Origin of the sequence: Actinomadura chibensis NBRC 106107, assembly GCF_001552135.1 — a bacterium.
Lineage (GTDB): Bacteria > Actinomycetota > Actinomycetes > Streptosporangiales > Streptosporangiaceae > Spirillospora > Spirillospora chibensis.
In genome coordinates this window covers 1-57,671 of sequence record NZ_BCQP01000069.1, presented here as the reverse complement: position 1 = coordinate 57,671, position 57,671 = coordinate 1, and the positions used below count along the sequence as shown (strand labels likewise).

The window sequence follows — 57,671 nt, the reverse complement described above, 5'->3', positions numbered from 1 at the left end:
AACGGAACAAACCGCAGGCCGGGACAGGAATGCGCCCGGCGGCCCGGGACAAGCGGGGGACGCGCGGGCCGATCAACGCCGCCACCGGGGGATGTGGACGGATAACCGCCGGTCGGGCGATGCCGAAATCTCTTGCCGCCGCGTCGGGGGCGGAAGTCGGCGGGGTGCGGGCCCGCCGGGAAGCCGCCGGTAGTCGACCATCCCGAAATCGGGAGATTGCGCCACAATCCCACCGCGCGTCCCACTTCTTCAACCCGGTCCGAGCGGGATGTGTGAACGGTACACGGTTCAACCGAGCCCGGCGTCATGTGGCGCGAAAGGTAGCGTTCCAAGCGAGACCGCGTCCCGTCCGAACTGAGTCGGCCGCGCTATGCGGCGGGGCCGGACGGACGCAAGTGCAACGTCTATGAAGCGCGTCCCAAACCGGAGGGCCCATCCGGGACGTGACAGATCCCTTGGCGATTCGGGGCCGTAACCTGAGCGAGCTGGCATTCGGCGCGGCAACGCGCCGCGTCCGAAACAGAGCGGCCATCTCCGGCGAAAGCCGGGGCCCGCTCGGCGCGCCCTCTCGGGCCCCGCGAACCGGCCCCGGCACGGCGGTGGGACCGTTCTCGGTGAGCGCGGCCGAGGGGCCCGGAGAGGATCTCAGAAGGCCGTTGAATCGCTCGGCGCGCTTTTTACCACCAGCGTCCCGGTGAGCCTGTCGTGGACGGCCTGGCGCCGCGTCCCCTCGTACAGCGCGCCCGCGTTCGCGACCCAGAAGACGCCGCCGAGTAGGCCGAGAACGGGAATCGGGCGGGCCGCGATCGGCAGCGAATAGATCGCCGCGCGGAGAACGGCGCGGACGGCATCGGGGCGAGCTCCGTCGCCGATGGGCACGCTTTCCGGCTTCTCCACCGCCGACTCACCCTCGGACGCGGTATCGAACTCGGCACCAGCCTCCGCGGCCGTCTCCATGGGTACCGCCCCATCGCCCCCTGCGGACGCGCCCGCGGGCGTCTCCATGGCCACGGGACGGTCCACCGACACGGCGGCCTCGCCTGCATCGCCCCTAGGCGTCCTCCCGTAGACGGAAGGGCCCGCTGGGTCGATGACGACTTCTATACCGGCGAGGCGCTTGCCGATGGTCCGCCCCCAGAGGGCGAGCTGGATCGCCTCGTAGAGGAGCATGCATCCCGCCACAGCGGGCGGGGCGACGACGTCCACGGTGTGTCCGGACACCAGTTCCCGGACGACGATGATGACGGGCAGGCCAACGACGAGCGTGTCGACGATGCGCGCCAGGAGACGCTGCCCCGGTTCGGCGAGCGGTGCCTCCATGGGGCCCTATTCCGTGTACTCGTCGTACTCGTCGTATCCGGCCCGCTCGTCGATGACGAGCGTGCCGGCGAAGCGGTCGTGGAGGGACTGGTGCAAGGGCTGGTCCCAGATCGCCCACAGGTAGGCCATCAGCGCACCCGCCCAGACGAGCAGCATCCCGTAGGCGGCGTAGTCCCACACCATCACCGCAACGACGAGGAAGAAGAAGACACCGAGCTGATAGCCCACGTGCACGATCCCAGCGCGCCAGACGGCCTGGGTCGTGGTCAGTGGCTGCCCACCAGGGGACTGGACGATCCCGATCCCCATCACACGCTTCCCCAGCGTCCGCCCCGACATCGAGAGCTGGATGGCCTCATAAAGGAACGGCAGCACCGACAGGACACAGAAGAGGGTGAAGATGATGGGCCAGTTCCACACACCCCCGTCGTCCTCGGTCTTGCTGCCCGGCTTGCCCAAGCCGAACGCACCGATCGTGACGGGGAGGACGAGGGCGAACCCGAAGACCGCCACAAGGGCGTTGTCGATGACGCGGGCGCCCGCGCGCCTCAGGATCGGGGCCAAAGCCAGGTCGTCCCCATAGGAGCCGCCCCCGTACTGGTCATGGGGCGCACCGTACGACTCGTCGTATGAAGGCTGCTGCCCCCAACCCTGTTGTTGGGGCTGAGAGGGCTGTTGCCATTGCTGCTGGGGCTGAGGGGGTTGCTGCCATTGCTGCTGAGGTTGCCGCTGTTGCCGAGGCTGTTGCCCTTGAGGACCTTGGTACGGAGGCGGGGGGCCATAGGACCCCTGCCCCTGTGGGGGGTGGTACGGCCCGCCACGGTCGCGGGAATCGCTCATCGGGTCAGTCCTCCAGGCGAAGCAACATCCGGGTGTTGCCCAACGTATTGGGCTTGACCCGATCGAGGTCCAAGAACTCCGCAACGCCCTCGTCGTAGGAGCGGAGAAGCTCCTCGTACACCTCTGGGGACACCGGGGTCCCCAGAAGTTTCTCGAAACCGTGGCGGGCGAAGAACTCCACCTCGAAGGTAAGACAGAACAGCCTCCGCACGCCCAGTTCCCGTGCCGTCTCCAGAAGACGGGTGACGATTCTGTGGCCGATGCCGCGTCCGCCATAGCCTTCGTCGACAGCGACCGAGCGAACCTCGGCGAGGTCCTCCCACATGACGTGCAGGGCCCCGCAGCCGACCACCCGTCCCGGCGTGCCGCCCTGGACGTCCTCCGCCACCCAGAACTCCTGGACGTCCTCGTAGAGCTTCACGGTGGACTTCTTCAGCATGCGCCGTCCCGAACCGGCGTACAGCTCGACCAGCCTGCGTATCTCCTGGACATCGGCGGTACGGGCACGCCGGATAACGACCTCCACAATCAGGCGAGATTATCGAATGCGGGCAGTTCACCGGCCTTCCGCACGCGCTTCGCGCGCTGCCCGCGTGCGTCCGCCCGGCGCGAGCACACCGGACTCCGTCGCGAAACGGCGTCGCGACCTGCGATTTCGCGGGTTCTGGTTGGCATCCGAAGCGTGTTCCGTTAGTGTCCTTCGCTGATGTCGGCCGATCGCTGGACGAAGGCCGAACCGCCGAGTCCCCGGGCCGCAACCAGCGCCCCGAGGAGCCGGGGACCCACTTCCGGAGTGTTCGGGGGAGCACCCTCGGCCCGTAAGGGGTGAATCCGCAGCCACGTGGATCTATCCGCGTGTGCGCGCGGACGGGCTGCTCCGGCCCTAACCCGTCAGCTAACTCGGTAGGCGGACGAGGAGAGGAGATCTCAGTGGAGCCGTCGCGCCCTGCTTCCTTTCAACGATCTGCGCGTTCCCGTTCCGTGACGCCTCCCGGCGCCGCGTCGGCGCCGCCGCGACCCGCGGGCCGGTTCCGCGGACGGGCGGCCGTGCTGGCCGGTGCGCTGGTCGCCCTCTCGGTGGCCCCGCACGCGATCAGCCCGCACACGATCGCCGTCGCCCACGCCGACCCCGAGCCGTCCACCAAGGAGCTCCGGGCCAAGGCGCTCAAGCTCGCCGACGACCTGGAGCGGCTCACCGAGCAGTACAACGGGCTCAAGGTGAAGCTGGCCCAGTCGCAGCGGGCCGCCAAGGTCGCCACGGAGAACGCGGAGCGGCAGGAGAAGTCGCTCCAGGGCATCCGGGAGAAGGTCGGCGCACTCGCCGCCACCAGCTACATGCAGGGCGGCTCCGACCCCGCCGTCTCGTTCGTCGCCTCCCAGGACCCGCAGGCCGTCCTCGACCAGGCCGCCACCCTGAACTACTTCGCCAAGCAGGACAGCACGAAGGTGCTCGGCCTGATGCAGGCGATGCAGGCCGCCCAGCGCGCGCGCAAGTCCGCCGAGACGCGCGCCCAGCAGGTGAAGCAACTGCGGACGGAACTCGACGCCCAGCGCAAGAAGGTCACCGGCACTTACGAGAAGGTGCGCGGAAAGCTCGTCGACCGGGACCCGACCCAGCTCGCCAGCCTCCCCGTCATCGGTACCGGGAAGGCCGCCCAGGCGCTGCGCTACGCGATGGGCAAGATAGGCCGCCCGTACGTGTGGGGCGCCGCGGGCCCGTCGTCCTTCGACTGCTCCGGACTCACCATGTGGGCCTACAAGCAGGTCGGCATCAACCTGCCGCACTACACCGGCAGCCAGTGGAACGCGGGCACCCATGTGTCGCGCAGTGAACTGCAGCCGGGCGACCTCGTCTTCTTCTACTCCGACCTCCACCACATGGGGATTTACGTCGGAGGCGGCAAGATGCTGCACGCGCCGCACACCGGCGACGTCGTGAAAATCGCCTCGATGTCAGGACGCCCCTTCGCGGGCGGCGTCCGAGTGGCCTGACCCGTCTCCGGCTCTGAGGACCACACGTCGCTCGTGCGTTTTCGCGTAGACGAATCGACATGCACCCAAGTGGCCCTGTGGTGAGTCCGCATGCCTGTCGGGGAAGGCATGCCTTTCAAGGAAGGCATGCCCGCAAGGGCAGGATGGGCACGCCTGTGAACTCCGCGGGCGGGCTTTTGAACACCGTCCGCGGCGACGCCTCCTGCAGGGACCTACCTGTCAGGACATCGACGCCGCCGCTGCGGGGTCGGACGGGATTCGTCTGTGCTCGCCGCCTTGGTTCGTGCCGACGCCCGCCGTCCCCTGGCGGGCGTCATGGGCCGCCGCTAGATGAGCTGCCTCCGGGCCGCCCACACAACGGCCTCGATAGGGGTGTTGACCTCCAGGCGGTCGCAGATCGTCCGCAACCGGCGCCGCAAGGTCCGTGCGCTCAGTTCAAGCTTGCGTGCCGCCACATCGGCGGTGACACCGCTGGCGATCTGGGCGAGCAGCCGGATCTCCTCCTCGCTCAGCCCGAAATCGTCGGTGCCACGACGTGCGAGTGTGGCCTGTTCCACTCCGTCCTCCCTCGTCCGTGGTGATGACCGCGGGGATGCAGCCGTCCGCTGCACAGGCACGGGTTGGTCTCGATCTCTGTACGCGCGTTGGGTTGCCGGGTCCGGAGCCCTCCGGACTTAGATCATCGGGTTCCTTGTCTGTCTCGCGCGCTTGGCCGGAGGTGGCCGCATGGCCGATTGCGGGCTCGTTCGGGGGAACTCCGGGTGACGATTCACTCGTTGGTCGTCTGAGGGAGACGGGATGAGATCGCCAGCCATCCGCACCCGTCCTTTCTCGTCGGACTCGCCTGATCTCGCCGCGGACGAAGATCATGAATCGTTTCAAGCTACGCTTCGGCTCGGAACGCTAGGCGGCCGGATCCGGCCCGTCAAGCGCTGGTTCAGTGCAATGTGTGCGCGAATCGTCACTATGCGTGGTCACGCGATCGTCCGCACGCTATGCAAAACTCCACTACCTGGGAAAACACGCCCTGGACGGGACGAGGAGCGAGTTGCCGCAGACCAGTATTCGTGAAGTCGCGAGGCGAGCTGGAGTCTCAGTTGGGACCGTTTCGAATGTCCTAAACCGGCCAGACCTCGTGGCCGAAGCTACCCGTGACCGTGTTCGCGCCGCGATCGAGGAGCTCGGATTCGTCCGGAACGAGTCCGCCCGCCGGCTCCGGCGACGCCCCGAACACACCGCCGGCGAGTTCGGCGACCAACCGCGCCGTGCGTTCGGCGTCGTCGTCGAGGACCTCACCAACCCGTACGCGACGGATGTCGCCCGGGGGGCCGAGGCCGCGTTGAACGCCGCGGGCCACGACGCCCTGTGGCTGTCGAGCGACCACTCCGCCGCCAAGGAGCGGCGCTCGGTGACGCTGCTGGAGGAGCAGAACGCGGCGGGGGTGCTGATCATCCCCGTCGGGCTCGGCGCCCGCGACATCTCCCGGCTGCGCGCCGCCGGGATGACCGTGGTGCTGATCGACCGCGACGCCGCCGAGGTCTGCTCGGCCCAGGTCGACCACGTCGCGGGCGGTGAGATCGCGGCCGCGCACCTGCTCGGCATCGGCCGCGAGCGGATCGCGTTCGTGACCGGCGTCCCGGAGCCGCAGCCCTGCGTCGAACGCCGCGACGGCGCGGCCCGGACGATCGTCGAGGCCGGTTTCGGCAAGCCCGCGACCCTCGTGCAGGACGCGCTGAGCCCCACCGAGGGCCAGGCCGCCGCGCACGAGGTCCTGGCGATGTCACCGCGTCCGGACGGCGTGTTCTGCGCCAACGACCTGCTCGCCATCGGGCTGATCAACGAGCTGATCCGGGTCGGCGCGCGGGTCCCCGAGGACATCGCGGTCATCGGCTACGACGACATCGAGCTGGCGGCGAGCGCCGCCGTCCCGCTCACCACGATCCGCCAGCCCCGGCGGGAGCTCGGCTGGGAGGCCGCCGAACTCGCGCTGGCCGAGTTGGGGGAAGGGAAGTCGCACCAACACCGACAGGTGGTCCTCAGACCCGATCTCGTCATCCGCGAAAGCGCCTGACCCTCCGGCACGGCCCCGCTCCCCCGCACCCGTGCGGCTCAGCTCCCCGTTCACGCTCCCCACGGCGCTCTGGACGCCGTTTCACCCCGCCGACGCACTTCGAACCACGGCCGTCGCCTTAGCGGCTCCTGCGCCCGTTGTGGGCGGCGCAGGGGGTTCCGGCGACGGCGACGGCTTGCTCGCCCTCGGCCGTGTTGCGGGCACGCCAGAGCCCACCGGGGCCGGGGCGAGTCGGCGTTCGGGGCGTCGTCTTACCGCGCGGTTCGCGGGACGTCCGCCGTCACTCGGGCTTGACCAGCGGGAACAGGATCGTCTCGCGGATCCCCTTGCCGGTGAACGCCATGATCATCCGGTCGATCCCGGCGCCCATCCCGCCCGTCGGCGGCATCGCGTACTCCAGGGCGCGCAGGAAATCCTCGTCCAGTTGCATGGCCTCGGGGTCGCCTCCCGCGGCGAGCAGTGACTGCTCGGTGAGTCGGCGGCGCTGCTCGATCGGGTCGACGAGTTCCGAGTAGGCGGTGCCGAGTTCCGTCCCGAACCCGATGAGGTCCCATTTCTCGGTGAGAAGGGGCTCGTCACGGTGCTGACGGGTCAGCGGCGACGTCTCGACCGGGTAATCCATGACGAACGTGGGCTGGACGAGGGTGTGCTCCACCAGTTCCTCGAAGAGTTCCTGGACGAGCTTGCCCTGACCCCACTTCGGGTCCCAGGAGATGTCGCGGGCGTCGGCGAGCTTACGGACGTCCTCGATCGGCGTGTGCGGGGTCACCTCTTCGCCGAGCGCCTCCGACACGGCCCCGTACAGGGTGATCCGCGGCCACCGGGCAAGACCGAGGTCGATCTCGACACCGTCATGGACGACCACGGTCGTACCGAGAGCGGCCACGACCGCGTTCTGGTACATCCGCTGGGTGAGGTCGGCCATGTCGTTGTAGTCGAGATACGTCCCGTAGGCCTCCAGCATGGTGAACTCGGGGTTGTGCGTGGAGTCCGCACCCTCGTTCCTGAAGTTGCGGTTGATTTCGAAGACCTTCTCGATGCCGCCCACGACGAGCCGCTTCAAATACAGCTCGATCGCGATGCGCAGGTAGAGGTCCATGTCGTAGGCGTTGATGTGCGTCTGGAAAGGACGCGCCGCAGCACCGCCGTGGATCGGCTGGAGCATCGGCGTCTCGACCTCCAGGTAGCCCTCGTCGTGCCAGAAATCGCGCACGGCACGGACGGTCGCGCTACGCAGCCGCGCCATTTTCCGGGCTTCGTCGTTCACGATGAGGTCGACGTAACGCTGCCGGACCCTCGCCTCGGGGTCGGTCAGCCCGGCGTGCTTCTCCGGCAGGGGGCGCAGGCACTTCGACGTGATGGCGAACCGGTCGGCCATGATGGACAGCTCGCCGCGGCGGGACGTGATGACCTCGCCTTCGACCCCGACGTGGTCGCCCAGGTCGACCTCCCGCTTCCAGAAGTCGAGCTGCTCCTGCCCCACCTTGGCCAGGGAAAGCATGATCTGGATGTCGCCGGAGCCGTCCCGGACCGTGGCGAAGCACAGCTTGCCCGTGTTGCGGATCAGCATGACGCGGCCGGTGACGCCGACCTTCTCGCCCGTCTCGGTGCCCGGCTCCAGGTCCGGGTGTTTCGCGCGGACGTCGGCGATCGTCGCCGTCCGCGGAAAGGTCACCGGGTAGGGGTCGATCCCGCTCGCACGGAGCCGGTCGAGCTTCTCCCGGCGCACGCGCATCTGCTCCGGAAGCTCGTCGAAGGTCTCGTCACTCACGTCCCAAAGGCTATCCAGCCCGCCGAGCGCGCCGCGAACCCGTTGTTCCGCGCCCGGCCTATGGCGCTTGGTGGTTTTCTGTCACTGCGTGCTGGGGACGCGTTCCGGTTTCAGGGCGTGTTGCGCTCGTAGATCAGGCGGAGACCGATGAGGGTCAGCCACGGCTCGAACTCGTCGATGCTGCGCGACTCCTCCAGGACGAGCGGCGCGAGCCCACCGGTGGCGATCACCGTGACCTCGGCCGGGTCCGACGCCAGTTCCTCGGACATCCGCTCGACGATTCCGTCGACCTGTCCCGCGAAACCGAAGATGATCCCGGACTGCAACGCCTCGACGGTGTTCTTCGCGATGACGCTCCGGGGCCGGACCAGCTCGATCTTGTGAAGCTGGGCACCGCGCGACGACAGCGCGTCGATCGATATCTCTATTCCGGGCGCGATCGCACCGCCCACATACTCGCCCCTGGCGGAGACGGCATCGAACGTGGTCGCCGTACCGAAGTCGACCACGATCGCTGGCCCGCCATGGGTGTGGACGGCGGCGAGCGCGTTCACGATACGGTCGGCGCCGACTTCCTTGGGGTTGTCCATGCGGACGGGCACGCCCGTCTTCACCCCTGGTTCAACGATGACCGCGGAGACGTCGCCGTAGTAGCGGCGGCACATCTCCCGCATCTCATGCAGGACGGACGGGACGGTCGAGCACAGCGCGATGCCGCTGATGTCGGTGTCGGCCAGCAACGGACTCTGCTGGACGAGCCCCTGCAGGACCACGGCGATCTCGTCGGCCGTGCGCCGCGGATCGGTGTTGATCCTCCAGTGCTCGATCACCTCGTCCCCTTCGAACAGCCCGAGGACGGTGTTGGTGTTGCCGACGTCGATGGTGAGCAGCATCAGGTCCCCGCTGATCAGGTGAAGTCAAGGCCGATGTCGAACACGCGCGCCGAGTGCGTCAGCGCGCCGACTGCAAGGTAGTCCACCCCGGTCACGGCGACGTCTCGGGCCCGCTCCAGATTAAGCCCACCGCTGGCCTCCAGTTCGGCCCGCCCTGCGACCAGTCGCACTGCCTCGACCATCTCGTCGTCGGTCATGTTGTCGAGCAGGATGCTCTTCGCACCCACCGCGACGGCCTCCTCCACCTGCGCAACGGTGTCGCATTCCACCTGGATGTGCAGGGACGGGTACACGGCGCGGATGGCCTCGTACGCCTTAGTGACGCTTCCGGCCGCCGCGACGTGGTTGTCCTTGATGAGGGCGGCGTCGTTGAGGCCCATTCTGTGGTTAACCCCACCGCCGCACTGGACGGCGTACTTCTGCAGGGCGCGGAGCCCGGGCAGGGTCTTGCGTGTGTCCCGGACCTTGGCTTTCGTGCCGGACATCGCGTCCATCCACTGCCGCGTCGCCGTCGCGATCCCGGACAGGTGAGTGAGCAGGTTCAGAGCCGTCCTCTCCGCGCGCAGGAGGGCGCGGGTGGGGCCGCTGACCGAAATGAGCACCTGCCCTGGGGCGACCCGGTCTCCGTCTTGCACTTTCGTCTCGTAGGCGACGTCGAGCACGTCGAACACGACGCAAGCGACGGGGATCCCAGCGACGACGCCGTGCTCACGGGCCCTGAGATCGCCCGCCGCCGTGTCGTCGGGCCCGAAGATCGGCATGCTCGTGACGTCGACCTCGCCGTCCTCGGCGAGCGCCGCGCGGACGAGGTTATCCACATGTTGTGGATCGAGCCCGGCGTCGGCGAGCGTTTGCGAGAGTTCAGGTGTCATGAACGCTTTCCTTCCAGAGGTTCGTAGGCGGTGGTCAGGGCGTTCCCTACCAGCCGCGTCACCAGATGCCCACGCCACGCGCCGTCCGCGCGCTCGGGGAAGTCCTCCCGCCAGTGGCTGCCCCGGGTCTCCTCCCGCCGCCGCGCCGCCGCCACGATCGCGGACGCGACGGTGTACAGGTTGGTGACCTCCCACGCCCCGACCCCGGGCTCCGCCTGACCGCGTTTCAGCGCGCCCAGCTCCCGGGCCGCGATCTCCAACCCGTCCGCCCCACGCAACACCCCGACATAGGAGGTCATGATCCGCTGAATCTCCCCCCGCATCCCAGCATCGACCAACCCCCCAACGAACTCACCCCCACCAACCGTCACCCCGTCCGCCCCCACCCGCGCACGCACCCCCCGCACGGGCACCTCCGGGACCGACGCCTCTCCCACAAGCGCCTCCCGCACCGGCACCTCCTGCACGGACACCTCCGGCGCGAGCGCCTCCTGCACGGGCACCTCCGGGAACGGCACCTCTCCCACAAGCGCCTCCCGCACCGGCATCTCCTGCACGGGCACCTCCTGCACCGGCGCCTCCTGCGTGGGCACCCCCTGAGTGGGCACCTCCTGCGCGGGTGCGTCACGGACCGGCACGTCTTGGCCCGGCGCCTCCTGCACAGGCGCCCCCCGCAGCGGCACCTCCCGCACGGGCACGTCCCGCACGGGCACCTCCCGGACCGGCGCGTCCTGGACCGGCGCCTCTTGCACGGGCGTTTCGTCGGGGGGCGGGGGGAGTTCATGTTGGAGGGCGGCGGCGATGCGGTTGGCGAAGACCAGGCCCTCTAGGAGGGAGTTGGAGGCCAGCCGGTTCGCGCCGTGGACACCTGTGCAGGCGACCTCGCCGCAGGCGTAGAGGCCGGGGACCGACGTCCGACCGTACAGATCCGTGCGGACACCACCGCTCGCGTAATGCGCGGCGGGAACGATGGGGATCGGCTCGCTCATGGGGTCGATGCCGTGATGGCGGCAGGCGGCCAGGATGGTCGGGAATCGGTTCTCCCACATCGCCGCGCCCAGGTGGCGGCCGTCCAGGAACATGTGGGACGCGCCGGTCTCGTGCATCCGGGTCATGATCCCTTTGGCGACGACGTCCCGTGGGGCGAGTTCGGCGAGGTCGTGGCGTCCGAGCATGAAGCGCTCACCGGCGTGGTCGATCAGGTGGGCGCCCTCTCCCCGGACGGCCTCGGAGATCAGCGGCTGCTGCCCGGTCGCGCCCTCGCCGAGCCACAGCACGGTCGGATGGAACTGGACGAACTCCAGATCGGCGACCTCGGCTCCGGCCCGCAGCGCGAGCGCGACGCCGTCGCCTGTGGAGACCTCGGGGTTCGTGGTCGCGGAGAACACCTGGCCGAGGCCGCCGGTCGCGAGCACGACGGCGCGGGCCCGGACGGCGCCGACGCCGCCCGGCTGCCCTTCGCCCATCACGTGCAGCGTGATCCCGGCCGCACGTCCGGCGGCGTCCTTCACCAGGTCGAGGACGAGCGCGTGCTCGATGACCTCGACATCGGAGTCCTTGAGAGCAGCGACCAGGGCACGACTGACCTCTGCCCCGGTGGCGTCCCCGCCCGCGTGGGCGATACGGCGCCGGTGGTGTCCGCCCTCGCGGGTCAAGGCGATCTCGCCGTCGTTGGAACGGTCGAATGCCGTGCCGAGTTCGATGAGCCCGCGCACGGCGTCCGGTCCTTCGGTGACGAGTGCCCGGACGGCGTCCTCGTCACAGAGCCCGACCCCCGCGGTGAGGGTGTCGGCCAGGTGCTCTTCGGGCGTGTCGTCCGGGGCGAGCGCCGCGGCGATCCCGCCCTGCGCCCAGCGCGTCGACCCCGCGTCGAGGAGAGCCTTGGTCACCAGCAGCACCCGCCCATGCGACCGGCAGCGCAACGCGGCCACCAGCCCGGCGATGCCGGAACCGATGACGACCACGTCGGCATCCGTGGTCCAACCGGGCTCGGGGGCATTGAGAACGGAAGGGATCATGAACCCTCCTCGGGATCGATTCTCGTCATTATGACCCTAACTCCATCCAACTCCACCCCCCGCCCCCCATTTCCCCGCAACACCCCCGCCCAGCGCCCCCCAACGACGACCACGCCCCCTCCACCCCGCACCAGCCCCCATCCACACCCGACGCACCGCAGCCAACGTCCGGCCGCCGCAGGCATCACCCACGCGCAGGCGTCCGCCCACAGCAGGGAGCGTGAGCTTCAGGCGGTGGGGGCTGGCCAGTTCTTGGGGAGGGTGTAGTGCCAACCTTCCTGCCAGTTGAAAGGCGCGTCGACCAGGGTCTCGATGGAGGCGCCTGTCAGGAGGCAGTCAAAGGCCCATTTATTTGCCGAGTGGGAAATGACCAGGACGCGCTGGCCGTCCCAAGCGGCGGAGAGGTCCCGCAGGAAGTCGCCGGTGGCCTGAATCACCTGGCGATAGCTCTGCCCGCCCGGATAGGGCGTGTCGATACGGCGCGCGCGCTCGGCGGCCACGACGCCGACCGGGGCGCCGTTCAGCTCGCCGTAGTCGCATTCACGCAGACGCGATTCCTGGTAAATGGCCGGTGTAGCGTCAGGGAAGGCGATCTGAGCAGTCTCGACGGCTCGCTGCAGATCAGAAACAAAAACGGCTGCCAGACCAGTGTTGCGGCGGCGGACGCCCAGCTCCGCGGCCAGACGGCGCCCCTCCGCGGAGAGTCTTCCAGGCAGCCAGCCTGTCGCGATCCCGTTTTCGTTGTCTTCGGTCAGCGAATGCGTCTCAAAGGTGATCTCGACTGCCACTCAGAACACTCCGCGTGCGCTAGTCGTGGACCAAGTCACCTCGGGTCGTACGCGTGCCGGGGACGGGTTCGGCCGGGTCGGAACCCAATGAGATGATCTTGTTGGACCGGTCGACATGGACGACGGCCGGGACGAATTCACGAGCCTCGGCGTCCGTCATCTGAGCATAGCTAATGATGATCACCAGGTCCCCCGGCTGGACCAGGCGGGCGGCGGCCCCATTGATACCGATCACACCGGTGCCGCGCTCACCGGCGATCAAATAGGTCTCCAGACGAGCGCCATTGTCGATGTCCACCACCGAGACCTGCTCGCCGGGCAGCAGGTCGGCGGCGTCCATGAGGTCCTGGTCGATGGTGAGGGAGCCGACGTAGTGAAGGTCCGCCTGGGTCACGGTGGCGCGGTGGATCTTCGACTTGAACATCGTCCGGAACATCAGTGCTCCTTGCCGAGCTGGAGGTGAACGTTGTCGATGAGGTGGGTGGCGCCGACGCGGCCCGCGACGGCGAGGACGGCCGGGCCGTCGCCCGTGGTCGCGGTGAAGGTCGAGGGGTCGACGAGCACGAGATAGTCCAGGTCGAGCGGAGGGTCGGCGGCCTTGGCCCGGTCGAGGACGGCGCTCGCCGCGGCGATCACCGCGCCCGGGCCTTCGGCGGCCGCGTCCGCACCCGCGTGCAAGGCGCGGGAGAGGGCGAGGGCCGTGCGCCTCTCGTCGGCGGACAGGTAGCGGTTGCGGCTCGACAGCGCCAGCCCGTCCGGCTCGCGGACGGTCGGTCCGGCGGCGATCGCGACGGGCACGTTCAGGTCGGCGACCATCCGGCGGATCATGGCGAGCTGCTGCGCGTCCTTCTCACCGAAGATCGCCACGTCCGGCCGGACGAGGTTGAGCAGCTTCAGGACGACGGTGAGCATCCCGTCGAAATGTCCTGGACGGGCGGCGCCTTCCACGACCTCCCCCATCGGCCCCGATTTGATCGTGACCTGCGGTTCGTCCGGATACATGACGTCGCGGGACGGCGCGAAGACGAGATCCACGCCCTCGGCGGCGCACATCTCGACGTCGGCGGGAAACGTGCGCGGATATCGGTCGAAGTCCTCGCCAGGGCCGAACTGGAGCGGGTTGACGAAAATGCTCACCGCCACGGCGTCCGCGCTCTTCCGCGCCTGCCGGATCAGGGAACGATGCCCCTCGTGCAGGGCGCCCATGGTCGGGACGAGCGCCAACGTCCCCGCGACCTGCGAGCGAACGTCCGCGAGCTCGTCCCGCGTCCGCGCGATAACCGGCGTCACGTCATTTCCTCCCTCTCACGAAATGCATCCGAACCCACCACGACCAATTCGTCCGCCCACCAATCCACCCGCGCCCGACAGCGAGCACCCCCAGCGCAACCACCGCCGAACCCGACCACCAACCGCCTCGGCGGGAACGCTTGCCCCAGCCCGCCCGCAGAGGAACACCACCCAGCCGAGCCACCCGCCACGACGTGGTCCGCTCTCGCCCAAGCCACCGAGCAAGCAGATTCCGCACCCGAAAGCGGTCGCAATGTGATCGCCCAGCGGAGAGAGCAGACCTACCGCAGTCAGATCGCCCGCCACCACACGGGGCCACCCACGCGCGCCTATCAGCCGACTTCGCCCATGAACGCCCACCAGACGAAATCGTCCACAGTCGCCCACAGGATGACTTCATCCACGGGCGCTCGCCAGACGGGTCCGCCCACAGGCGGCCCCCAGACGGGCTCGCACATGGGCAACCACCGGATGGCTTCGCCCGCGAGCGCTCATCGGACGGGGTGGTGCTTGATCGTTCGGCTGAGCGAGGCCGATGCCGAATCATGTCGGGAGCCCAGCGAGGGGGCGCCGGAGCAGTTGGAGGGGGCACGTTCGGGTCCGGTCAGTCGGCCAGGGCTTCGAGGAGGCGTTCGGCGTCCTCGGGCTTGAGCATTCCGGCGGCGAGGGCGCGGTCGGCGGTGAGGCGGGCCAGGGCGACGTAAGCGCGGCGGCTCTCCGGTGACACCCGGGACAGTTCGGCGACGTGGTCGGAGACGGTTCCGGCGTCGCCGCGGGCGACCGGGCCGGTGAGACCGTTGATGCCCAGGCGCAGGCCGTTGTCGAGGGCGGCGCCGAGCAGCGGGCCGAGCATCCGGCCGGGCTCGGCCACGCCCGCGGCGTGCAGCAGGTCCATCGCCTCGACGACCAGGGTGACGAGGTGGTTCGCGCCTCCGGCGAGCGCCGCGTGGTAGAGCGGGCGGCGTTCCTCGGTGATCCACACCAGTTCGCCGCCCATCTCGACGACGAGCGCCTCCGCGACCGGGCGCAGCGGATCCGGCGACGTGACGCCGAACGAGATGCCGGTGAGGCGGTTCACGTCGTCGGGACGTCCGGTGAACGTCATGACCGGGTGGAGGGCGAGCGGCAGGGCTCCGGCGCGGGTGAGCGGGTCCAGGACGGCGGCCCCGTACCGTCCGCTGGTGTGCATGACCAGCTTGCCGGTCACCGGGACGCCCGCCGAGACGAGTCCGGACGCGAGTTCGGGCAGTTCGTCGTCCGGGACGGTCAGCAGCACCAGGTCGGCGGCGGTGACGACCTCGGGCGGCGGTGCGATCGCCGCGCCGGGGAGGCGTTCCTCGACGCGGGTCCGGGACCGCTCGGACACGGCGGTCGCGGCGACGACGCGGTGCCCCGCGAGGGACAGCGCCGCGCCGAGGGCGGTGCCCACCCGGCCCGCGCCGACGACGCCGACCGCGAGGCGCGCGGGCCTGTCCTCGGGGGTCTCCGGCCCGGGGCCCGGTGCGTCCCAGGGGGCGCCCGACCCGTTTCCGGGCGTGGCGGAGGACGGCGTGACAGGGTCCATCGGTTCGTTCCAGTCCTCAGGTAGGTACCGGACGTGCGCGAACCAGAGTACCCGCGGGCCCGGTCCACGCCGTCCGGTGGGTGGCGGCGGCCACCCCGCACCCCCCATTCAGTCATGGGCGAGGGACTCCACGATGGACGTCTTCGCGGCGCGCCGCGCCGGCATCACCGCGGCGCCCGTCCCGGCGAGGCCGGCAAGGACGACGAACCCGATGACCTGCAGATACGGCAGGGAGAAGATCGAGTCGGTGGCCATCGCGTTCGTCGCCGCCCAGCCGAACCCGATCCCGAGGACGACCCCGGTGAACGCACCGATCACGGCCATGACCAGGGCTTCCACGGACAGCATCCGGCGAAGCTGCCGCTTGGTGAGGCCGAGGGCGCGCAGCAGCGCTGACTCCCGCGTCCGCTCCACGACGGACAGGGTCAGCGTGTTGGCGATGCCGAACAGCGCGATGATGATCGCCAGGCCGAGCAGCCCACCGAAGATCATCAGGACCATGTCCACGGCCTTCGTCATCGTCTCCTTGAACTCGGCGCTGGAGGTGACCTTCGCCGCCGGGAAGGGGTGGGCGGCGTCGTCCACGGCCTTGCGGGCCTGGGACGCGGGCACGCCGTCACGCGTCTTCACGTAGATCGCGGACGGGTCGACCGCCCCGAAGTACCGGGTGAAGTCGGTCTCGGGCACGACGATCCCGTCCAGCCCGGCGCCCGGCGCGTACACGGCGGTGATCTTGACGGGGACGACGCCCCCCGCAGTCCTCACCTGGACGGTGTCGCCCATTCCGCGGCCGGGTTTCTTGGCGGTCTCGGAGTCGGCCATCCCCGTGCCCGGCGCGAGCGCGGCGGCCAGCGTCCCATCCTTCATCTCGGGTTTCACGATCGTGCCGAGCGCGGAGGCCGTCATGGTGGAGACGGTCTCCTTGCGGCCGCCGACCCGGGCCTCCTTCTCGCGCGCCTCGATGACCTGGGCGACTTCGGGGCGTTGCCGCAGCGCCCCGCCCAGCGCCTGCGGGACGGTTCCGTCCCCGTCCTGGGTCTGGATCTGGAACTCGACGGGGAACTGCTCCTCCAGCTTGTGCGTCGCGGTCGCCTTGCCGCTCGCCGCGATCACCGCGAACAGGCTCATCAGCCCGACCCCGACGGTCAGCGCGATCGTGGTGGTCGCGGTGCGGCGCGGGGCGCGCTGCGCGTTCGCGACGGCGAGCCGTCCAGGGACCCCGCCGAGCCGCGCCGGGACGGCCCCGGCGAGCCGACCGAGCGGCCGGACCAGCGCCGGCATCGCCGCGATCACCGCGAGGAAGAACACGCCGCCCGCGAGCGCCACCACGTTCATCGCGGCCTCGCCCTTCTCCATGCCGACCGAGCCGAGGGCGCCGAGGGCGAGGCCGATGCCGCCGAGCAGGAGGGAGATCACGGTGCGCGGCACGCCGAGGCGGAACCGTCCGCTGCCCGGCTCCAGGTCGGAGCGCAGCGCCGCGATGGGCGCGACGCGGGTCGCGGCGCGGGCGGGCAGGAACGCCGACAGGACGGTCACGGTGACGCCTACGACGAGCCCGGCGATGATCGTCCGCACGGCGAGGGACGGCGCGGCCATGGCCACGTTCGCGTTCAGCCTGTTCACGACGAGCAGCGCGCCCTCGCCGAGGCCGACACCGGCGGCGAGGCCGAGCAGCGAGCCGACCAGGCCGACCACCGCGGACTCCACCACCACGCTGCCGAAGACCTGGCGACGGGTGGCGCCGACGCAGCGCAGCAGCGCCATCTCGCGCATCCGCTGCGCGATCAGGATCGAGAACGTGTTGTAGATGACCAGCGCGGACACCAGCATCGCCACCAGCCCGAAGATCAGCAGCCCGGTGCGGATGATCTTCGTGTCGGCGCCCGCCGCCTTGGCCAGCTTCGCGCCGAGTTCCGTCCCGGTGTAGACGTCGTAGGACGAGCCCACGGCGCCCTTCACCACCGTCTTGCTGCCGCCCGCGATGTCGAGTTCCCGGTACGTCTTCTCACCGGTCATCAGCATGGTCGTGGGGGCGTCGAAGCCAACGGCACCGCGGAAGCTCGCGTCCTGGTCGATGCCGAAGTCGACCAGCCCGACCACCTTGAAGCCGTGCGGGCGGTGCTGCTTGTCCAGGATCGTGACCGTGTCGCCGACCGTGTAGCCCTCGCGTTTGGCCACCGCCGTGTCGAGCACGGTCTCGCCGCCACCGGAAGGGGGCCGTCCCTTGTCCATCTCGTAGCGCAGCAGCCGTCCGGACGGCACGGACATGCCGACGGTGGGGAAATCACCCACCGCCTTACCGTCCTTGCCGACCAACGCGGCATCGCCCTTGACCAGCCCCTGCACGTCCGTGACGCCGGGCAGCGCGCGCACCTTCTGAAGCAGCGCGGCCGGAACGCCGTCGTCGGCGCCGTTGGTATCGGGCAGCACCGCGACGTCGACCTTGTCGGCCGAGCGGGCGAAGGTCTTGGAGACGCCCTTGTCCATCGTGTCGGTCAGGACGAACGTCCCGGAGATGAAGCCGACGCCGAGGGTGATGGCGACGGCGGTCAGCACCAGCCGCAGCTTGTGGGCGCGCAGGCCCGCGAGGGTCGTGCGCAGCATCACGCCTCCAGGCTCTTGAGCCGGTCGAGCACCGCGCCCGGAGTCGGCCGGACGATCTCCGACACGATCTCGCCGTCGCGCAGGAACACCACCCGGTCGGCGTAGGACGCGGCCACCGGGTCATGGGTGACCATCACGATCGTCTGGCCCATCTCGCGGACGGACGCGCGCAGGAACCCGAGGACCTCCGCCCCGGCCCGGGAGTCGAGGTTGCCGGTCGGCTCGTCCGCGAAGATCACCTCGGGCCGGGCGACGATCGCGCGGGCGCACGCGACCCGCTGCTGCTGCCCGCCGGACAGTTCGCTCGGCCGGTGCCGCAGCCGGTCGCGCAGCCCGAGCACGTCCACGACCTGCGCGAACCACGCCCGGTCCGGTTTGCGTCCGGCGAGATCCATGGGCAGCAGGATGTTCTGCTCGGCGGTGAGCGTCGGCAGCAGGTTGAACGCCTGGAACACGAAACCGACCCGCTCGCGGCGCAGCATCGTGAGCTGTCGGTCGCCCATCCCGGTGATCTCGGCGTCGCCGAGGACGATCCGCCCCGACGTCACCGTGTCGAGCCCCGCCAGGCAGTGCATCAGCGTCGACTTGCCCGACCCGGACGGCCCCATGATCGCGGTGAACGCGCCGCGCGCGAACGCGACGCCGACCCCGCGCAGCGCGTGCACCGCCGCGTCCCCCGCCCCGTACACCTTCGACACGCCTTCGGCGATGACGGCCGGCGCCGTCTCCACGGCTCCCCCGGCGCGTCCTGGCGGGTCGGTGAACGTGCTGGTCACGGCTGCTCCCTCGGGTCTCGGACGAACGGTGACCACGCTAGGAATCCGCGCTGCGCGCTCGCATCGGTCTGGCGGCTACATCCCGCATCAGCCTCGCGGCTACCGGGTGTAATCCTCGGGGCTACACGGTGTCCGCGTATGCGACCTGAGGATTACGCCTTCCGGCTACAGCCACCCATCCCACCTGCGGTTTCCTCCGTCCGCCTGGGAGCCCTGGATGGCCTGCGGGCTCCCCGTGCAGCCCCGGGGCCCGTCCGGCCTGCGGGTTGCCCGTCCAGCCGGGGGCCCGTCCGAACCTGCGAATTCCTTCCGGTGTGGGGGCCATGTTCGTCCTGTGGGGGCGCTCCTCCGTTCGGCCTGCGGAAACGCCGAAGCGCCGGAGATCTGGACGATCTCCGGCGCCCGGCCGCCGGGCATCCGTGCCCGCCGGTGACGCGTCAGCCGTTCTCGACCGACGCACCGCCCTTGCACTGGGCCGCCGCGAAGCCGATCACCGCGATGGCGTTGCCGCACACGTTGACCGGGATGGAGATCGGCGCGTTCACCTGGTTCCCGCCCAGGATCGAAAAGTTTCCGCTGGTGTGGTTGCCGTTGAACTGGCCGTGGTGATGGCCCTTCGGATGGCACTTGTGGTGGCAGTGGCCGTGGTCGCCGCCGTAGGCCGACGCGTGGGCGGGCGTCGCGACCAGGGCGGAGCTGGCGACGGCAAGGCCGAGGGCGCCGGTGGCGGCAAGCTTCTTGAGCACGAAGAGGTCCTCCCGTACATGGGCTTAGCAGGCCCGTTCTGACAAGTGCCGACGTCGCCCGCAAAGGCGGCGTCGCGTACGGTAGTTACCCCGCTACTCTCAGGCAGGTCATTTGCGTGGTCCATGGCGAAGGCAAATGACCGCCAGCAGACGACAAGGCGTTACGGAGAGTTGTCGCCTTGGCCGCTTTTGACCAGACCTGTCTCGTAGGCGAACACGACGGCCTGCACCCGATCGCGGAGCCCCAGCTTCATCAGGATCCGCCCCATGTGCGTCTTCACGGTGGCCTCCGAGACGTACAGTCGCGCCGCGATCTCCGCGTTCGACATCCCGCGCGCGACGAGCCGGAGCACCTCGCCCTCACGCTCGGTGAGGCTCTCCAGCGCCCCGTCCGCTTTCGCCTCAGCGTCCGGCAGATGGACGGCGAACCGGTCCAGCAACCGCTTCGTGGTGCTGGGCGCGACCACGGCGTCCCCTGAATGGACCGACTTGATCGCCTCGATCAACTGCGCCGGACCCGCGTCCTTCAGCAAGAACCCACCGGCGCCTGCCTTTATGGCCGCGAACGCGTACTCGTCCAGGTCGAACGTGGTCAGGATGACGACTTTCGGACCGGAACCTGCGACCACGTTGCGGGTCGCCTCGATGCCGTCCATCCGCGGCATCCGGACGTCCATGAGAACGACGTCCGCCTTGGTGCCGCGTAGCAGTTCCAGAGCCTGCACCCCGTCTCCGGCCTCGCCCACGACCTCGATATCGGGTTGCGCGTCCAGCACCATGCGGAACCCGGCCCGCACGAGTTCCTGGTCGTCGACCAGCGCGACCCGGATCGGCGGCGCCGTCTCGTCCGCGTCCGTCATGTGGCACCCACTTCCTCGCGTACCGGTATCCACGCCACCACCTCGAAGCCCCCTCCAGAACGCGGTGCGGCACGGACGCGGCCTCCGTACACGGCGACGCGCTCCCGCATCCCGGCGAGACCGTGCCCCCGTCCGTCGTCGGGTGCGGCGGCGCCCCGTCCGTCGTCGTCCACCTGGATCTCCAGGGCGTCGCGCGAGTACCGCATCCGGACGGACACCGCTACGCGCGGACCTCCGTGCTTGAGCGTATTGGTCAACGCCTCTTGGACGATCCGGTAAACGGTCAACTGCCGTCCCTCCGACATGGGCACCGGCGTCCCTTCCACCTCGTAATTGACGGGCAACCCCGATGCGCGCACCTGCTCGACCAACTCGTCCAGTTGCGCGACCCCCGGCTGAGGCGCGTACACACTCACGTCGTCGTTCTCCCGCAGGACGCCCAGCAGACGACGCATTTCCGCCAAGGCCAGCCGTCCCGTGTTCGAGATGGTCTCCAGCGCTTGCCTGGCCCGTCCTACGTCGGTGTCGATCGCATAGGACGCGCCGTCCGCCTGCACAACGATCACGCTGACGTTATGGGCCACAACATCGTGCAACTCACGGGCGATACGCGCGCGCTCTGCGGCCATCGCCATCTTCACCTCGTTGTCGCGCTCCTGCTCTAGGCGCGTCGCCCGTTCCTCTACCGAACGCAGGTACGCGCGACGCGTCCGCATGTGCAGACCAAGGACCCACACCCCCGCGACCACCACCGCGAGGATGGTGAACGTGGACTTCCTGGTGCTCACTCCCGTCGGATAGCGGAAAGTCGCCATGGCCGCCCCCACTTCGCCGACCAATGCCGCCGCCAAACCCCAGCGGAACGCATAACTGGTAGTCACCGTGTACAACCCCATCAGGACGGCAACGTTCGCGGGCACGGGATTGACACCCGCCAGGCATTGGACACACGAGATCAGCGCGACCACCGTGAACACGGCGCGCGGGAACGTCCTGCGCAGTACGAGCGGCAGGGTCAACACCACCATCAACAGCGCGTACGTCCCCCTGGAAACCCCGAAGGGCCCCCTCAGCAGATCGGGCAGGGAGAAGAGCACCAGCGGAGCCGCGAAGAAGGCATCGACCAGCGGCTTGTTGCCCCGCAGCCAGTCCCACGCGCGCACCACCATGCCGACAGGGTACGTAGCCGCAGATCAGCCCTGGATCAGCCACAAGTAGTACGCCCGTCGGCCACAGGATGGACCGACCGGGCAGCCCGCCCACGGTAACGTCACACTCGTGGACGCGTTGGTTACCGAGTGGCTGCCATGGCGCACCGCGATGGAGCGCGCGTTGTACGGGGACGGGGGCTTCTACCGGCGCGGCGAACGCCCCGCCGAGCATTTCCGGACGTCGGTGCACGCCTCCCCTCGGTTCGCCGCCGCGATCGCCCGCCTCCTGGTCGAGGTCGACGCTCTCCTCGGACATCCCGACCGGCTGGACATCGTCGACATCGGCGCCGGGTCCGGACGGCTGTTGAGCAACATCCTGGGGTGCGTCCCGTCCGACCTGGCGCCGCGGCTGGCCCCGACCGCCGTCGAGATCGCGCCCCGCCCCGCCGACACCCCGCCGCGGATCACCTGGCGCGCCGACCTGCCCGACCACATCACCGGCCTCGCCGTCGCCAACGAATGGCTCGACAATGTGCCGCTCGACGTCGTCGAACACACTCCTGACGGCATGCGGACGGTGCTCGTCCAGCCGTCGACGGGGGTCGAGCGGCCCGGCCCGTCCCCGACCGCCGAGGACCGCGCCTGGCTGGACCGCTGGTGGCCCCTGCACGAGCCCGGCGACCGCGCCGAGATCGGCCACCCGCGCTGCGCCGCCTGGGCGTCCGTGATCGGACGCCTCTCCGGCGGACTCGCCCTGGCCGTCGACTACTCGCACTCACGCGACTCCCGCCCCGTGTACGGGACGCTGACCGGCTACCGGGACGGGCTCACCGTCCCCGCCGTCCCGGACGGCTCCTGCGACGTCACCGCCCACGTGGCCCTGGACGCCTGCACCACCGCCGGAGAACGCGCCGGAGCCACGTCCACCCTCCTGACCACCCAGCGGAAGGCGCTGCGCGCCCTCGGCCTCACCGGCGTCCGTCCCGCCCTCTCCCTGGCCCACCAGGACCCCCGCGCCTACGTCTCCGCCCTCTGCCACGCAGGCGAAGACGCCGAACTGACCGACCCCTCAGGCCTGGGCGGCTTCGGCTGGCTCGCCCAAACAGTGAACATCCCAATCCCCGCCCTCCTAACCGCCTAACACCCGCCCTCCCAGCAACCCCCGGCCGCTCCTCCACCACACCAGGCACAAGCGGACACACCCAAAGCTGAACGCCCAAACCCAGCAGGCGCCCCCAGAGAAAATGGGCACGCAGGAAGACACCCGCGGCGAGACGCACTCCCAGGGACACACGCCAGGGACACACGCTCAGGAAGGGCGCCCGGAACACGCGCACGCCAGGAATGCACGCGGGACAGGCGCACGCCAGGGACACACGCCCGGGGACACACGCGCGGGGCGCACGCCCGGGACACGCACACGCCCAGCACGCACGCGGGACACGCGCACGCCGGGGACGCACGCCCGGGACACGCACACGCCCAAGACGCAGGCGGGACACGCGCATGCCGGGGACACACGCCCGGGGACACACGCCCGGGGACACACGCCCGGGGACACACGCCGGGGGCGCACGCCCGGTGCGCACGCCCGGGACACGCACACGCCTAGGACGCCGCAGGCGGGACACGCGCATGCCGGGGACGCACGCCCCGGACACGCGCCCGGCCGGGACACGCGCCAGGGGACGCACGTTGGGACGCGCGCCAGGAACGCGCGCACGCCAAGGAGACGCGCAAGCCGGGGACCGCGTCCATGCCAGCCCCCCGTGGAGGAGGATCGATGGGCGCCGAGCGGGCCTGCACATAGAAGTAGGCGGCCAGCGCGCGCCTGGACGCACGCCGGGACGCGCAACTGGACCCATGCCAGGGGCGCGCGCCGGGGAGGCGTGCAGGGGACGGGGCGGGGTCTAGTTGGTGGGCGGCGGGGTCAGCGTTCTACGTAGAGGGCCTCTAGGCCGCGTAGGACGAAACCGGGCTTCCATTTCGGTTCGGTGGAGAGGCGGAGGTCGGGGGCTGCGCGTAGGAGGGCCGCGAACGACTCCGCCAGTTCGATGCGGGCCAGCGGTGCGCCCAGGCAGTAGTGGATGCCGAGCCCGAACGTGATGTGCGGGTTCGGCTCGCGCGAGAGGTCGAGACGGTCGGGTTCGGCGAACACCTCCGGATCGCGGTTGGCCGACGCGAACTGCAACGCCACCTCAGCCCCGCGGGGAATGTCGACTCCGCCGACGGTGATGTCCTCCAACACCCAGCGCTCGAACATCGGCGCCGGGGTGTCGTAGCGGAGCAGTTCCTCAACGGCCGTCGGGACGAGTGAGGAGTCGGCCCGAAGCCGTTCGAGCTCCGCCGGATTCCGGAACAGCGCCCACCAGCTATTGCCGGTCGCGTTGACGGTGGCCTCGTGGCCCGCGTTCAGGAGCAGGACGCAGGTGCCGATCAGCTCGTCCTCGGAGAGCCGGTCGCCATCGTCCATCACCTGGGCCAGAGCGCTGATGAGGTCGTCGCGCGGCTCGTTCCGTCGCGTGCGGGCGAGGTCGCGCAGGTAGTCGGAGAACTCCACGGCGGCGCGGACGGCGGTGTGCTGCACCTCCTCTGGCGGGTTGAGCTCGTACATGCCGCAGATGTCGGCGGACCATGGGCGCAGCAGATGCCGCTCCTCCACCGGCACCCCGAGCATTTCGGCGATCACGTTCACCGGCAGCGGCTCGGCGACCTCGGCGAGCAGGTCGCCGCCGCCCTTGTCCGCCAGTGCCCCGGCCAGCTCCCCGGCGAGCCGCTGGATCGTCGGCCGGAGTCCCTCCACCATGCGGGCCGTGAACGCCTTGGACACCAGGCGTCGCAGGCGCGTGTGGGTGGGCGGCTCGAGGTCCAGCATCCCGGCGCGGACGAGGTCCCAGAACGGCTTGAGGAAGTCCGCCTCCGGTTCCTGGCCGAACTCCTCATGGCTCGCGATGTGGAGGTACGTCCGTCCGAGGCGCCGGTCCCGCAGCAGCGCGTTCACGTCCTCGTACCGGCTGATCACCCATTGTCCGGTGGCCTCGTCGAAGAACACGGGACGCTCGGTGCGGAGCCGCTCGAACACCGGATACGGGTCTGCGACGAAGTCAGGAGACCAGGGGTCATAGACCAACTCGCTCATGTCTCCGACGATATTCGCATCCGGCGAATCAGCCCACCGCCCAACCACCTCCAACCATCATCCGGTGGACAATCCGCAACAATGACGTGCCTGGACGGGCTGTAGGCAGAACACCGTCGGCTATGTACTCACTGGTTGTGAGCAGCGCCGAATTGCACGGTGAGTGCTGTCGACCGCATTGGCCCTGGCCCGCACGTAGCCCGCAGGCGGGCCGCGACAGGTGAAGCAGCGCTGATCACCGAACAGGCCCCATTCGGATGACTAGAACGGTTCTCTATGACACGCCTCCTTCGGGCTCGGTGTCGTTCGGGCGGTCGGCCCACCGTCCCCCCAGCAGCGGGCCGACCTGAATCCATGGTGACCGGGCGCGCAGCAGCCCGGAAGTAGAACGTGATTCTGTGGATAACCGTCAGCGGGCCCAGCGGGTCGGGTCTCCGCCCCCCGCCCGGCGGGCGGCCTGGGCCCGGCGCGCCGTCGATTCGACGATGGCGCGCGCCTCGCCCAGCTCGCGGTCGGTCGCCGTGACCTGGACAGGCCCGGGTGGCGCGTCGACATGGACGGTGGCCAACCCGAGAAGGCGCTGGAAGGGGTTCGCGGTGAGGCGAACGCTCTGCGCGCGCGCGTGGGCGATCACGTCGGTGCGTCGGCACGGCCAGCCGTGGCGGGTCACGAACACGACATCGTCGGTGCCCGCGCCGTCCGCACGATCGATCGCCACGGCCCTGGACGAGGCAGGCACCAGCGGGACCGCGTCGACTTGCGTCCCCGGAAACACCTGCGAGACAAGGTGCATCGCGACGTGGCGAGGCGCGACAGGCAGCAAGGTCGAGGACAGGGCCTGCCGCTCACCCGCGTAACCGGCGACGGTGACCTCGACACGGGCCCAGCCCAGGCTCCGCCAGATCGAAGGCTCGACGATGCTGACGGCCTGGACGCGCCCCGGAGGCAGCGTCTGCATCCGGGTCTCCAGGAGCCCGTATCGCAGGCGTATCCCGTCCGGTGACATGGCGACCGTGAAGTTGGCGTACATCACCAACGGCGCGACCACGGCGCGGATGAGCCCGAGCAGAACAGGAATGGTGACGGCCAAGATGCCGCCCTCTGCGTACATCACGAGGAACAGCACGGAGGCGAAGAACAGCAGAACCGTGCCGAGGACGGGCAGGCGCAGAATGAGGGACGCGAGCAGACTCCCGAACGGCACCCGCCATACATGCCGCTCGGGCGCCTCGGGCGTGTGTCCGGGGAGCCCGGCGGCGCGGGCCAGGAGTTCGGCACGCAGTTGCTGCGCGGAGTGACGCCCCAGATAGCGGAGCGCGATCTCGCTGTGCTCACCCCCTGCCAACTCCACACGCACCTCTGCAAGGGCGAAGATGCGTGTCACAAGCGGACGGACGAGATCGATGGCCTGAATGCGCGACAACGGAATGCGGCGCTTGTTCTTACGTAGGAGCCCAGTCTCGACAACGAGATCGTCACCGTCAATACGGAAACGTAGAGCGAGCCACGTCCAAAGACCCGTCCCAACAGCAACGAACCCCATCGGGACGGTCACGATGACGAATCGGCCAATCACTTCTGGAGTGAGGTCCAGGGTGATGCCGTCCCCTGTCTGGGTCAGCAGCAAAGGAAAGCCGAGCAGGACGAAGTAGACGATGAGGAAAATGAACGCGCGCAGCGGGGCCGTCGCCCAGTGCAGCCTGTGCGTTCCCTCGGAGAACCGGATCGGCGGACGGTAGCCCGCATACGGAGGCTGAGGCGGCCCATAGGGCGGACCTGGAGGCGGGCCAGGCTGAGGCCCATACGGAGGACGCGGACCATAGGGCGGCCCCGGACGACCATAGGGCCCCGGTTGCCCCGGCCGTCCATACGGCCCAGGCGGTCCATGTGGTCCAGGTGGTCCAGGCGGCCCGTAGGGTCCGTTAGGGCCGTTCATAGCCCCATGCTCCGCTCTTCGCCCTTCTGGGCGAGGCGGTCCCGCAACTGGGCGGCCTCCCAGGCGCGCAACCCGGGGATGGTGGCGTCCGTCGCCGCGGCCGCCGTGTGCATCCGGACGGTGGCGACCCCCATCCACCGCTCCAGCAGCCCCGCTGTGACGTCCACGAACTGCATCCGTCCGTAGGGCACGACAATGAGCCGCTTCACCAGGACCCCATGGGTCACGATGAGGTCGTCCGCACGTTCGGCGTATCCGTAGGCACGGCGGTCAAGCTCGGCCACCACCCACGTGAGGACGACGCCCAGCGCCACGGCCGCGACCCACATGGCGGCCGGAACCACACCGCCGTTCCGCCACACAATGAACCCGCCCACACCCCCGATCGGCACCGCCCACAGCACAGCGGTGAGCAACCTCTGCCAGGCATGCCGCTTGGAGACGCGCGACCACTGCAGGCCACCACCCGCCGCGAAAGCCTGGTCCGCCTGATAGACGGGCCCTCCGGAAGGATGCGGGTTCGCCGGATAATGTGCCGATACCTGCCCTTGACCGGCCGACCCCTGACCGACTGGCCCCTGGCCAGAGCCCTGGTCGGCCGGGCCCTGGCCTGACTGGGGCTGGCCGGACTGGGGCTGGCCGGGCTGGCCGTGACCGTACGGGCCAGGTGGGCGACCGCCCTGCCCCGGCCCCGACGGCGGGGGCGGATACGCCGCGTCCTGGGCTCCAGGGTCGGCGGCGTGCTCGTAGGGCGGTTCGCCTTGGCTCGAATTCATCGGGCCATAGTCAACCGGAAAACGAGTACCGCTCGCCATGCGACCATGTGGCGATGACCCGAGTGGCGGAAACGCGACCATGACGACCGAACGCATCGTCGGTATCGGTGCGGGCGCCAAGGAGCTCGCCACCGAGGACATGACCCTGAACATCGGCCCCCAACATCCGTCCACGCACGGTGTGCTCCGGTTGAGGCTGACCCTGGACGGCGAACGCATCTCGGCGGCGGAACCCATCGTCGGCTATATGCATCGGGGCGCGGAGAAGCTGTTCGAGGTCCGCGACTTCCGGCAGATCATCGTGTTGGCGAACCGGCACGACTGGTTGTCCGCGTTCTCCAGTGAGCTCGGCGTGGTCCTCGCCGTCGAACGGATGCTCGGCATGGAAGTCCCCGTGCGCGCCGTCTGGACGAGGACGCTTCTGGCAGAGCTGAACCGCGTCCTCAACCATCTGATGTTCCTCGGCTCGTACCCGCTGGAGGTCGGGGCCATCACGCCCATCTTCTACGCATTCCGTGAGCGGGAGGCGTTGCAACGGGTGATGGAGGAGATCTCCGGTGGACGTATGCATTACATGTTCAACCGGGTCGGCGGGCTGAAAGAGGAGCTTCCCGCCGGTTGGACGGCGCGCGCGCGGAGCACAGTCTCCGAGGTGCGTGCCCGCATGGGTGACATCGACGACCTCATCATGGGCAACGAGATCTTCCGTGCCCGCACAAGGGGCGTCGGGGTCCTGACGCAGGAGCAGATTCTTCAGTACGGCGTGTCCGGGCCTATCGCGCGCGCGTCCGGAGTGGACTTCGACCTCCGCCGGGACGAGCCCTACCTCGCCTACGGCGATCTCGACGTCCGTGTGGTCACGCGGACGGAAGGCGACTGCCTGGCCCGGTTCGAGTGCCTCCTAGACCAGGTACACGCGTCACTGGACCTCGCCGATGCCTGCCTCGACCGGTTGGCCGAACTCCCACCGGGCCCCATCAACCAACGGCTCCCGAAGGTCCTGAAGGTTCCGGAGGGCCACACCTATGCCTGGACGGAGAACCCCCTAGGCATCAACGGCTACTACCTCGTGTCGCACGGTGAGAAGACGCCGTGGCGCATGAAACTGCGGTCCGCGTCGTTCAACAACATCCAGGTCCTGACGGAACTGCTGCCGGGCAACCTGGTCGCCGACATGATCGCGATCCTCGGCTCGATGTTCTTCGTCGTGGGCGACATCGACAAGTAACCGACATCACCCCGAAGCGAAGAACGAACAAGCAAGGCTCAGGCGCGCGAGACGCCGTGGTCGCGCCGTTCCTCGTCCGGATCCTTGGGCACGCGGCAGGCGTACTCCAAGAAGAACGCGGCGGCGACCAGGACGGCGGCGGCGAGGAACGTGCCGCCGCTGACGAAGAAGTCGTGGCGGGGGGTCGGCTTGTCGAGCGATGCGACGAGGCTGGCGGCGAACCCCGCGAACACACCGGCGATGACCGCGGCGGCGTGGGCGCTGGCTTTGCCTAGAGCGGCGAGCCTGGCGACCGCCATCGGATCCAGGGGTTTGGGCGCCGGCTTGCGGGTCGCGTCCTGTCCGCGCCCCCTGTCGGGCTTGCGGCGGATACGGCGCAGGACGTTCAGCCCGGTGAAACCCTCGCCGAGGGCCAGCAGCAGCAGCGTCGGGACGGCCGTCCAGGGGAGCGGCGGCAGCGACACGTACGCGGAACGCATCACCGCCCAGGTGATCACCGTGATGACGACCACGAGGGCGACGAGGAAGAGCGGGCGGGACGGTTTCATGCAGGCTGCTGCAGGGCCAGGTCCTCCCGGCGACGGCAGGCCGAAGGACCGCCCTCGGCCTGTTTCGCCTGGGCGAGGTCACCGACGCGGCCGTGGCCGGGGAGGAGCACGTCCGGCTCGATGTCGGCCCACGGCACGAGGACGAACGCGCGCTCGTGCGCGCGCGGGTGCGGGAGCGTCAGATCAGGGTCGTCGGACGAGATGTCACCGAAGACGACGATGTCGATGTCGAGGGTGCGCGGACCCCAGCGGACCTTGCGCTCCCGCCGCATCGACGTCTCGATGTTCAGTACTCGCTCCAGCAGGTTCTCCGGTGGGAGCCGGGTGTCCGCCACGAGCACGATGTTGAGGAAGTCGCCCTGCTCGGGGATCGTCTCGCCGGGCGGCGCATAGGGGGCGGTCTCGTAGACCGGGGAGAACGCCACGTAGTTCAGCCCGGGTGCGTCGAACAGCGCGTCCACCGCCTCCTGGATGTTGTCCAGGCGGTCTCCGAGATTGCTGCCGATCGAGAACACGACCCGGTGCTCGACCAGCATGTGGCCGCCGGTGGCGGTGCGGTCGGGCATGCGGTCGGACGCTGTCATGGGCGACTCCTCCTGATCTTCACGGCCACATCCGTGAAGGGGTGCGGGACCGGGGCGCTCGGCTTGTGGACGGTGATCTCGACCTCCGTCACCGCCCTGTCTTCCAGACATATCTTCGCCAGCCGGTCGGCCAGCGTTTCGAGGAGGTTGACGGGCTCCCCCTCCACGACGGCGACCAGCCGACCAGCGAGCGTTCCGTAATCGACGGTACGGGACAGGTCGTCCCCGGCGGCGGCGGGGCGGGTGTCGAGCCCGAGGACGGCGTCCACGACGAACTCCTGCCCCAGCTCACGTTCGGCGGGCAGCACGCCATGCCGTCCGCGCGCGCGCAGACCGCGCAGCTCGATGCGGTCGAGAGTCATTCTTCCTCTGCATCCACGACGTTGAGGACGGGAGATCCGTGGTGGAGAAGGAGCCGCCATTCCCCCTCCGCCCGTACGAACACGTTCGTGGCCACGATGCTTCCTCCTGCGAGGAACCCGGCCTCGGTGTCCTCGTCCGCGGTGAGGATGTTCTCCTTGCAGGTGACCACGGCGTGATCGCCGTAGACGTCTGTCTCGATGTCGGTCAGCACGAACTGGATGTAGGTCGTGTTGGCCATGATGAGCGCCCAGGAGCGCAGCACCTCTTCGCGTCCGCGCAGCATCGTCCAGCCGGGGTGCACGCAGGAGACTCCGCGCGCGTATTCGCCGTCGGCCCACACGTCGGACATTCGGTCGAAGTCACCGGCCTCGAACGCGGCGTAGAACTCGGCGTGGACCTCGTCCACGTCGGCGCGGTTCACGGCACGGCTCATGGACGGCGGCTCCCGTCGTCGGCGCGGCCGCCGGCCGCGGTGCGTCCTGGGCTCTGTTCGTCGGCGGGAGACGCGTCCCCTGAAGGGCGCGCCGCACGGAACGCGGCCGCCACCCGAACGGCGTCCGCGTTGGGGCGGACGCGGTGGACCCGCACACACCACGCCCCCGCCGCCGCGACCAGGGACGTGACCGCCACGGTGGCGTCATCGCATTCGAGGAAGGGACGCCGCGTCCCGTCCGGCTCGGCGAGCAGCCTCGTGAGGAAGTTCTTGCGGGAGGCACCCACCAGGACGGGATACCCCGTACCAGTGAACGCGTCCAGATGGGCCAGCAGCGACCAGTTGTGCCCGGCCGTGGGGCTCTTGGCAAAACCGAGCCCCGGGTCGAGCACGATCATCGACGGGTCGACGCCCTCGTTCACTACCGCGTCGACCCTGCGGAGCAGTTCGTCGCGTACCTCGCCCACCACGTCCGCGTAGATGGTACGGGTCTGCATGTCGTGGCTGTGACCGCGCCAATGCATCACGACGTACGGAACGCCCGCGGCGCCGACGACCCGCGGCATTTCGGGGTCGGCGAGCCCGCCGCTGACGTCGTTCACCAGCCTGGCCCCGGCGCCAAGGGCGGCCTCGGCCACGTCGGCGCGCATGGTGTCGACGCTGACCGGAACGTTCTCGGCGGTAAGCGCCTCTATGACCGGGATGACCCGGCGCAGTTCTTCGTCCTGCGACACACGCTGCGCCCCAGGACGCGTGGACTCGCCGCCCACGTCAACGATGTCGGCGCCCTCGGCGACGAGGTCGAGCCCATGCCGGACGGCCTTTTCGGGGTCGAACCAGGCACCGCCGTCAGAGAACGAATCGGGGGTCACGTTGACCACGCCCATGACGAGGCAACGCCCTGGCGCGGGCAGCCCCGGAACGATGGCACCGGTCATGACTCAACCCTAAGCCTTGAACCGATCCGGGCGCGGCGGCGGCCTCCGCGGCCCGCCCCAGCCGCCTCACGGCTCCCGTCGGGCCCCGCCGCTCGGCTCCACAACGGCGGAACGGGCCTCAGCTCGACGCTGAGGCCCGTTCGCGCGGCCGACGACCCCGAGTCAGGGTCAACGCTCAGTAACGGCCCAGAATCAAGCTCATCGCCTCGGACCGCGTCTCGGCATGATCGCGGAAGTCGCCGCGCACCGCGGACGTCACGGTCTTCGCGCCCGGCTTCCGCACACCGCGCATGGTCATGCACAGGTGCTCGGCCTCGATCACCACGATCGCGCCGCGCGGCTCCAGCACGCTCATCATCGCGTCGGCCACCTGGCTCGTCAGCCGCTCCTGGACCTGCGGGCGACGCGCGTACACGTCCACCAGCCGGGCCAGCTTGGACAGGCCGGTGATCTGCCCCTTCTTGTTCGGGGTGTAGCCGACGTGGGCCACTCCGTGGAAGGGCACCAGGTGGTGCTCGCAGACGGAGTACACCTCGATGTCCTTCACCAGGACCATTTCCTCATGGTCGGCGTCGAACACCGTCGTGAGCGCGTCCTCCGGCCTCTGCCGCAGTCCGGCGAACTGTTCGGCGTACGCACGCGCGACCCTGGCCGGTGTATCGCGGAGACCGTCACGGTCGGGGTCCTCCCCGATGCCGATCAGGATCTCGCGTACCGCCTTCTCGATGCGGGCATGGTCGAACCCCGGCGGCTCCTCCAGGATCCGCGCCTCGCCTTCGACGAAGGCACGGCCCGCGTCCTGCGCGGCCTGCTCCGCCGTCCACCTGTCCCGCGCGGCGCCGGACACGCCGCCCGAGGACGAACCCTCGTCCTCGGGCCGCTCGTGCACCGGCGCCTCATCCCGCGAATCTGCCAACGCGGTCAGCTTTCGCCCGGGGCCGGATCGGCCGCCTCTGAGGTGACCCCGCCCTGGCCGTTGTTCTTGGTCAGGTCGGTGACGTCCTGCGGGCCGAGCAGGGCCAGCTCCTTGGGCGTCAGCACCGGCGGACGGTCGGACGGCAGGCGCTTGCCGTACCCCGTGTAGGAGTTCTGGTGCGGCCGCTTCTGGATCGGTGCAAAGATCCGGAGGACCTGCTCCTTGGAGAGGGTCTCCTTCTCCATCAGGTTGACGACCAGCTCGTCCAGGACGTCCCGGTACTCCACCAGGATCTCCCAGGCCGTGTCGTGCGCGGCCTCGATGTACCGGCGGACCTCGTCGTCGATGGCGGACGCGATGTCCTCGGAGTAGTCACGCTCGTGGCCCATGTCGCGGCCGAGGAACACCTCGCCCTGACCGGTGCCGAACTTGCGCGCGCCGAGGCGCTCGCTCATGCCGTACTCGGTCACCATGTTGCGGGCGATCGAGCTGGCCTTCTCGATGTCGTTGGCGGCACCCGTGGTCGGCTCGTGGAACACGAGCTCCTCGGCGGTGCGCCCACCGAGCAGCATGGCGAGCTGGTCGGTCATCTCCGAACGCGTCGTGAGGAACTTGTCCTCCATGGGGAGGGTCATGGTGTAACCCAGGGCCCGTCCGCGCGGCAGGATCGTCACCTTGTGCACGGGGTCGGAGTTCGGAAGAGCGTGCGCCACCAGGGCGTGGCCGCCCTCGTGGTAGGCGATGATCTTCTTTTCCTTCTCCGACATCACCCGGGTCTTGCGCTCCGGCCCGGCCATGACGCGGTCGATGGACTCCTCAAGGGTGTCCATGTCGATCAGCTTGCGGTCGAAGCGCGCGGTGAGCAGCGCGGCCTCGTTGATGACGTTCGCGAGGTCCGCACCGGTGAAGCCGGGGGTGCGGCGGGCGATGACGTCGAGGTCGACGTCCGGAGCGAAGGGCTTGCCGCGTCCGTGCACGCGCAGGATGCCCTTGCGGCCCTCCAGGTCGGGACGGTCCACGGTGACCTGACGGTCGAATCGTCCCGGACGGAGCAGCGCCGGGTCGAGGATGTCGGGACGGTTGGTCGCCGCGATCAGGATCACGCCGCCCTTGACGTCGAAACCGTCCATCTCGACAAGCAGCTGGTTCAGGGTCTGCTCGCGCTCGTCATGCCCACCGCCGAGGCCCGCGCCGCGGTGTCGGCCCACGGCGTCGATCTCGTCGATGAAGATGATCGAAGGGGCGTTGGTCTTCGCCTGCTCGAAGAGGTCGCGGACACGGGAGGCGCCCACACCGACGAACATCTCGACGAAGTCCGAACCGGAGATCGAGTAGAACGGGACGCCCGCCTCACCCGCGACGGCACGGGCCAGCAGGGTCTTACCGGTGCCGGGCGGGCCGTACAGCAGCACGCCCTTGGGAATCTTGGCGCCGATCGACTGGAACTTCGCCGGGTTCTGCAGGAAGTCCTTGATCTCTTCCAGTTCCTCCAGGGCCTCGTCGGCCCCGGCCACGTCGGCGAAGGTGGTCTTCGGGGTGTCCTTGGTGATGAGCTTGGCCTTGGACTTGCCGAAGTTCATCACGCGCGAGCCGCCGCCCTGCATCTGGTTCATGATGAACAGGAAGATCAGCACGATGACGACGATGGGCAGCAGGCTGAACAGCAGGTTCAGGAAGAAGCTCTGCTTCGGCACGTCGACGTTGTAGCCGCCGGACAGCTTGCCCGCGTCGGCCTGCCGCTGCAGTTGCTGCTGCAACTGGAGGCCCTGTCCGTCGACCCAGGACGCCTGCTGCTGCTTGCCGTTGGTGAGCGTCAGCTCGATCCGCTGGTCCTTGTCAATGATCTTGGCGGACTTGACCTGCCCAGCGTTGATCTCCTGGACGACCTTGGAGGTGTCGACCTTCTCAAACGAACGACCGGGGTTGACGCCCCACATCACCAGGGCGACCAAGAGGCCGAACAGCAGGATCCACAGCAGCGGCCCGCGAAAGTAGCGCTTCACGTCCATTTATCCGGTAACCCCTCCGGGGCCCGTCCCTCCTGACCAACGTCTGTGTACGATCCTCGTCCGTCCCGGGGGACGGATGCCGGGGCGACCAACAATGCGTCCCGCGAAGGGCCCGCGCCCAGGGGCTCCGGTCCCGCCGCGGCGGCTTCCCTCGTATGGCTCCCCGACCCTAGGGCCCGGGACATCGACGGTACACCGCAGGATGCAGAAGACGCAGCCGACGCTGTTCTCCTGCATCCCTTCCATATACCCGTCAACGACCTTTGCAACGATTCGTCACGGTCTCTTGTTCCCTGAGGACGCCCTCAGGGCCCCTGACCGGGGCGTTAGCGCTCGTTCCCGGCTCGGGTGCCCTCCGTGGCCGTCCGAGGCGTTCACGCACCGTCAGCGCGCTCTGAGCGTCCGCGAGGGCCGTCCAGGGGCGGAACCACGTCCCCGCGACCCAGGCTAGGCCCCGTTATGGCCCAGGCTAGGCCCCTCCGCCGCCGTAGACATGCGGGGCCAGCGTGCCGACGAACGGCAGATTCCGGTACCGCTCCGCATAGTCGAGTCCATAGCCGATGACGAACTCGTTCGGGATGTCGAACCCGACGTACCTGACGTCCACGTCGGCCTTCACGGCCTCGGGCTTACGCAAGAGCGCGCAGATCTCAAGCGAGGCGGGGTTGCGCGAGAGCAGATTGCTGACCAGCCACGACAAGGTCAGACCGGAGTCGACGATGTCCTCCACGATCAGGACGTGCCGGTCGAGGATGTCGGTGTCGAGGTCCTTCAGGATGCGGACGACCCCAGACGACTTCGTGCCCGACCCATATGACGAGACCGCCATCCAGTCCATCGACGCGGGCGAGTGCAGCGCGCGCGCCAGATCCGCCATGATCATCACGGCGCCCTTGAGGACACCGACCAACAACAAATCCTTGCCCGCGTAGTCGGCGTCGATCTGCCCGGCGAGCTCCCGCACCTTGGCCTGCAGATCCGCCTCGGGGATCAGCACCTTCGCCAGATCCGTGCCCAGGTCCTTCTCGTCCACAATCCCACCCTCATCGCTTAGACCTCGCCCGTCCGGTGGGACGGACACCCGCCGCGCGACGCTTTCGCCGTCCGCGCGACGACGCCGTGCAGCGGTACGTGTGACGGTTCGCACACGGCGCGAGGTCAAACCGGGCCGAACAGCAGCTTCGCATACCGCCGGACGGCTCGAAGGCCCCCCGGCAGATCCACGTGCCGCTGGCCGTGCCAGGCCGTGACCAGCCGATCCACTGCATCGACATGGACGGCCGCGAGCGTACCGGGTGGGCTGCCCGCGTCGATCGCCGCCGTCCGCAGTACGCGGGTCCGGACGGCTCGGGGCAGATCAGCGAGCCCTTCCAGGCGTAGGGCCACGGTGTAGCCGTCCTGGGTGGCCTGGAGGTCGGCGTAAGCCCGGACGGCGAGTTCGTCCAGGGCGTCGGCATCGTCCCGAAGCATCCTCGCCGTGCGTGCCAGGGCTTGGGCCACTCCCGGGCCCAGAGCCTTCTCCAGCGCGGGCAGAGCCTCGTGCCGGACGCGCACGCGCGCGTAGGCGGGATCGGTGTTGTGGGGGTCGTCCCAGGGTTCCAGCCCCATCGCCTCGCATGCCCTACGCGTGGTCGCACGATCGAGCCCCAACAGGGGCCTCATGTAGAGCACACCCTGCCCGCCGTGCCCCTCTGGCCCTTCTCCCGTAGCGCTTCGACGGCGGAAAGCGGTTGGCATGCCTGAAAGCGACCGTGCTCCAGAACCCCGCGCCAACCCCAGCAGAACCGTTTCGGCTTGGTCGTCCATGGTGTGCCCCAGGAGGACGGCCGTGGCCTCCAACCGGACGGCGGTCTGGTCGAGTGCGGTGTAGCGGGCATCCCGCGCGGCGTTCTCTGGGCCGCCCGTGCCGTCGACGGTGACGGCGACCGACCCGGACGGGTCGAGCCCAAGGCCCGCCATCGTCCGGACAACGGCGTCGGCACGTTCGTCAGAGCCGTCCTGGAGACCATGGTCGATGGTGATCCCGCCAGCAGGGCGCCCTTGCCTGGGCGCCTCGAAGGCCAGCGCACCGGCAAGCGCCAGGGAGTCGGCGCCCCCGCTGCACGCGGCGAGCACCATCACGCCCGGCGGAAGGTCGGCCAGAGCACGCCTTACCGCGAGACGTACCGCCGCCACTGCCGGATCAGGCCCCATGGGAAATCTCTACCACCGCGCGAAGGTAAACCCCCACGGCGAATACCACGCGCCTTCACGCCCGCTTCTTACGACGCTTCTTAGACCGGTTAGACCGGTTAGACCGGTTAGACCGGTTCTTGTGCCGGGTTGCTATGCCTGGTTGGCCTCAGGCGGCGCGTCGATGGCCCGCGGACCGACGACCCTGTCGATCCACAGCATCGGCTCCTTGATCTCGTCGTGCGTGGGCAGGGTCTCGGGCGACTGCCACACCTGGTTGAACCCGCTCATCCCCACCTCGGCGACGACCCTGCGAACGAACCGCGAGCCCTCCGCGTACTGCTTCATCTTGAGATCGATGCCGAGCAGACGGCGGATCGACCTGTCGAGCCTGGAGCCGCCGTCGCGTCGCCCCTGGAAACGGGACCGAATCTGCTGCACCGACGGCACGACCTCCGGCCCGACGGCGTCCATCACATAGTCGCCGTGTCCTTCGACCAGGGTCATGACCGCGGTGAGTCGATCGAGGATCTCGCGCTGCTCGGGAGTCTGGATCGCGTCGATGAGGTTGGCGTCGCCACCACGCACGGCGTCCGCGAGGGCTTCCGCCGCGTCCCTGATGCGGTCGAGCATCACACCTGGGTCGAGGTCGGAGGCCAGCAGGAATCGCGTCATCTGGTCTTGCACGTACTCCCGCAACCACGGAACGCCGGTGAACTGAGCGCGATGCGTCTCCTCGTGCAGGCACACCCACAGGCGGAAGTCATGCGGTTCCACACCGAGCTCTTGCTCGACGTGGACGATGTTGGGTGCGACCAGGGTGAGCCGTCCCGTCGGCGCCCGTCCGGACGGGTCCGGCGGGAGGAAAAGCTCGTACTGCCCCAGGACGCGACTGGCCATGTAGGCGAGGATCGCGCCGACCTGCATACCGGTGACCCGCGAGCCGACGGCCTGGACCACGACGTTGCCTGCGCCGCCGAGGGGCCCGGGGCTGCGCCCTTCGGTCATCTGCTCCATGAGCGGTTCGAGCACCACCCGGAAACCGTCCACGTTGGCGCGGATCCAGCCGGGCCGGTCCACGATGGTCGCCGGGTCGGGATCGAGCTCCGAGGCCATGCCGGTGAAGTCGCGCACGTGCCCGTGGGCGAGCTTCGACAGTTCCCGCAGCTCCGCCACGACCGCACGGGCCTCGGCGTGGCTGACCTGCGGCCCCGGCCTGACGAGCCGGGTACCGGCCTGGACCGCCACGTTCCAGTCGATCATTGAGGCGCTCATGTACTCCACCGTACGTTTCGGACGTGGCGCCGGAGCGCCCTGCACAGTCGTTCAACGAACAACTGTTCTGGTTATCTCCCGTACGGCTCGCCCCACACTCCACCCCAAACCCCCATTACCTGGAACCCCAGGCCCCACCCACCCGGGGGCGGACCGTACCCCTCCACCCTCGCCGCCCCCGCCACCCCGCGGAACCCCAACGCGAACTTGTGGATAACCCGACGTCAGCCGCACCCGCACGCGGCCACCGAAGCCGCCAACTGGTCGAGCCTGCCGGGATCCACCGGCCCCTTCCCGTCCCCCGCCATGAACGCGAACGCGAGCAGCCGCCCGTCCGCGTCGTAGGCGAGCCCCGCCAGCGTGCTGACCCCCGCGAGGGTCCCCGTCTTGGCGCGCACCATCCCCGCACCCGCCCGGCTGGACGGCACGGTGTAGCGCGGAGGGCTCAACGTCCCGGAGAACCCGGCGATGGGCATGCCGGTGATGACCGAGCGAAGCTCGGGATGGTCCTCACCCGCGGCGAGCGAAACGATTCGGGCTAGGGCAACCGGAGAAACGCGGTTGCGGGTGGACAACCCACTGCCGTCATTGACCAGGACCCCCGCTTCCACACCCAGTTTGGCGAGAACCTGCTCGACGGCCTGCGCCGCGTCCGCGAACGAGGCCGGACGGCCCAGCTTCATGGCAACCTGCCTCGCCACCGCCTCGGCCACATCATTGTCACTGTGGGTCAGCAAATGCTCCACCAGAGCGGACATCGGCGGTGATTGGACGGCGCCGAGCCGCACCGCACCCTTCTGCGCGAACGTCCTCCGCCCTGCCTTCGCGCCCACCCCGTTCTTGGACAGCAGCCGCGCAAACTCCCCCGCCGCAGCAGCGGGCGGGTCGGAGACCCGGGTCTTCTTGGACGGATCCCCCGGAGCCACACGCCCCTCATCGACCGTCAGGGCCGATACGGGTGCGACCTCACCATCGGGCATGTAATTCGGCTTCCACCCAGCCGCGGTGCGAGGACCCCGGTACGCCGACGCGTCGTAGTCCACGCGCACCCGCCGGACACCGGCCGCCTTCAACGCTGAGGCCGTCTGCCGGGCCAGGTCCAGAAGCGAGGCGTACGGCGGGTGGTCGGCGTCAGGCCGTGCGGGGAGGGCCGTCAAGGTAGGATCTCCGCCTCCGACGAGAACGATCCCGCCACCGGTGCCGCGTACGACCTGCGTGGTGATCCGGTGCTCGGGACCGACCGAGGCAAGCGCCGCCACCGATGTCACCAATTTCGTAGTCGAGGCGGGGGTCGCGGGACTGTCGGCATGGCGCTCGAACAGGGGACGCCGGGTCGCCGCGTCGATGACCACCGCATTGATCTTCGTGGTGGGTCCCCCGATCAGCGCAGAGAGCCGTCCGCCCAGGACGGACGCGTTGGGCAGACGGCCGGACGTCAAATCGGCTGCGGCAATCGACGTCGAGGCAGGGGCACGCACGATGTCACGCACCGCCACACCAGGCGGCTGCGGGGACAAGTGCCGCTCAGGTGTGAGTTTCACCACTGCCAGCCCAGCGGCGACGGCGAAAACGTTAAGGAGGGACAGCGACAGCACCACGAGGGCGGGGGCCCGTCCAGGCACGTGACCGTCCCTCTCCCACTCAGCACTCACCAACGTGCGACATCCTTATATAAGGGAAACACTCGCCTGTGGGGTCGGCCTCGCCCACGGGCTCCCGAAAGACTATGTACTGCACGCGCGCAGGGAGCGGAGGACATCTTGGATTTCGACGTCACCATTGAGATCCCGAAGGGCCAGCGGAACAAGTACGAGGTGGACCACGAGACCGGGCGCATCAGGCTCGACCGCATGCTGTTCACCTCGACGCAGTACCCGGCCGACTACGGGTTCATCGAGAACACCCTCGGCGAGGACGGCGACCCCCTGGACGCACTGGTTCTGCTACAGGAGCCGACGTTCCCGGGCTGCCTCATCCGCTGCCGCGCGGTCGGCATGTTCCGGATGACCGACGAGGCCGGTGGCGACGACAAGGTCCTGTGCGTCCCCGCGACCGACCCCCGTATGGAGCACCTCCGCGACATCCACCACGTCGCCGAGTTCGACAGGCTGGAGATCCAGCACTTCTTCGAGGTCTACAAGGACCTGGAGCCCGGCAAGTCGGTCGAAGGGGCCAGCTGGGTGGGACGGGTCGAGGCAGAGGTGGAGATCGAGCGTTCCCAGAAGCGCGCGGCGGACCAGGGCGGCCACTGACGGTCGACAGGGGCCGGCCGACCGGCCCCCGACTGGATCCATCGCGAGGCCGCACCAAGACGAGAGCCGGGAGTCGCGGACGGCGCTGATCCGCTCCCCCGTCCAGCGACACAGCTCGTGAAGAGCCCTTCCGCGGGAGACGCCTGCGGGAGGGTTCTCGTCTTCTTCAAGCCGCTTCTTCAAGCCGCCACGAGCCATCTGGAGCGAGAGAGCGGGGGCGCACGCCAGGGCCGACCTTGCCCTCACCCAGAAGGACGGGTCGCGCCGATCAGATCGCTTCGGTGGATGCTGGAGACACGTACCCGCGCGCCCGTGTAAGGCGCTTCGACCATACGGCCGCCACCGACGTAGATGCCTACATGGTGGATGGTGTTGAGATCAGATGCGTCCCTGGCGAAAAAGACGAGATCTCCTGGACGCAGGGCATCTATAGGGACGTGGGGGCCCGACGTCCATTGCGTACCGGTCCAGTGGTCCAGCCGTACCCCCGCCTTGTTCCATGCGTACATAGCCAGGCCGGAGCAGTCGAAGCCTTGGGTTTCGGCCCCCTGTGCCACACCGTAACTGGGACCGGCCACGGTGCCTCCACCCCACGAGTACGGCGTTCCGAGCCATTTCAACGCAGCACGCGCAGCAATAGCCCCACGCGCGGCAGACATGACCAGCCCAGGACTTGCTGAATCGATGAGAGCGGCACGAGCCTTGCGCTCCTCCACCCTTTCCAGTGCTCGCTCCCGCGCGCGCTTGACGCGCGCCGCACGCGCCTGGGCCTTGCCAAGGCGACGCTCCAGCCGCCGCTTCTCCGCCTCGATTCGCTGTACTGATGCCTGTTGCCTGGCCACTGCGTCCTGCGCGACGCGTTTGGCCCCATCGGCTCGTTCCGTCGCAGCCGCCTGCTCTTGAAAAGCGGAGTGCGCCTGGCGCCGGAATAGATCAGCAACGGTCTTAGCGGCCTCGACGCGTTCGACCATGGCCGTCCGCCTTTTGGCGAGCATCTCGACCATTCCCGCACGGTCCATGAAGCCTTGGGGCCCACCATGGCCGACGAGCGCCGACGACATCTGGTCGTACCCGGTGTTGTCGCGGTAGAGCTGCGCTGCGAAAGACGCCAGTTCGCTTTGCGTCTCCCCTAGCCTCCTGTCTGCCTCGACAGATCGCGCCAGCGTCTCTCTGTAGACCTGCTGAGAATGCTGCAGCTTGAGTTGTTCACCGTGGTATCGCTCTATCGCGACCTCCGCGGCCACGGCGAGCCGGTCAAGTTCACCGTCTGCCTGCGCAAGTTCGGCCTTGGTCCGGCCGACTTGCGCGGCCTTTTCTCTAACCTCGCGTTCGGTCCGTTCAACGTCGCGCGCGCTCGGGCTGGGCTTGGACGTGGGACGTGCGGATGCGGCCGGGGCCAGCAGGTTCATGCCCATCGCCAGGCCGGTGGTGAAGGCGACCAACCGCAAGGCTGCACCGCGGGAGGGGAATCGGGACGCGGGACGGGTCTCGACTGTGCCTGATGCCATGATCACGTCCTCCCCTCGACTTGCACTGCTTAGCGCAAACGATCACCTACGAGGAGTAATTCTCTTTGGCAAGGGCAGATACTTGCGCCGCTCCGTCAGGGGCTGGGCGTTGGCCCCGAACTGGGAGAAGCGGGCAGCGACCCGGTAGACGGGGACGGACCAGGATTGCCGCTAGACGGTGCTGGCTCAGGAGACGGACGTCCAGAAGATGACGGCGTCCTGGACGGTGCAGGCGTTTTACTCGGATGCTTGGTACCCGGCGGTGTCGTCGGGTTCCCCGGCCCAGTGACCGTCGGCTTCGGTGAGGGCGTGGGTTCCGACCCTGGCGAACCGGGTCGCCAGGTGACGTTCACCCGGCTGTCGCCAGGCCGAAACGCGATGGTGCCGGTCCCACGAGACTTCGATCGTCGTTCGACGTACACGCGCACTGTCATGCTCTGTCCCGTCCCAAGGCTTCCCGACGATGGATATACGCGGATGGGTCCGCGGCTCGTCGCATGCCATGCCACCGGTCCGCGGTACGCCTGGAGTTCTATCGAGCCTGTCGTACGTCCCGCCAAGTCCAGGAAAAGCGGCGAAACCACGAGTTGCCCCTCAGCGGTGGAACCGGATGGTCCGGCTACAAGGACCGGTTCTTTCGAAGGTGGCTGCAATATGGTCGGCGGTGCGGCCGGGGCCTCCGCCCCCAACGGGAATGTCGCGGACACGGGCGCGGCGTCGATATCGGCCGGATGCTCCCCGGGCCCCTGCCCGGAACCAGGCTGCGCGGAGGGACCAGAGGCGCCGCTAAGACGCGGCTCGACGACGGTGTCCGAGCCCTGTCGCCTTGAGTCGAGGAACCCGTGCATGGACGCGAACCCACCACCGAACAGGAGCGCCACCACAGCCAGCACCAGAGCGACACGCGTTGCCTGGGCTCGAAGCCCGACAGCCCTGGGAACTTCCTCTAGCGCCTTGGCCGCCGCTGCCGGATCGGAATTCGCCCTACGCAAACGGGGAAGCCAGACCCGCCGCGTGGGACGCGGGGCCTGCGGTGGTTCAGCGGTCTCATCGGATTGGACGGGGAACCCATCTGAAGTGAACTCGGTGACCCTCGTGGAGACGAAGAGCCTGTAGCCGACGAGTTCAGGGTCCTGGAAGCAGCCCGTCACCCGGCGCCGCAATTCTGGCGGGAGCTCGACGTCGGGCAGCAACCCATACACCTTGGTGGCCGACACAGAGCGTGGACGCAACGCCCTACAGACGGCACAACTTTCGGTGTGCTCCGACAGCCGCCCGTTCAGTTCATGGATGAATTCACCACGCCGCTCCCGGAGCATCTGGGCCCGCTCGGCGCAACCGTAAGGACCGTGGTGCGCGAGTATCTCGGCGGTCAGCGCACTTTCCAGTTCGCTGTGCGCGAGGTCGAGCGCTGTTTGAGCTTCCTTGAGCGGCACTCCGAAAACCGCTGCCAGGTCTGGAACGGACAACTGGTGCCTTACGCGCAACTCCAGAATCTCCCTGGAGGACGGGCTCAAGGTCAGCACCGCCTGCCACGCCATGATGCGCTGGTCGACGTCGTCCTGATCGTGGCTTGCGACCGACACGTCCGGTGCCTGGTCCCAGCACGACGGCCTGCGCTTGCACTCCAACCTTGCGATTGAGTAGAGCCATGGCCCGAAGCGATCGGGATCCCGCAACTCGCCGATATGCGCCTCGGCCACGATGAACGCATCGCGCAACGCCGCCTGGGCCGCGTCCCTGGAACGCAACTGGAACCAGCAGTACGCGTAGAGCCGATCGGCGTGCGCGTCGTACACAGCGGCAGGGGCGCCGGGCTCATGCTCAAGCAGCGCCTCTACCAGGTCGTGGTCGTTCATGCCACCGAAGGTAAAGGTTGCGAGCGTTGTCCAGTGGCCAATCCGAGACATCAATCTCAGGTGTCGGGAGCCATTCTCCTACTTCGCCGATACTTATCCAGGTAATCACCGAAGAGGCGTTCATTGGGATTTGACGCATATCTACTAGATGGATCGTTTAGGGAGGATCGATTCCATCATCGGAGGAAGGAGCCGTTCGGCGGCCCTCGATTCGATCATGGAACTCGAAGTTGACACTGTCATCGTGACAGTGTCATCATTGCCGCATGGACGTCGTCTGGACGATCACCGAGCTGGCGGAGAGCGCCGCCGCGGCCCTCGCCGCGGACGGGTCCGCCCAGGTCAGCGGTCGGGTGCGCGATCTGCCCAACGAGCGGCTGATCCGCTGGTACACCACGATCGGGCTCGTCGACCCACCGCTCGGCCGCCGCGGACGCACCGCCCTGTACGGCCCCCGCCACCTTCTGCAGCTCGTCGCGGTGAAACGCCGCCAGGCCGCCGGCCGCTCGATCGCCGAGATCCAACTCGAACTCGCCGCCGCCACCGACGCGACCCTCGAACGCATCGCCGGTCTCACCTCCCCCGAAGGCCGACCCGACGCGCTCCCGCCCGGTCCAGCGCTACCGGGCGGACAACGACCGCGCACACCTCACTCCGACACCCCACCGGCCCCTCGATCCGACAACGGCGAACCGGCAGCCGACGACACCGCGGGCACTCCGCCGACCGATTCGCGCTCGCCAGAGGCCCCCGCCCCGGCGCAGCCCACGACCGGACCGGTGAGCGGAGCGTCCCGGACCGGCTTCTGGAAGAACCGTCCCGACCTGGCCTACGAACGGGTCATCGCGGCCGACGATCTCGACAGGCCGCATCCCCCGGTCGTCCAGGGTGTCCGGCTCGCGTCCGGCCTCACCCTCCTGCTGGACGTCCCCTCACTGAGCGGCGGCGACCTCGCCGCCATCGAGCACGCCGCTCGCCCGCTGCTCGACGAGCTCCGCCGCCGAGGCCTCCTCACCGAGGAGGAGAGCCCCGCCCCAAGCCCCGCGTTCATGCCCGTCGATCCCACCCGGAGGTCCACGTGACCGTGCGCATACTGCCGCTGCCCGACACCGCGTCGCCGGAGCCCGATCGCGGCCTGGGCGCGCTCACCACCGACAAAGGCAACCTGCCGCTCGACTCCGTCGACGTACACGCCTCCATCACCGGACTGGCCGCCGGAATCGAAGTCGTCCAGGGGTTCCACAACCCGTTCGACATGCCGCTGGAGGCCACCTTCGTCTTCCCGCTGCCCGACCGCGCCGCCGTGACCGCGCTGCGCATGGAGGCCGCCGACCGTGTCATCGAGGGGACGCTCAAGGAGCGCGGCCAGGCCCGGCAGGACTACGACGCCGCCATCGCAGCGGGTCAGCGCGCGGCGATCGCGGAAGAGGACCGCCCGGACGTCTTCACCATGCGGGTGGGCAACATCCTGCCGGGCGAACGCGTGACGATCAGGCTGACGCTCGACCAGCCGCTGCCGCACGAGTCGGCCTCAAGCGCGACCTTCCGTTTCCCGTTGGTCGTCGCGCCTCGCTACATCCCCGGCGCGCCGCTGGACGGAGAACGCGCCGGTTCCGGCGTCGCCGACGACACCGATGCCGTGCCCGACGCCTCCCGGATCAGCCCGCCCGTTCTGCTGCCAGGCTTCCCCAACCCGGTAAGGCTGGCCGTCACTGTCGACATCGACCCCGCGGGGCTGCCCCTGACGCAGATCCGCTCCGCGCTGCACGTCGTGGCCGAGGAGCAGGTCGGCGGGCGGACCACCGTGCGGCTACGCCCGGGCGAACGCCTCGACCGCGACTTCATCCTCCGCCTCGACTTCGCCCCGCATGAGAGCGCGGCGCTCTCCCTGACGCCGGACGAGTCCGGCGAAGAAGGAACGTTCAGCCTGACCGTGCTGCCCTCCGGGGAGGCCCGGCCGAACCCCCGTGACGTGGTGCTCGTGCTCGACCGGTCCGGCAGCATGCACGGCTGGAAGATGATCGCCGCCCGCCGCGCCGCCGCCCGCATCGTCGACACGCTCCGCACCGAGGACCGGTTCGCCGTCCTGTCCTTCGACAACACCATCGAGAGGCCCCGCGATCTCGGGACAGGGCTGGCCGACGGCACCGACCGCAACCGGTTCCGCGCGGTCGAGCACCTCGCGGCGGTGAGCGCGCGGGGCGGCACCGAGATGCTCGCCCCACTCGACGAGGCATGCCGCCTGCTCGCCGACCCGGCGCGCGACCGCGTGCTCGTCCTCATCACCGATGGGCAGGTCGGCAACGAAGACCAACTCCTCGCCCGTCTGGAACCGCACCTGCACGGCGTGCGGGTCCATACCGTCGGGATCGACCGGGCGGTCAACGCGGGCTTCCTGAACCGGCTCGCCACCATCGGCCGCGGACACTCCGAACTGGTCGAATCCGAAGACCGCCTCGACGAGGCGATGGAGCACATCCACCATCGCATCGCCGCGCCGCTGGCGACCGGCCTGTCACTGCACGCCGACGGGCTGGAGATCGTCCCCGGCTCTGTGGCTCCCGCCCGCATCGGTGCGCTCTTCCCCGGCGTGCCGCTCGTGATCGCGGGACGTTTCCGGGGACCCGCGTCCGGCTCGCTGTCAGTCCGTGGCACCGCGTCAGACGGGACGGCTTGGGAGCAGCACGTCACCGGAGTCGTCGCCGACGGCTCGGCCGCCACGTCCATCTGGGCTCGTGCGCATCTGCGCGACCTGGAGGACCGCTACACCACCGGCGGTCCCGATGACCTGGAACGCCGCATCGTCGAGACGTCTCTCAGGTTCGGCGTGCTGTGCCGCTTCACCGCCTTCGTAGCGGTGGACAGCCGTGTGGTCGCCGAGGGCGGAACCCCGCACCAGGTCGTCCAACCGGTGGAGACGCCGAGCGGCTGGGCGGCGCCAGCACCCTCCGCCGCGCCGAGGATGACGTACGCCGCATTCTCCGCCGCCCCGGAGACCGCCATGCCGCCGAGCGCGGCACCGCCGCCCGCCATGCCCGCGGCACCCGCCGGCCCGCCCCCGACCGGATACGGCATCGCCCCGGATACTGCCCCGCCCGGCCGAGGCTCCGCCCGTCCGCTCGCCGAACAGGCCACCGGGTCGCCCCCGCTGCGCCGCACTCGCCGTCGAGTGCCTGCCGAAAAGGGCCTCCAGCAGGAGCTGGCGGACGTGCTCGACCGCCTCCGCCAGGTTCCGGACGCCCATGACCAACGCGTCCGCCACCTGCTGGACGAACTCCTCCCCATCCTGGAGTCGATCGTCCAACGAATGGAGGCGGAACAGCTCGACACCGGAGCCCTCGCCGACCTACGGGACGAACTGCGCCGTCTGACGACCGCGTCCGATCAGCCCACCGTCGACGCCCAGTGGGCCCGGGCATTCCAGATCCTGAGCGACGTCGCCCAGCAACCGAGGTCCCGCCGCCCCTTCTGGAAACGCGGCCCGTAATCGGTCGAAGTCGCGGCAGCTTCAAGACCCATCAGTTGGAGGCCATCGGTGGAGCCACAGCGAAAAGAAGTGCGGGGACGCACTGCGAACAGTGCGTCCCCGCTGGGACGAGGGTCAGGCGTGCTTCGGACGGTAGTGGCGCAGCAGCGGCACCAGGTTCAGGACAAGGCCGACAACGGCGACGGCACTGACCAAGTTGACGCCCGGGTGGAACTCGCCGAAGCCGTCACCACCGGCGGCCGTCCCACCCGCGACCAGGGCCGTGACCAGCGCCAGCACCAGGGCGGCGCCGACCTGGCCCGACGTCTGGACGAGCCCGGACGCGAGCCCCTGCTCGGAGTCGTCGATCCCGTCGGTCGCCTGCCCCATGATCGAGCTGAACCCGAACGCGAACCCGCCGCCCAGCAGCAGCATCGTCGGCAGGATCGTGAACACGTAGTGCGGCGTGTTCCCAGCGGTGGCCAGGAACCAGCCGTAGCCGAGGGTCAGCGACGTCATGGAGCTGATGATCAGCGGGGCCGTGCCGTACCGGTCGATCAGGCGGCCGACGAACGGGGAGCCGAAGGCCACGAGAAGTCCGGCCGGGAGCAGGCCCATGGCCATCTTCAGCGGCGACCAGTGGAGCACGTCCTGCAGGTAGAGCGTCATCATGAACTGGAAGCTCAGGTACGAGCCGAACAGCGCGACGATGCTCAGGTTCGCGCGGACGATCGAGCCCGCCCGCAGGATGCCGAGCCGGATCAGCGGGTGCCGCACCTTGTTCTCGGTGACGAGGAACGCGGCCAGCAGCACGGCCGCGAGCAAGGCCGAGCCGACTGTGATCGGGTCGAGCCAGCCCCGGTCGGGGGCCGAGACGACCGTATAGACGGCGAGCAGCATGCCGCCGGTGAGTGTGATCGCACCGACGAGGTCATGGCCGCCGTCGGCCGCGGGCTTGTCCCGGGGGATCAGCGCGATGCCCGCGACCAGGGCCATGACCGCGAGAGGCACGGGCGTCAGGAACGTCCAACGCCAGCCGAAGCTGGTCAGCAGCCCGCCGAGGATCAGTCCGGACGAGTAGCCGCTCGCCCCGAAGACCGAGAAGACGGACAACGCGCGGTTGCGCGCGGGTCCCTCATGGAAGGTGGTGGTCAGGATGGAGAGCGCGGTCGGCGCGGTGAACGCGGCGGCGAGCCCCTTGACGAAACGGGTGGCGATCAGCAACGTGCCATCGTTCACGAGCCCGCCGACGAGTGACGCGACGGCGAACACGGCCAACGCGGCGAGGAAGACCCTGCGGCGGCCGAGCAGGTCCGCGGTCCGGCCGCCGAGCAGCAGCAGGCCCCCGTAGCCGAGGACGTAGCCGTTGACGATCCACTGCAGCGACGTCGTGGAGAGACCAAGCTCGGTGCCGATCGACGGAAGCGCGACGCCCACCATCGAGACGTCGAGTCCGTCGAGGAACAACACGGCGCAAAGGACGGCGAGGACCCCCCACAGCCGGGGAGTCCAGGTCTGTTCGGCCGACGCGCTGTCGGCGGCCGGCGCACGGACGGCGGAGGCAGGTGAGGTGTCAGTCATAGTCACGTCGGAGGACAGTACATGCACATGCATCAAATGTCTACGCACTAAATGTTCTGGAATCTAATTCAGGTGCATCTAATGCGCATGCATGGTAGGATCCGCCGCATGAAGGCGGAGGCTGCACTGATCGGCCGGTGGCGCGAGCTGGCGACCTGCTACAACACGGTCGCGTGCGCTCTCGACCGCGCCCTCCAGGAGGCCCATGGCCTCAGCATGAGCGAGTACGAGACGCTCGACCGCCTCGTCGACCGCGACTGTGAGAAGCGCCGCATGCAGGAGATCGCCGCGGCCATGTACCTGAGCCAGAGCGCCCTCTCCCGCACGGTCGCCCGCCTGGAGAAACACGGCTACGTCCAGCGCGGCCTCTGCGAGAACGACCGCCGCGGAGTCATCGTCGAGATCACCGAAGCCGGCCGCCGCTGTCACGCCGAGGCCCGCGACACCCACCTGAAGATCCTCGCCGAGCACCTCACACCGAGCCCGTCAACGCTGGCGCACACATAATCCCGCAGGCCTCTCGAGCCGGACCGCCCGCCGACCCCGGCCACCACCCCACCCGCAGCGCGACGCCAACCAGGCACGGCACTACGCCCGCCGGGCACAACGCCTGCCGGGCACGGCACGTGCCAGCTGAGCACGGCGCCAACACGCGAAACTACGCCCGCCCGCACGCCACACGGTGCCCTGCTCAGCATGGCGCCGACAGGCGCGAAACCACGCCCGCCCGGCACGGCGCCTGCCTGACACGCCACAGCCCAGCTGAGCACGGCGCCAGCAGGCGCGAAACCACGCCCGCCGGGTACGGAGCCTGCCGGGCACAGCACTACGCCGCCGCCGGGCACGCCGTCAGCCGGGCGCGCCCACGGCCCCAGCTGAGCACAGCGGCCAACACGCGAAACCACACCGCCGGGCACGCCACGGTGCCCAGCTCAGCAGGGCACCGGCAGGCGCGGAACCACGCCTGCCCGGCACGACGTCCGCCTGACACGCCACGGCCCCAGCTGAGCACGGCGCGAGCAGGCGCGGAACCACGCCCGCCAGCCATGGCACGGTGCCTAGCTCAGCAGGGCACCAACCAGGTGGGGAACCGTGCCCGCCAGGCACGACGCCCGCCGGGCACGGCGCCGTGCCAGCTGAGGGCGGCGCCAGCCGGGGCGCGGCGATCTGCTCGCGCGGCCGGGGACACACGCGCTGCGGACGACAGGCCAATCCGTAGCCGACAGGTCCACTCTGACTTGCTGGCGTCGGTCCGGTTTGACCTCGCCCGACCGGACCCAGGTGGACGCCATGACGTAGCGTCCAGGCTCTCTGACTCGTGAGCCAGGGGCTGCACGCGCCGAGCTCGGAGCTGAACAACTTGGCAGTTCAGGTTCCGGCGGCTCCGGCCAGTGCGGGACGCGGTCATTCACGGGCGGCCAGCAAGCACATTGGATGTACGCGGCCTGTGTCACATACCGGGCTGGCGTCTGAACTGAGGAGCGTGGTCCGGCGTACCGCACCGTGTGTGGCGCTCCGGGCCAGATGCCGTCGGCGTGGTGAGGTTGCGCGACGTTTCGGGCACGCAGCAGCGCGTGATCTGATTTCGTGAGTTGCGTCATCGGGTCTTTGTGTGGTTCATGGACGGATGCCGTTGCGGCGAAGGCGGACGCTCCGGGCCAGCCGCCAGGCGCGACCCCGCGGCGCGTTCGGCACAGCAAGGGACATGGTGCAACCTGCCCCGAAGCCGCGTCGCCAACGGCCGGTCCGAGACAGACCCCCGGCCAAGGGAGCCAGAGCGGAGGCGTTTGTGGGTTCTCGCGTGTTGCTCCGCCGTTTGCGGGCGGCGGACGAGGAGGAGTTCGTCCATCTCGCCAAGCGGAGCGCGAAACTACACGGGAGATGGGTCAGGACGCCCACCGATTCGGAGGGCTTCCGCGATTATCTGGGACGGTTCGCGGATCCGGCCGCAGGCGAAGCACTGTTGATCAAGCGGCGTGACACCGGAGCGATCGCCGGTCACGTCACACTCACGGGCATCGTCCGAGGGCCGTACGAACGCGCGGTACTCGGTTTCGCGGCGTTCGCCCCGAGTGCCGGACAGGGCTTCATGACGGAGGGGGTCGGGCTGACCGTCCGCTACGCATTCGACCAGTTGGGGCTGCACCGTGTCGAGGCGGACATCCAGCCGGGCAACGAGCCGTCCCGGCGACTCGTCCAACGGCTCGGCTTCCGGCGGGAGGGCTTCTCCCCGGACTTCATCAACATCGGCGGAATCTGGCGCGACTACGAACGCTGGGCGATAACCGCGGACATGACCGCGGACCTCCCTCACTGCACCTCAAGAATTTTCCCTTAACCTCTCGTCCGATACCGGCATCCGCACCGCAAGGTCTTGCGGCTAGCCGGTCACAGGGGACGACGGAGTCCGCCGAGGTGTGCGTCAACTCAGGGGCAGCCGTCCAGGGGGCGGCCCGGCGCCTCCGGCTGTTAGCAACCGCGTTAGCTCTAGCATGCCCGCCTGCGGCACGACCCAGCACACTTTATTCACACGGGCGGCGCGCCAGTTATGACTGACAGATTCGTGTGAATGACTGCTTCAGTATTGAGGCTGGGGAGTGGAATGCCCCCCGCTTCGGCCACGTTCAGGCGCCCCGTGACGAGTTTCAGCGGGTAGTCCTATCGTCGACGAAGCGAAGGATTCGGTCGCAGAACTGGTCCACAGGCTCCGGGATGGTGTTGAAATCGAGGCCGTAGGCCGGTCTGCCGTCCTCGCGGACCCTCTTCCTCCCCAGGCATTCGGTCAAAGAAGTGACGGCCACCCGCTCGATCGTCAGCGACTTTGCTTCCGTCAAAGCAGTCTGCGCGTCTTTGTATGGCGAGTAACGCACGTCGCGTAGGCACAGGCGATCCCCATGGATGCCGTCTGCTCCCGTGCTGGCATGAAACAGGCGATTCCCGTCTTCTGTCACCATGAGGAAGCCGTGTTCGACCGACTCTCGGGTGTTGTCGAACTGGAGGTTATGCGTTGTGCGTTCGCTGAAGTCCAGCAGCGGCAGCCCATGGCCCCTCGGCTCGTACTGGTAACGGTAATCCTTCACCCTGCGTGACATAAACCCAGTAACGGCCTTCTGCCAAGCTACGTAGAGTTGCGACGGAGAAACGCGCGCCTGCTGGTACCGGGTGACAGCCCACCGCGCCGTCTCTTGGACCTTGTCCCACTCCGCCGACATCACGGCTCGGGCGGCAGCCTGTTCCCTCTGCTGCCTCTCCGATTCTGCGGCTTCCTGGCGTCGCAGGTGACGCAACCGTTCCTCGAAGTCCGACACACACTTACGCTAAGCCCACGGCTGTGCGGGAGCGGCGTCCATGACCGCAGACGGCCACGGGCCCTTGGCTCGGCGTAGGGATCGCCACGGAGGGTTCCGCATTCCACCGCAACGCCACCACCATCGCCATGAGCGAATACCGTCCAACAGGGTCGAGCGGGCTGAGCGGACGGTGAGCGCATCGAGGGGCGCCCAAGAGCGGACGGTCCCGAGTCGGAGCATCGATGACGAGACCGCGACCGTTCTCCCGGAGCACAGCAAGGCTCAAGCGACCGATGAACTTCCCATCGGCGAGAAATGGCGCGGCACGAATGCCCGCCCCACCGAAGCACCCCCTACCGCCAAGGGGCAGGACCTCCGCCACGTCCACGCGACCATGCTGCTCCTGGCAGGCGTCCCCGTCCACGTCCTGGACGCTCGGCTCGGGCACGCTGCCCCGACCACACGCTCCGCATCCACGCGCGCGTGACCCGGTCGGCCGAAGGCTCGCGGCGGACGTGTTCGCGCAGGTCATGAACGAAGCGGCGTAGGCGCCGCCGTTAGCAAGCCTGTTAGCAAGAAAGCCCCTTCCGAGATCGGAAGGGGCCTTGAAGTGGAGCCGCCTGTCGGAATCGAACCGACGACCTATTCATTACGAGTGAATCGCTCTGCCGACTGAGCTAAGGCGGCGCGCCGTGCGGACACGGCTGAGGGAAGTCTACCGGGTCCGCGGGGGTGAGTGCGCACCGGTTGTTCAGCGGCAGGTGGTGCCGTCCTTGGGAGGGTCGGCGTCCAGGAGGTACTTGTTAGTGGCCTCGGTGATGCACCGGTTGCCCTGCAGGTAGGCGGTGTGGCCGTCGCCGTCGAAGGTGAGGAGGACGCCGCTGGACAGCTGGCCGGCCAGGTTCTGAGCCCACTTGTACGGGGTGGCGGGGTCGCGGATGGTTCCGATGACAACGATGGGAGCGGCGCCCTTGGCGGCGATGGGCTTCGGCTCCTGTTTGGTCTGGACGGGCCAGTAGACGCACGGTAGGCCGCCCCAGACGACGAAGGAGCCGAATCGGGGAGCTACCTTCTGGGCTTCGGCGGCCGACTTGCCGTAGGTGGTGACGTCCGGCGGGTTGGGCTTGTCGACGCAGTTGATGGCCATGTTGGCGTCGGTCTGATTGCTGTAGCTGCCATCGGACTTGCGTTCGACCATCTCGTCCGCGAGGGCCAGGAGCATGGTGCCGTCGGACTCCTGGGTGGCCTTGGTGAGGGCCTGGCGTAGGACGGGCCAGTACTCCTTGACGTAGAGGGCCCTCGCGATACCCATGACGGCGAGGGACTCGGTGACCTTTCGGGAGTCCTTGGTGTTCTTGAGGGGGGTCTTGTCCGCCTTGGTGAGCAAGGAGGAGACCGTGGCCAGGACGGCGTCGACGGTGCCACCGAACCGGCAGAAGCCCGTCTTGACGCAGTCCTGGGCGAAAGCGCGGAGGGCGGTCTCGAAGCCCTTGGCCTGTTCGACCAGCATCTCGGTTGAGGAGAGTGTGGGGTCGACCGCTCCGTCCAGGACGAGGGCGCGGACGTTCTTAGGGAACTGTTCGGCGTAGTACGCCCCGAGGTAGGTGCCGTAGGAGGCGCCGTAATAGGTGAGCTTGGTGTCGCCCAGGGCGGCACGTATGACGTCCATGTCGCGGGCGGCGTTGACCGTGCCCACGTGAGGGAGCTCGGCAGCCGCCCGTGCCTTGCAGTTGTCGGCGAACTCCTTGCCTTCGCCTGCGAGCGCCTTCGTCTCGTTGCGGTTGTCCGGGGACACGTCGGTGGCGAAGAACCTGTCGAGCTGGGGTCCGGTGTTGCAGCGGACGGGATCGCTTGCGGCGACACCACGCGGGTCGAAGCCGACGATGTCGAAACGGCGGCGGAGGTCGTTCCCGAAGGCTGGCGCCGCCTCGCGGACGAAGCCGACGCCGGTACCACCGGGGCCGCCGGGGTTGGTGAGCAGCGAGCCGATCCGGTTGGCCTTGTCCTCGGCCGGGAGCCTGATGACGGAGAGGCCGACCTTCTCGCCAGTGGGTTTGGCGTAGTCCAGGGGGACTTGGACGGTGGCGCACTCGAAACCGTTACCGCAGCTCTTCCAGGACGGCTTCTGTGCGTAAAAGGACCCGAGTCCCGCGGGGACGCTCGCTGGGGTCGCGGTCTCGTTCGCTTCGCCGTCGTTGCATCCGGTCGCAGTCGCCAGAGCGAGCATGGTCGCCACACCGATGAACTTGGCTGCTCGCACCTGAACCCCGTCTCGTCGTAGCGGAACGTGCACTGCCGCCTACGCTAAGTCGGCATGGCGGCAGAGACTACTTCCTTCCGTACTTGTGTTCAATGCCGTCGAGCAGCCAGTTGAGGCCCTGCTCGAAGTCGTCCTGGATGACGATGCCCGCATCGAAGAGCGGCTTGAGGTGGGGGAACTCGCCGGTCTCCATGAGGAGGCGGACGTACTCCTGCTCCAGCAGGCTGGTCTGCGCGCGTTGCAGGCCATTCGTTCCGGCGTCACGGGCGTGCTGTTCCCTGAGGGTGTATCCCAACATGTAGTAGTCGACGGTGGTGATGATGGCCAGCATGCTCTCCGGGTCGTCGGCGAGCCGGGAGGCGGCCGCGAGGGACTGCTCGGCGTGGCGCAGACCGTTCGGCCCAACGCGGGGGCTAAGGCGGCTCAACTCGAACATCCACGGATGCTTGAGGCCGACCTCGCGTTCCCTGCGCGTTATCTGAAGCATCGCCTCGCGCCAGTCGTCCGGCAGCTCGTCCTCGATGAGCACCTCTGCCGCGACCTGGTCGTACATGAGGTCGAGAATGTCCTGCTTGGCCGCGATGTGGGTGTAAAGGCTCATCGCGCGGACGCCCAGTTCGCTCGCGATGCGGCGGATCGACACGGCCTCCAGGCCCTCCGCGTCGGCGACGCTGATCGCGGTTTCGACGATCGCCTCGCGCGTCAGCTTCGGGCGACGACCGCCGCGCGGACGCGACCACACCTCGCCTGACCTCGAAACATTCGACACATCAGAGATCGTAACCGATACGCCGTATCGATACGGTGTACGGATCGCGCGATACGGTGTACGGTGAAACCGATACGCCGTACGGACGAGAGGCGGCCGGATGACGACCACCCGAGACGAAGCCCCGGCGACCAAGGAGAGCATCGACCCTCACCTGCGCAATCTCGCGATCGTCGTGCTCCTCGGCGCGATCATGACCGTCCTCGACAGCACGATCGTGAACGTCGCGGTGACGGCGCTGGGCAAGGACTTCGACACGTCGCTGTCGACCATCCAGTGGGTGGTGACCGGCTACACGCTCGCGCTGTCGATGGCGATCCCGATGACCGGGTGGTCGGTGCAGCGGTTCGGCACCCGGACGATGTGGCTGTTCTCGCTCGGCCTGTTCATCACCGGGTCCCTGCTGTGCGGGCTCGCGTGGTCATTGCCCTCGCTGGTCGCGTTCCGCGTGCTGCAGGGCCTCGGCGGCGGGATGCTGATGCCCGTCGGGCAGATGATGCTCGTCCGGGAGGCCGGCCCGGGCCGGATGGGACGGGTGATGAGCATCGTCTCGGTGCCCGCGATGCTCGCGCCGGTGTTGGGGCCGCTGCTCGGCGGCGTGATCGTCGACAACCTGAGCTGGCGTTGGATGTTCTTCGTCAACATCCCGTTCTGCGCGGTCGCGCTGTTCGCCGCCGTGCGGATGCTGCCGGGCGACACCGAACGCAGCAAGGAGGCCCGGCTGGACGTCCTCGGACTCCTCCTGCTCTCCCCTGGCCTGGCGGCCCTGGTGTACGGGCTGTCCGAGGCGGGGAACGGGGCGAGCCTGAGCGGGCCGCGCTTCCTCTGCAGCGTCATCGGCGGCGGCGTCCTGGTGATCGCGTTCGTCGCGCACGCGTTGCGCAGCGGCGACCGCGCGCTCATCGAACTGCGCCGCGTGAGCACCCGCGCCTTCACCGGCGCCACGAGCGGGTTCTTCCTCTACAGCGGGGCGATGTACGGCGTGATGATCCTCATCCCGCTGTTCGCTGGGATCGTCCGCGGTGAGTCCGCCCTTGACGCGGGCTGGCTGCTGGCCCCGCTGGGGCTCGGCGCGATGATCACGATGTCGGTGTCGGGACGGCTGGCCGACAAGTTCGGCGGACGCCGGTTCGTGGTCGGCGGCATTCTGCTCGTCCTCATCGGCACCATGGGGCTCACCACGCTCGACCCCGACACCGGAAACAACCTGATCATGGCGTCCATGCTCGTCGTCGGGCTCGGCCACGGCATGATCACTCCCTGCCTGATGGCCCTGACCTATCAGGGGCTGCCACGGGAGGCCGTGCCCGCCGCGACGACGGGGGCGAACATCCTGGTGCGGGTGGGCAGTTCGTTCGGCACCGCGGCGGCGGCGATCATCCTGCAGATCGCCATCCGCGGCGAGATCCCGGGCGCGTCCGGGAATCTGGCCGAGGCCGCCGCCCAGAACACCGCCGAGACGCCGACGCTCCTGACCAACGCCTTCACCGAGACGTTCTGGTGGGTGGCGGGCGTCCTTGTCCTCTCGCTCCTTCCGATCTTCGCCATCCCGCGCAGGCCGAAGGAGGTTCCGGCGAAGGAGGTTCCGGCTACGTCTTCCTGATCTGACACTGGCCAACGCAGCGATGAAGGAGTTGAGATGCCGCTGAACCCAGCACACCGGCGACTTGCCGACGCGCGTGGGCCCTGATCATTGCGAATTGGCGGAAGAGGCTCTGACGGACTGGAGTTTGCTGAGTGTCGACGGTCCAAGCCGCACGAGGGCGAAGTTGAAATAGGGCGAACGCCGGAACGGTTGCCGTGGCATGAGCACATCGCAGAAGACCAGCGTTCGGATCGAGAAGAGCGGCAAGCGCGTCCGGGCTTATCTCGGTGGTCACCTGGTGGCCGACACCGCTGGGCCGGTTCTTGTCTGGGAGATCCCCTACTACCCGGCCTACTACATCCCCGTCGAGGATGTGCGGGCCGAGCTCGTCGAGGACGGGCCGGGCAAGCATTCACCGAGCCGAGGGGACGCTACGGCCTACACGGTGAAAGTGGACGGCTTGGAGAAGCCGGGGGCCGCGCTTCGATACACCGACTCGCCTATCGAGGAGCTCCGCGGGCTCGTCCGCCTGGAGTGGGATGCGATGGACGCCTGGTTCGAGGAGGACGAGGAGGTCTTCGTCCACCCGCGTAACCCCTACACGCGAGTGGATGTGTTGGCGGCGTCGCGGAACGTCCGGGTTGAGGTTGACGGGGTGACGGTCGCGGAATCGTCCAGCCCGCGGCTGCTGTTCGAGACGGGACTGCCGGTGCGCTACTACCTGCCGAAGACGCATGTCCGGATGGATCTGCTCGAACACACCGACACGGTGACGCGCTGCCCCTACAAGGGCACCGCCGAGTACTGGTCGGTGCGCGCCGACGGCAAGCTCCACGAGGATCTGGCGTGGTCGTACCCGACTCCGCTGGACGAGAGCCGCAAGGTCGCCGGGCTGGTCTGCTTCTACAGCGAGAAGGTGGACATCTTCGTCGACGGAGTCTTGCAGCCGCGTCCAAGCAGCGTGTTCGCTTGAGCCGCGCTCGCCGTGAGTCTGCTAGCTCAGTTGCGGTTCCGTTTGCGTTCTGACCTTGGATGAGTGGAAACCGGACGGGGGCGGGGCTGACCTGGCACGTCGCGCAGGGAACGGGGCCAGGCCGGGTACGCCGAGCTCTGAGACCCAAGCCCCGGTCGATTGCGTTGCACACTTCCTCACACCTCCCCACCTCTCGTCCCCGCCTCTCATCGCCGCTTCTCGTCCCCGCCCCTCGTCCCTGCTTCTCGTCGCCGC

48 protein-coding genes, 1 tRNA gene and 1 riboswitch are annotated in these 57,671 nt (G+C 68.8%); of the genes, 11 read left to right on the top strand and 38 right to left on the bottom strand.

Translation table 11 applies throughout. From position 1 onward, the window contains the following. Positions 1-645 precede the first annotated feature (645 nt). The 3 genes from ACH01S_RS46355 to ACH01S_RS35380 all read right to left on the bottom strand — a co-directional run bounded on the left by ACH01S_RS46355 (position 646) and on the right by ACH01S_RS35380 (position 2,686). Positions 646-1,320 carry an RDD family protein gene (locus tag ACH01S_RS46355; RefSeq protein ID WP_067902450.1) on the bottom strand — a complete coding sequence of 225 codons (675 nt, stop codon included), beginning with the start codon at positions 1,318-1,320 and terminating at the stop codon, positions 646-648. A 6-nt stretch (positions 1,321-1,326) separates the two neighbouring features. Next, a complete protein-coding gene (locus ACH01S_RS35385) occupies positions 1,327-1,884 on the bottom strand; it encodes an RDD family protein (RefSeq protein ID WP_246236458.1) in 558 nt (185 codons plus the stop codon). A gap of 280 nt (positions 1,885-2,164) precedes the next feature. Beyond that, complete coding sequence (locus ACH01S_RS35380; RefSeq protein WP_370671597.1) at positions 2,165-2,686, bottom strand: amino-acid N-acetyltransferase; 522 nt, start codon at positions 2,684-2,686, stop codon at positions 2,165-2,167. 201 nt (positions 2,687-2,887) lie between these two features. Further along, positions 2,888-3,086: riboswitch (cyclic di-AMP (ydaO/yuaA leader) on the top strand. A gap of 55 nt (positions 3,087-3,141) precedes the next feature. On the opposite strand from ACH01S_RS35380, the gene ACH01S_RS35375 reads away from it, so the two are divergent. Further along, positions 3,142-4,152 (top strand): C40 family peptidase, encoded by a 1,011-nt coding sequence (locus tag ACH01S_RS35375; RefSeq protein ID WP_083981508.1) that lies wholly within the window; start codon positions 3,142-3,144, stop codon positions 4,150-4,152. Between the two features lie 326 nt (positions 4,153-4,478). Here the strand turns inward: ACH01S_RS35375 and ACH01S_RS35370 are convergent, their stop codons facing one another. Next, positions 4,479-4,709 carry a transcriptional regulator gene (locus tag ACH01S_RS35370; protein ID WP_067902439.1) on the bottom strand — a complete coding sequence of 77 codons (231 nt, stop codon included), beginning with the start codon at positions 4,707-4,709 and terminating at the stop codon, positions 4,479-4,481. A gap of 491 nt (positions 4,710-5,200) precedes the next feature. Here ACH01S_RS35370 and ACH01S_RS35365 point away from each other — a divergent pair, with 491 nt between their 5' ends. Continuing rightward, on the top strand, positions 5,201-6,223 hold the full coding sequence (locus ACH01S_RS35365; RefSeq protein WP_067902434.1) for a LacI family DNA-binding transcriptional regulator: 1,023 nt from the start codon (positions 5,201-5,203) through the stop codon (positions 6,221-6,223). Positions 6,224-6,503: 280 nt separating this feature from the next. Here the strand turns inward: ACH01S_RS35365 and lysX are convergent, their stop codons facing one another. The 13 genes from lysX to ACH01S_RS35300 all read right to left on the bottom strand — a co-directional run bounded on the left by lysX (position 6,504) and on the right by ACH01S_RS35300 (position 21,574). After that, entirely contained in the window at positions 6,504-7,994 is a 1,491-nt protein-coding gene (gene lysX, locus ACH01S_RS35360) for a bifunctional lysylphosphatidylglycerol synthetase/lysine--tRNA ligase LysX (RefSeq protein ID WP_083981507.1), read from the bottom strand. A 110-nt stretch (positions 7,995-8,104) separates the two neighbouring features. Beyond that, positions 8,105-8,887, bottom strand: coding sequence for a type III pantothenate kinase (locus tag ACH01S_RS35355; protein WP_067902430.1), 783 nt, complete (start codon positions 8,885-8,887; stop codon positions 8,105-8,107). A gap of 14 nt (positions 8,888-8,901) precedes the next feature. Then, positions 8,902-9,759 carry a carboxylating nicotinate-nucleotide diphosphorylase gene (gene nadC / locus ACH01S_RS35350; RefSeq protein WP_067902424.1) on the bottom strand — a complete coding sequence of 286 codons (858 nt, stop codon included), beginning with the start codon at positions 9,757-9,759 and terminating at the stop codon, positions 8,902-8,904. Then, the gene (locus ACH01S_RS46350) at positions 9,756-11,777 is read right to left on the bottom strand and encodes an L-aspartate oxidase (protein ID WP_246236460.1); all 2,022 of its coding nucleotides are present in this window, start codon (positions 11,775-11,777) and stop codon (positions 9,756-9,758) included. Before ACH01S_RS46350 ends, nadC begins: the two co-directional genes overlap by 4 nt. 227 nt (positions 11,778-12,004) lie before the next feature. Further along, positions 12,005-12,565, bottom strand: coding sequence for a histidine phosphatase family protein (locus tag ACH01S_RS35340; protein WP_067902417.1), 561 nt, complete (start codon positions 12,563-12,565; stop codon positions 12,005-12,007). A gap of 19 nt (positions 12,566-12,584) precedes the next feature. Then, positions 12,585-13,001 (bottom strand): aspartate 1-decarboxylase, encoded by a 417-nt coding sequence (gene panD, locus ACH01S_RS35335; protein WP_067902412.1) that lies wholly within the window; start codon positions 12,999-13,001, stop codon positions 12,585-12,587. Next, entirely contained in the window at positions 13,001-13,855 is an 855-nt protein-coding gene (gene panC / locus ACH01S_RS35330) for a pantoate--beta-alanine ligase (RefSeq protein WP_067902409.1), read from the bottom strand. Before panC ends, panD begins: the two co-directional genes overlap by 1 nt. Before the next feature lie 604 nt (positions 13,856-14,459). Then, complete coding sequence (locus ACH01S_RS35325) at positions 14,460-15,419, bottom strand: Rossmann-like and DUF2520 domain-containing protein (protein ID WP_083981505.1); 960 nt, start codon at positions 15,417-15,419, stop codon at positions 14,460-14,462. A gap of 108 nt (positions 15,420-15,527) precedes the next feature. After that, on the bottom strand, positions 15,528-18,023 hold the full coding sequence (locus ACH01S_RS35320) for an ABC transporter permease (RefSeq protein ID WP_067902406.1): 2,496 nt from the start codon (positions 18,021-18,023) through the stop codon (positions 15,528-15,530). Further along, on the bottom strand, positions 18,023-18,799 hold the full coding sequence (locus tag ACH01S_RS35315) for an ABC transporter ATP-binding protein (protein WP_083981504.1): 777 nt from the start codon (positions 18,797-18,799) through the stop codon (positions 18,023-18,025). Before ACH01S_RS35315 ends, ACH01S_RS35320 begins: the two co-directional genes overlap by 1 nt. Before the next feature lie 437 nt (positions 18,800-19,236). Continuing rightward, complete coding sequence (locus ACH01S_RS35310; protein ID WP_067902400.1) at positions 19,237-19,545, bottom strand: chaplin family protein; 309 nt, start codon at positions 19,543-19,545, stop codon at positions 19,237-19,239. A 161-nt stretch (positions 19,546-19,706) separates the two neighbouring features. After that, on the bottom strand, positions 19,707-20,405 hold the full coding sequence (locus ACH01S_RS35305) for a response regulator (RefSeq protein WP_067902397.1): 699 nt from the start codon (positions 20,403-20,405) through the stop codon (positions 19,707-19,709). After that, a complete protein-coding gene (locus tag ACH01S_RS35300) occupies positions 20,402-21,574 on the bottom strand; it encodes a sensor histidine kinase (protein ID WP_067902394.1) in 1,173 nt (390 codons plus the stop codon). Before ACH01S_RS35300 ends, ACH01S_RS35305 begins: the two co-directional genes overlap by 4 nt. 109 nt (positions 21,575-21,683) lie before the next feature. On the opposite strand from ACH01S_RS35300, the gene ACH01S_RS35295 reads away from it, so the two are divergent. Further along, positions 21,684-22,697, top strand: coding sequence for an SAM-dependent methyltransferase (locus ACH01S_RS35295; RefSeq protein WP_306303273.1), 1,014 nt, complete (start codon positions 21,684-21,686; stop codon positions 22,695-22,697). A gap of 789 nt (positions 22,698-23,486) precedes the next feature. Here the strand turns inward: ACH01S_RS35295 and ACH01S_RS35290 are convergent. The 3 genes from ACH01S_RS35290 to ACH01S_RS46345 all read right to left on the bottom strand — a co-directional run bounded on the left by ACH01S_RS35290 (position 23,487) and on the right by ACH01S_RS46345 (position 26,975). After that, positions 23,487-24,695, bottom strand: a complete 1,209-nt coding sequence (locus ACH01S_RS35290) for a cytochrome P450 (RefSeq protein WP_067902390.1) — start codon at positions 24,693-24,695, stop codon at positions 23,487-23,489. Positions 24,696-25,104: 409 nt separating this feature from the next. Continuing rightward, complete coding sequence (locus tag ACH01S_RS35285; protein ID WP_246236461.1) at positions 25,105-26,322, bottom strand: PH domain-containing protein; 1,218 nt, start codon at positions 26,320-26,322, stop codon at positions 25,105-25,107. 305 nt (positions 26,323-26,627) lie between these two features. Next, positions 26,628-26,975 (bottom strand): PH domain-containing protein, encoded by a 348-nt coding sequence (locus ACH01S_RS46345; RefSeq protein WP_246236462.1) that lies wholly within the window; start codon positions 26,973-26,975, stop codon positions 26,628-26,630. A 511-nt stretch (positions 26,976-27,486) separates the two neighbouring features. Here ACH01S_RS46345 and ACH01S_RS35275 point away from each other — a divergent pair. Further along, positions 27,487-28,635: an NADH-quinone oxidoreductase subunit D gene (locus ACH01S_RS35275; protein ID WP_067902388.1), complete on the top strand. Its 1,149-nt coding sequence runs from the start codon at positions 27,487-27,489 to the stop codon at positions 28,633-28,635. Between the two features lie 38 nt (positions 28,636-28,673). Here ACH01S_RS35275 and ACH01S_RS35270 read toward each other — a convergent pair whose 3' ends face one another. The 11 genes from ACH01S_RS35270 to dacB form a co-directional block, all read right to left on the bottom strand. Beyond that, on the bottom strand, positions 28,674-29,183 hold the full coding sequence (locus ACH01S_RS35270) for a DUF3180 domain-containing protein (protein ID WP_067902385.1): 510 nt from the start codon (positions 29,181-29,183) through the stop codon (positions 28,674-28,676). Continuing rightward, positions 29,180-29,767: a 2-amino-4-hydroxy-6-hydroxymethyldihydropteridine diphosphokinase gene (folK, locus tag ACH01S_RS35265; RefSeq protein ID WP_067902382.1), complete on the bottom strand. Its 588-nt coding sequence runs from the start codon at positions 29,765-29,767 to the stop codon at positions 29,180-29,182. The genes ACH01S_RS35270 and folK overlap by 4 nt, the downstream gene beginning before the upstream one ends. After that, the gene (gene folB, locus ACH01S_RS35260) at positions 29,764-30,129 is read right to left on the bottom strand and encodes a dihydroneopterin aldolase (protein ID WP_067902379.1); all 366 of its coding nucleotides are present in this window, start codon (positions 30,127-30,129) and stop codon (positions 29,764-29,766) included. The genes folK and folB overlap by 4 nt, the downstream gene beginning before the upstream one ends. Then, complete coding sequence (locus ACH01S_RS35255; protein WP_067902376.1) at positions 30,126-30,563, bottom strand: nuclear transport factor 2 family protein; 438 nt, start codon at positions 30,561-30,563, stop codon at positions 30,126-30,128. Before ACH01S_RS35255 ends, folB begins: the two co-directional genes overlap by 4 nt. Beyond that, a complete protein-coding gene (gene folP / locus ACH01S_RS35250) occupies positions 30,560-31,501 on the bottom strand; it encodes a dihydropteroate synthase (protein ID WP_067902373.1) in 942 nt (313 codons plus the stop codon). The genes ACH01S_RS35255 and folP overlap by 4 nt, the downstream gene beginning before the upstream one ends. A 175-nt stretch (positions 31,502-31,676) precedes the next feature. Beyond that, positions 31,677-32,264, bottom strand: a complete 588-nt coding sequence (folE, locus tag ACH01S_RS35245) for a GTP cyclohydrolase I FolE (protein WP_067902486.1) — start codon at positions 32,262-32,264, stop codon at positions 31,677-31,679. A 158-nt stretch (positions 32,265-32,422) separates the two neighbouring features. After that, positions 32,423-34,426: an ATP-dependent zinc metalloprotease FtsH gene (gene ftsH / locus ACH01S_RS35240; protein WP_067902370.1), complete on the bottom strand. Its 2,004-nt coding sequence runs from the start codon at positions 34,424-34,426 to the stop codon at positions 32,423-32,425. Positions 34,427-34,895: 469 nt separating this feature from the next. After that, entirely contained in the window at positions 34,896-35,459 is a 564-nt protein-coding gene (gene hpt, locus ACH01S_RS35235) for a hypoxanthine phosphoribosyltransferase (protein ID WP_067902366.1), read from the bottom strand. A gap of 125 nt (positions 35,460-35,584) precedes the next feature. Beyond that, on the bottom strand, positions 35,585-36,619 hold the full coding sequence (gene tilS, locus ACH01S_RS35230; protein ID WP_067902364.1) for a tRNA lysidine(34) synthetase TilS: 1,035 nt from the start codon (positions 36,617-36,619) through the stop codon (positions 35,585-35,587). Positions 36,620-36,751: 132 nt separating this feature from the next. Beyond that, positions 36,752-37,861, bottom strand: a complete 1,110-nt coding sequence (locus tag ACH01S_RS35225; RefSeq protein WP_067902483.1) for an Rv3626c family coenzyme F420 biosynthesis-associated protein — start codon at positions 37,859-37,861, stop codon at positions 36,752-36,754. A 236-nt stretch (positions 37,862-38,097) separates the two neighbouring features. After that, on the bottom strand, positions 38,098-39,363 hold the full coding sequence (gene dacB, locus ACH01S_RS35220; RefSeq protein ID WP_246236463.1) for a D-alanyl-D-alanine carboxypeptidase/D-alanyl-D-alanine endopeptidase: 1,266 nt from the start codon (positions 39,361-39,363) through the stop codon (positions 38,098-38,100). Positions 39,364-39,633: 270 nt separating this feature from the next. On the opposite strand from dacB, the gene ACH01S_RS35215 reads away from it, so the two are divergent. Next, positions 39,634-40,125, top strand: coding sequence for an inorganic diphosphatase (locus ACH01S_RS35215; protein WP_067902359.1), 492 nt, complete (start codon positions 39,634-39,636; stop codon positions 40,123-40,125). A gap of 242 nt (positions 40,126-40,367) precedes the next feature. Here the strand turns inward: ACH01S_RS35215 and ACH01S_RS35210 are convergent, their stop codons facing one another. Both ACH01S_RS35210 and ACH01S_RS44070 read right to left on the bottom strand, forming a co-directional pair. After that, positions 40,368-41,633 carry a C40 family peptidase gene (locus tag ACH01S_RS35210; protein ID WP_067902479.1) on the bottom strand — a complete coding sequence of 422 codons (1,266 nt, stop codon included), beginning with the start codon at positions 41,631-41,633 and terminating at the stop codon, positions 40,368-40,370. 95 nt (positions 41,634-41,728) lie between these two features. Continuing rightward, positions 41,729-43,492, bottom strand: a complete 1,764-nt coding sequence (locus ACH01S_RS44070) for an RNA polymerase sigma factor (protein ID WP_148344120.1) — start codon at positions 43,490-43,492, stop codon at positions 41,729-41,731. A 266-nt stretch (positions 43,493-43,758) separates the two neighbouring features. Between ACH01S_RS44070 and ACH01S_RS42885 the strand changes: the two genes are divergently transcribed. Together ACH01S_RS42885 and ACH01S_RS35200 are read left to right on the top strand one after the other, a co-directional pair. Further along, entirely contained in the window at positions 43,759-44,574 is an 816-nt protein-coding gene (locus tag ACH01S_RS42885) for a helix-turn-helix domain-containing protein (protein WP_083981502.1), read from the top strand. Continuing rightward, the gene (locus ACH01S_RS35200) at positions 44,571-46,979 is read left to right on the top strand and encodes a VIT domain-containing protein (protein WP_067902353.1); all 2,409 of its coding nucleotides are present in this window, start codon (positions 44,571-44,573) and stop codon (positions 46,977-46,979) included. Before ACH01S_RS42885 ends, ACH01S_RS35200 begins: the two co-directional genes overlap by 4 nt. A gap of 114 nt (positions 46,980-47,093) precedes the next feature. On the opposite strand, the gene ACH01S_RS35195 is transcribed toward ACH01S_RS35200, so the two are convergent. Then, on the bottom strand, positions 47,094-48,572 hold the full coding sequence (locus tag ACH01S_RS35195) for an MFS transporter (RefSeq protein ID WP_370671596.1): 1,479 nt from the start codon (positions 48,570-48,572) through the stop codon (positions 47,094-47,096). A 75-nt stretch (positions 48,573-48,647) separates the two neighbouring features. On the opposite strand from ACH01S_RS35195, the gene ACH01S_RS35190 reads away from it, so the two are divergent. Both ACH01S_RS35190 and ACH01S_RS35185 read left to right on the top strand, forming a co-directional pair. Then, positions 48,648-49,046, top strand: a complete 399-nt coding sequence (locus ACH01S_RS35190) for a MarR family winged helix-turn-helix transcriptional regulator (protein WP_067902476.1) — start codon at positions 48,648-48,650, stop codon at positions 49,044-49,046. Positions 49,047-50,328: 1,282 nt separating this feature from the next. Then, positions 50,329-50,877 (top strand): GNAT family N-acetyltransferase, encoded by a 549-nt coding sequence (locus ACH01S_RS35185; RefSeq protein ID WP_067902349.1) that lies wholly within the window; start codon positions 50,329-50,331, stop codon positions 50,875-50,877. 307 nt (positions 50,878-51,184) lie between these two features. Here ACH01S_RS35185 and ACH01S_RS35180 read toward each other — a convergent pair whose 3' ends face one another. From ACH01S_RS35180 to ACH01S_RS35160, 4 genes are all read right to left on the bottom strand, one after another. Further along, positions 51,185-51,847, bottom strand: coding sequence for a BAR domain-containing protein (locus ACH01S_RS35180; RefSeq protein ID WP_067902347.1), 663 nt, complete (start codon positions 51,845-51,847; stop codon positions 51,185-51,187). Between the two features lie 593 nt (positions 51,848-52,440). Then, positions 52,441-52,516 (bottom strand) — tRNA-Thr (locus tag ACH01S_RS35170). Between the two features lie 64 nt (positions 52,517-52,580). Next, on the bottom strand, positions 52,581-54,089 hold the full coding sequence (locus ACH01S_RS35165; protein ID WP_246236464.1) for an alpha/beta hydrolase: 1,509 nt from the start codon (positions 54,087-54,089) through the stop codon (positions 52,581-52,583). A gap of 67 nt (positions 54,090-54,156) precedes the next feature. After that, a complete protein-coding gene (locus ACH01S_RS35160; RefSeq protein WP_246236465.1) occupies positions 54,157-54,831 on the bottom strand; it encodes a TetR/AcrR family transcriptional regulator in 675 nt (224 codons plus the stop codon). Between the two features lie 127 nt (positions 54,832-54,958). Between ACH01S_RS35160 and ACH01S_RS35155 the strand changes: the two genes are divergently transcribed. Together ACH01S_RS35155 and ACH01S_RS35150 are read left to right on the top strand one after the other, a co-directional pair. Further along, a complete protein-coding gene (locus ACH01S_RS35155; RefSeq protein WP_067902337.1) occupies positions 54,959-56,461 on the top strand; it encodes an MDR family MFS transporter in 1,503 nt (500 codons plus the stop codon). Positions 56,462-56,663: 202 nt separating this feature from the next. Further along, positions 56,664-57,416 carry a DUF427 domain-containing protein gene (locus ACH01S_RS35150; RefSeq protein ID WP_067902335.1) on the top strand — a complete coding sequence of 251 codons (753 nt, stop codon included), beginning with the start codon at positions 56,664-56,666 and terminating at the stop codon, positions 57,414-57,416. Positions 57,417-57,671 lie beyond the last annotated feature (255 nt).

What these genes read in the sequence shown, in the direction of transcription:
- ACH01S_RS46355 (WP_067902450.1), bottom strand. Translation starts at nt 1,320, where the DNA reads ATGGAGGCACCGCTCGCCGAACCGGGGCAGCGTCTCCTGGCGCGCATC.
- ACH01S_RS35355 (WP_067902430.1), bottom strand. Translation starts at nt 8,887, where the DNA reads ATGCTGCTCACCATCGACGTCGGCAACACCAACACCGTCCTCGGGCTG.
- nadC (WP_067902424.1), bottom strand. Translation starts at nt 9,759, where the DNA reads ATGACACCTGAACTCTCGCAAACGCTCGCCGACGCCGGGCTCGATCCA.
- ACH01S_RS46350 (WP_246236460.1), bottom strand. Translation starts at nt 11,777, where the DNA reads ATGATCCCTTCCGTTCTCAATGCCCCCGAGCCCGGTTGGACCACGGAT.
- panD (WP_067902412.1), bottom strand. Translation starts at nt 13,001, where the DNA reads ATGTTCCGGACGATGTTCAAGTCGAAGATCCACCGCGCCACCGTGACC.
- ACH01S_RS35325 (WP_083981505.1), bottom strand. Translation starts at nt 15,419, where the DNA reads ATGGACCCTGTCACGCCGTCCTCCGCCACGCCCGGAAACGGGTCGGGC.
- ACH01S_RS35320 (WP_067902406.1), bottom strand. Translation starts at nt 18,023, where the DNA reads ATGCTGCGCACGACCCTCGCGGGCCTGCGCGCCCACAAGCTGCGGCTG.
- ACH01S_RS35305 (WP_067902397.1), bottom strand. Translation starts at nt 20,405, where the DNA reads ATGACGGACGCGGACGAGACGGCGCCGCCGATCCGGGTCGCGCTGGTC.
- ACH01S_RS35300 (WP_067902394.1), bottom strand. Translation starts at nt 21,574, where the DNA reads ATGGTGGTGCGCGCGTGGGACTGGCTGCGGGGCAACAAGCCGCTGGTC.
- ACH01S_RS35290 (WP_067902390.1), bottom strand. Translation starts at nt 24,695, where the DNA reads ATGAGCGAGTTGGTCTATGACCCCTGGTCTCCTGACTTCGTCGCAGAC.
- ACH01S_RS35275 (WP_067902388.1), top strand. Translation starts at nt 27,487, where the DNA reads ATGACGACCGAACGCATCGTCGGTATCGGTGCGGGCGCCAAGGAGCTC.
- ACH01S_RS35270 (WP_067902385.1), bottom strand. Translation starts at nt 29,183, where the DNA reads ATGAAACCGTCCCGCCCGCTCTTCCTCGTCGCCCTCGTGGTCGTCATC.
- folK (WP_067902382.1), bottom strand. Translation starts at nt 29,767, where the DNA reads ATGACAGCGTCCGACCGCATGCCCGACCGCACCGCCACCGGCGGCCAC.
- folB (WP_067902379.1), bottom strand. Translation starts at nt 30,129, where the DNA reads ATGACTCTCGACCGCATCGAGCTGCGCGGTCTGCGCGCGCGCGGACGG.
- ACH01S_RS35255 (WP_067902376.1), bottom strand. Translation starts at nt 30,563, where the DNA reads ATGAGCCGTGCCGTGAACCGCGCCGACGTGGACGAGGTCCACGCCGAG.
- folP (WP_067902373.1), bottom strand. Translation starts at nt 31,501, where the DNA reads ATGACCGGTGCCATCGTTCCGGGGCTGCCCGCGCCAGGGCGTTGCCTC.
- ftsH (WP_067902370.1), bottom strand. Translation starts at nt 34,426, where the DNA reads ATGGACGTGAAGCGCTACTTTCGCGGGCCGCTGCTGTGGATCCTGCTG.
- tilS (WP_067902364.1), bottom strand. Translation starts at nt 36,619, where the DNA reads ATGGGGCCTGATCCGGCAGTGGCGGCGGTACGTCTCGCGGTAAGGCGT.
- ACH01S_RS35225 (WP_067902483.1), bottom strand. Translation starts at nt 37,861, where the DNA reads ATGATCGACTGGAACGTGGCGGTCCAGGCCGGTACCCGGCTCGTCAGG.
- ACH01S_RS35210 (WP_067902479.1), bottom strand. Translation starts at nt 41,633, where the DNA reads ATGGCATCAGGCACAGTCGAGACCCGTCCCGCGTCCCGATTCCCCTCC.
- ACH01S_RS44070 (WP_148344120.1), bottom strand. Translation starts at nt 43,492, where the DNA reads ATGAACGACCACGACCTGGTAGAGGCGCTGCTTGAGCATGAGCCCGGC.
- ACH01S_RS42885 (WP_083981502.1), top strand. Translation starts at nt 43,759, where the DNA reads ATGGACGTCGTCTGGACGATCACCGAGCTGGCGGAGAGCGCCGCCGCG.
- ACH01S_RS35195 (WP_370671596.1), bottom strand. Translation starts at nt 48,572, where the DNA reads ATGCATGTGCATGTACTGTCCTCCGACGTGACTATGACTGACACCTCA.
- ACH01S_RS35190 (WP_067902476.1), top strand. Translation starts at nt 48,648, where the DNA reads ATGAAGGCGGAGGCTGCACTGATCGGCCGGTGGCGCGAGCTGGCGACC.
- ACH01S_RS35155 (WP_067902337.1), top strand. Translation starts at nt 54,959, where the DNA reads ATGACGACCACCCGAGACGAAGCCCCGGCGACCAAGGAGAGCATCGAC.
- ACH01S_RS35150 (WP_067902335.1), top strand. Translation starts at nt 56,664, where the DNA reads ATGAGCACATCGCAGAAGACCAGCGTTCGGATCGAGAAGAGCGGCAAG.